Annotated in this window: 51 protein-coding genes and 3 tRNA genes (1 of these 54 only partly in view); 36 read left to right on the plus strand and 18 right to left on the minus strand. The window is 61.8% G+C overall.

Features of this window, described 5'->3' with window-relative positions; all coding sequences use genetic code 11:
• Positions 1-85 precede the first annotated feature (85 nt).
• From OW493_RS14275 to ihfA, 11 genes are all read left to right on the plus strand, one after another.
• Positions 86-1,228, plus strand: coding sequence for a glycosyltransferase family 4 protein (locus OW493_RS14275; RefSeq protein ID WP_077374646.1), 1,143 nt, complete (start codon positions 86-88; stop codon positions 1,226-1,228).
• Between the two features lie 155 nt (positions 1,229-1,383).
• Entirely contained in the window at positions 1,384-1,896 is a 513-nt protein-coding gene (locus OW493_RS14280; protein WP_289864604.1) for a DUF2489 domain-containing protein, read from the plus strand.
• Between the two features lie 111 nt (positions 1,897-2,007).
• The gene (locus OW493_RS14285) at positions 2,008-3,162 is read left to right on the plus strand and encodes an amidohydrolase (protein ID WP_289864605.1); all 1,155 of its coding nucleotides are present in this window, start codon (positions 2,008-2,010) and stop codon (positions 3,160-3,162) included.
• 278 nt (positions 3,163-3,440) lie between these two features.
• Positions 3,441-4,316, plus strand: a complete 876-nt coding sequence (locus tag OW493_RS14290) for an OmpA family protein (RefSeq protein ID WP_065392602.1) — start codon at positions 3,441-3,443, stop codon at positions 4,314-4,316.
• Positions 4,317-4,661: 345 nt separating this feature from the next.
• Entirely contained in the window at positions 4,662-6,560 is a 1,899-nt protein-coding gene (gene thrS / locus OW493_RS14295; RefSeq protein ID WP_084208127.1) for a threonine--tRNA ligase, read from the plus strand.
• Between the two features lie 34 nt (positions 6,561-6,594).
• Positions 6,595-7,134, plus strand: coding sequence for a translation initiation factor IF-3 (gene infC / locus OW493_RS14300; protein WP_077374638.1), 540 nt, complete (start codon positions 6,595-6,597; stop codon positions 7,132-7,134).
• Between the two features lie 100 nt (positions 7,135-7,234).
• Entirely contained in the window at positions 7,235-7,429 is a 195-nt protein-coding gene (gene rpmI / locus OW493_RS14305; RefSeq protein ID WP_043335648.1) for a 50S ribosomal protein L35, read from the plus strand.
• 45 nt (positions 7,430-7,474) lie between these two features.
• On the plus strand, positions 7,475-7,828 hold the full coding sequence (gene rplT / locus OW493_RS14310; protein ID WP_043335644.1) for a 50S ribosomal protein L20: 354 nt from the start codon (positions 7,475-7,477) through the stop codon (positions 7,826-7,828).
• Positions 7,829-8,186: 358 nt separating this feature from the next.
• Positions 8,187-9,206 (plus strand): phenylalanine--tRNA ligase subunit alpha, encoded by a 1,020-nt coding sequence (pheS, locus tag OW493_RS14315; protein ID WP_084208128.1) that lies wholly within the window; start codon positions 8,187-8,189, stop codon positions 9,204-9,206.
• Between the two features lie 56 nt (positions 9,207-9,262).
• Entirely contained in the window at positions 9,263-11,647 is a 2,385-nt protein-coding gene (pheT, locus tag OW493_RS14320) for a phenylalanine--tRNA ligase subunit beta (protein WP_289864612.1), read from the plus strand.
• A gap of 26 nt (positions 11,648-11,673) precedes the next feature.
• Positions 11,674-12,036 (plus strand): integration host factor subunit alpha, encoded by a 363-nt coding sequence (gene ihfA, locus OW493_RS14325; protein ID WP_103751403.1) that lies wholly within the window; start codon positions 11,674-11,676, stop codon positions 12,034-12,036.
• A gap of 138 nt (positions 12,037-12,174) precedes the next feature.
• Here ihfA and OW493_RS14330 read toward each other — a convergent pair whose 3' ends face one another.
• Together OW493_RS14330 and OW493_RS14335 are read right to left on the minus strand one after the other, a co-directional pair.
• Positions 12,175-13,569: a TrkH family potassium uptake protein gene (locus tag OW493_RS14330; RefSeq protein WP_077374631.1), complete on the minus strand. Its 1,395-nt coding sequence runs from the start codon at positions 13,567-13,569 to the stop codon at positions 12,175-12,177.
• Positions 13,566-14,219 carry a TrkA family potassium uptake protein gene (locus tag OW493_RS14335; RefSeq protein ID WP_289864616.1) on the minus strand — a complete coding sequence of 218 codons (654 nt, stop codon included), beginning with the start codon at positions 14,217-14,219 and terminating at the stop codon, positions 13,566-13,568. The genes OW493_RS14330 and OW493_RS14335 overlap by 4 nt, the downstream gene beginning before the upstream one ends.
• A gap of 408 nt (positions 14,220-14,627) precedes the next feature.
• Here OW493_RS14335 and OW493_RS14340 point away from each other — a divergent pair, with 408 nt between their 5' ends.
• Positions 14,628-16,085 carry a sodium-dependent transporter gene (locus OW493_RS14340; RefSeq protein ID WP_289864619.1) on the plus strand — a complete coding sequence of 486 codons (1,458 nt, stop codon included), beginning with the start codon at positions 14,628-14,630 and terminating at the stop codon, positions 16,083-16,085.
• Positions 16,086-16,269: 184 nt separating this feature from the next.
• On the opposite strand, the gene lapB is transcribed toward OW493_RS14340, so the two are convergent.
• From lapB to OW493_RS14355, 3 genes are all read right to left on the minus strand, one after another.
• Complete coding sequence (lapB, locus tag OW493_RS14345; protein ID WP_084208132.1) at positions 16,270-17,448, minus strand: lipopolysaccharide assembly protein LapB; 1,179 nt, start codon at positions 17,446-17,448, stop codon at positions 16,270-16,272.
• Positions 17,449-17,754 (minus strand): LapA family protein, encoded by a 306-nt coding sequence (locus OW493_RS14350; RefSeq protein ID WP_077374623.1) that lies wholly within the window; start codon positions 17,752-17,754, stop codon positions 17,449-17,451.
• A gap of 119 nt (positions 17,755-17,873) precedes the next feature.
• Positions 17,874-18,170: an integration host factor subunit beta gene (locus OW493_RS14355; protein ID WP_077374621.1), complete on the minus strand. Its 297-nt coding sequence runs from the start codon at positions 18,168-18,170 to the stop codon at positions 17,874-17,876.
• A gap of 268 nt (positions 18,171-18,438) precedes the next feature.
• Between OW493_RS14355 and OW493_RS14360 the strand changes: the two genes are divergently transcribed.
• Positions 18,439-18,714, plus strand: a complete 276-nt coding sequence (locus OW493_RS14360) for a succinate dehydrogenase assembly factor 2 (protein ID WP_077374619.1) — start codon at positions 18,439-18,441, stop codon at positions 18,712-18,714.
• Positions 18,674-19,468 (plus strand): hypothetical protein, encoded by a 795-nt coding sequence (locus OW493_RS14365; RefSeq protein WP_289864628.1) that lies wholly within the window; start codon positions 18,674-18,676, stop codon positions 19,466-19,468. The genes OW493_RS14360 and OW493_RS14365 overlap by 41 nt, the downstream gene beginning before the upstream one ends.
• Here OW493_RS14365 and nadB read toward each other — a convergent pair whose 3' ends face one another.
• A complete protein-coding gene (nadB, locus tag OW493_RS14370; RefSeq protein WP_176493403.1) occupies positions 19,469-21,202 on the minus strand; it encodes an L-aspartate oxidase in 1,734 nt (577 codons plus the stop codon). It abuts the gene before it with no gap.
• Positions 21,199-22,467, minus strand: coding sequence for an FUSC family protein (locus OW493_RS14375; protein ID WP_136938683.1), 1,269 nt, complete (start codon positions 22,465-22,467; stop codon positions 21,199-21,201). The genes nadB and OW493_RS14375 overlap by 4 nt, the downstream gene beginning before the upstream one ends.
• A 440-nt stretch (positions 22,468-22,907) precedes the next feature.
• On the opposite strand from OW493_RS14375, the gene OW493_RS14380 reads away from it, so the two are divergent.
• Complete coding sequence (locus tag OW493_RS14380; protein WP_289864635.1) at positions 22,908-24,305, plus strand: class II fumarate hydratase; 1,398 nt, start codon at positions 22,908-22,910, stop codon at positions 24,303-24,305.
• A gap of 168 nt (positions 24,306-24,473) precedes the next feature.
• Here the strand turns inward: OW493_RS14380 and glpD are convergent, their stop codons facing one another.
• Entirely contained in the window at positions 24,474-25,976 is a 1,503-nt protein-coding gene (gene glpD / locus OW493_RS14385; RefSeq protein WP_271302251.1) for a glycerol-3-phosphate dehydrogenase, read from the minus strand.
• A 97-nt stretch (positions 25,977-26,073) separates the two neighbouring features.
• Here glpD and OW493_RS14390 point away from each other — a divergent pair, with 97 nt between their 5' ends.
• Positions 26,074-26,481, plus strand: a complete 408-nt coding sequence (locus tag OW493_RS14390) for a hypothetical protein (RefSeq protein WP_289864638.1) — start codon at positions 26,074-26,076, stop codon at positions 26,479-26,481.
• A gap of 57 nt (positions 26,482-26,538) precedes the next feature.
• Here OW493_RS14390 and OW493_RS14395 read toward each other — a convergent pair whose 3' ends face one another.
• Positions 26,539-27,321: a DeoR/GlpR family transcriptional regulator gene (locus OW493_RS14395; protein WP_084208138.1), complete on the minus strand. Its 783-nt coding sequence runs from the start codon at positions 27,319-27,321 to the stop codon at positions 26,539-26,541.
• Between the two features lie 420 nt (positions 27,322-27,741).
• Here OW493_RS14395 and glpT point away from each other — a divergent pair, with 420 nt between their 5' ends.
• From glpT to OW493_RS14430, 7 genes are all read left to right on the plus strand, one after another.
• Positions 27,742-29,085 carry a glycerol-3-phosphate transporter gene (glpT, locus tag OW493_RS14400; protein WP_077374603.1) on the plus strand — a complete coding sequence of 448 codons (1,344 nt, stop codon included), beginning with the start codon at positions 27,742-27,744 and terminating at the stop codon, positions 29,083-29,085.
• A gap of 88 nt (positions 29,086-29,173) precedes the next feature.
• A complete protein-coding gene (gene glpK, locus OW493_RS14405) occupies positions 29,174-30,667 on the plus strand; it encodes a glycerol kinase GlpK (protein ID WP_077374601.1) in 1,494 nt (497 codons plus the stop codon).
• Position 30,668: 1 nt separating this feature from the next.
• Positions 30,669-31,391 carry an MIP/aquaporin family protein gene (locus OW493_RS14410; protein ID WP_077374599.1) on the plus strand — a complete coding sequence of 241 codons (723 nt, stop codon included), beginning with the start codon at positions 30,669-30,671 and terminating at the stop codon, positions 31,389-31,391.
• 198 nt (positions 31,392-31,589) lie between these two features.
• Positions 31,590-32,312 (plus strand): MIP/aquaporin family protein, encoded by a 723-nt coding sequence (locus tag OW493_RS14415; RefSeq protein ID WP_084208139.1) that lies wholly within the window; start codon positions 31,590-31,592, stop codon positions 32,310-32,312.
• Between the two features lie 287 nt (positions 32,313-32,599).
• Positions 32,600-32,676: transfer RNA gene (locus tag OW493_RS14420), tRNA-Val, on the plus strand.
• A gap of 37 nt (positions 32,677-32,713) precedes the next feature.
• A tRNA-Val gene (locus OW493_RS14425) sits at positions 32,714-32,790 on the plus strand.
• 37 nt (positions 32,791-32,827) lie between these two features.
• Positions 32,828-32,904: transfer RNA gene (locus OW493_RS14430), tRNA-Val, on the plus strand.
• A 90-nt stretch (positions 32,905-32,994) separates the two neighbouring features.
• On the opposite strand, the gene OW493_RS14435 is transcribed toward OW493_RS14430, so the two are convergent.
• The 5 genes from OW493_RS14435 to OW493_RS14455 all read right to left on the minus strand — a co-directional run bounded on the left by OW493_RS14435 (position 32,995) and on the right by OW493_RS14455 (position 37,556).
• Entirely contained in the window at positions 32,995-34,026 is a 1,032-nt protein-coding gene (locus OW493_RS14435) for an alpha/beta hydrolase (RefSeq protein WP_289864643.1), read from the minus strand.
• Positions 34,027-34,209: 183 nt separating this feature from the next.
• The gene (locus tag OW493_RS14440) at positions 34,210-34,698 is read right to left on the minus strand and encodes a GAF domain-containing protein (protein WP_077374593.1); all 489 of its coding nucleotides are present in this window, start codon (positions 34,696-34,698) and stop codon (positions 34,210-34,212) included.
• Between the two features lie 201 nt (positions 34,699-34,899).
• On the minus strand, positions 34,900-35,718 hold the full coding sequence (locus OW493_RS14445; protein ID WP_077375588.1) for a MetQ/NlpA family ABC transporter substrate-binding protein: 819 nt from the start codon (positions 35,716-35,718) through the stop codon (positions 34,900-34,902).
• 160 nt (positions 35,719-35,878) lie between these two features.
• The gene (locus tag OW493_RS14450) at positions 35,879-36,532 is read right to left on the minus strand and encodes a methionine ABC transporter permease (protein ID WP_077374591.1); all 654 of its coding nucleotides are present in this window, start codon (positions 36,530-36,532) and stop codon (positions 35,879-35,881) included.
• Positions 36,513-37,556 (minus strand): methionine ABC transporter ATP-binding protein, encoded by a 1,044-nt coding sequence (locus tag OW493_RS14455; protein WP_077374589.1) that lies wholly within the window; start codon positions 37,554-37,556, stop codon positions 36,513-36,515. The genes OW493_RS14450 and OW493_RS14455 overlap by 20 nt, the downstream gene beginning before the upstream one ends.
• A 633-nt stretch (positions 37,557-38,189) precedes the next feature.
• On the opposite strand from OW493_RS14455, the gene OW493_RS14460 reads away from it, so the two are divergent.
• The 6 genes from OW493_RS14460 (at position 38,190) to OW493_RS14485 (ending at position 43,559) form a co-directional block, all read left to right on the plus strand.
• A complete protein-coding gene (locus OW493_RS14460; protein WP_289864649.1) occupies positions 38,190-38,801 on the plus strand; it encodes a riboflavin synthase subunit alpha in 612 nt (203 codons plus the stop codon).
• A gap of 300 nt (positions 38,802-39,101) precedes the next feature.
• A complete protein-coding gene (locus OW493_RS14465; protein ID WP_289864652.1) occupies positions 39,102-40,403 on the plus strand; it encodes an NCS2 family permease in 1,302 nt (433 codons plus the stop codon).
• Complete coding sequence (locus tag OW493_RS14470; protein WP_077374582.1) at positions 40,403-40,948, plus strand: adenine phosphoribosyltransferase; 546 nt, start codon at positions 40,403-40,405, stop codon at positions 40,946-40,948. Before OW493_RS14465 ends, OW493_RS14470 begins: the two co-directional genes overlap by 1 nt.
• 171 nt (positions 40,949-41,119) lie before the next feature.
• Entirely contained in the window at positions 41,120-41,617 is a 498-nt protein-coding gene (gene gpt / locus OW493_RS14475) for a xanthine phosphoribosyltransferase (RefSeq protein WP_077374580.1), read from the plus strand.
• A 1-nt stretch (position 41,618) separates the two neighbouring features.
• Complete coding sequence (ung, locus tag OW493_RS14480; protein WP_141392391.1) at positions 41,619-42,332, plus strand: uracil-DNA glycosylase; 714 nt, start codon at positions 41,619-41,621, stop codon at positions 42,330-42,332.
• 36 nt (positions 42,333-42,368) lie between these two features.
• Positions 42,369-43,559 carry a glycosyltransferase family 4 protein gene (locus tag OW493_RS14485; RefSeq protein WP_289864657.1) on the plus strand — a complete coding sequence of 397 codons (1,191 nt, stop codon included), beginning with the start codon at positions 42,369-42,371 and terminating at the stop codon, positions 43,557-43,559.
• 63 nt (positions 43,560-43,622) lie between these two features.
• Here OW493_RS14485 and OW493_RS14490 read toward each other — a convergent pair whose 3' ends face one another.
• A complete protein-coding gene (locus OW493_RS14490; RefSeq protein ID WP_136938673.1) occupies positions 43,623-44,558 on the minus strand; it encodes a glycosyltransferase family 8 protein in 936 nt (311 codons plus the stop codon).
• 165 nt (positions 44,559-44,723) lie between these two features.
• Between OW493_RS14490 and OW493_RS14495 the strand changes: the two genes are divergently transcribed.
• The 4 genes from OW493_RS14495 to OW493_RS14510 all read left to right on the plus strand — a co-directional run bounded on the left by OW493_RS14495 (position 44,724) and on the right by OW493_RS14510 (position 48,858).
• Positions 44,724-45,344, plus strand: a complete 621-nt coding sequence (locus tag OW493_RS14495) for a sulfotransferase family 2 domain-containing protein (protein ID WP_167592976.1) — start codon at positions 44,724-44,726, stop codon at positions 45,342-45,344.
• A gap of 148 nt (positions 45,345-45,492) precedes the next feature.
• A complete protein-coding gene (locus OW493_RS14500) occupies positions 45,493-46,701 on the plus strand; it encodes a glycosyltransferase family 4 protein (RefSeq protein ID WP_289864661.1) in 1,209 nt (402 codons plus the stop codon).
• Positions 46,702-46,825: 124 nt separating this feature from the next.
• Positions 46,826-47,455, plus strand: a complete 630-nt coding sequence (gene upp, locus OW493_RS14505; protein WP_077374565.1) for a uracil phosphoribosyltransferase — start codon at positions 46,826-46,828, stop codon at positions 47,453-47,455.
• Between the two features lie 122 nt (positions 47,456-47,577).
• Complete coding sequence (locus OW493_RS14510) at positions 47,578-48,858, plus strand: uracil-xanthine permease family protein (protein ID WP_289864663.1); 1,281 nt, start codon at positions 47,578-47,580, stop codon at positions 48,856-48,858.
• 145 nt (positions 48,859-49,003) lie between these two features.
• Here the strand turns inward: OW493_RS14510 and OW493_RS14515 are convergent, their stop codons facing one another.
• The 3 genes from OW493_RS14515 to OW493_RS14525 are packed head-to-tail and all read right to left on the minus strand — an operon-like array spanning position 49,004 to position 53,521.
• A complete protein-coding gene (locus OW493_RS14515) occupies positions 49,004-49,690 on the minus strand; it encodes a helix-turn-helix domain-containing protein (protein WP_289864666.1) in 687 nt (228 codons plus the stop codon).
• 40 nt (positions 49,691-49,730) lie between these two features.
• Positions 49,731-51,992 (minus strand): cache domain-containing protein, encoded by a 2,262-nt coding sequence (locus tag OW493_RS14520; RefSeq protein WP_289864668.1) that lies wholly within the window; start codon positions 51,990-51,992, stop codon positions 49,731-49,733.
• Complete coding sequence (locus OW493_RS14525) at positions 51,989-53,521, minus strand: sigma-54 dependent transcriptional regulator (protein WP_289864671.1); 1,533 nt, start codon at positions 53,519-53,521, stop codon at positions 51,989-51,991. The genes OW493_RS14520 and OW493_RS14525 overlap by 4 nt, the downstream gene beginning before the upstream one ends.
• 546 nt (positions 53,522-54,067) lie before the next feature.
• Between OW493_RS14525 and OW493_RS14530 the strand changes: the two genes are divergently transcribed.
• The 3 genes from OW493_RS14530 to OW493_RS14540 form a co-directional block, all read left to right on the plus strand.
• Complete coding sequence (locus OW493_RS14530) at positions 54,068-54,997, plus strand: substrate-binding domain-containing protein (RefSeq protein ID WP_289864673.1); 930 nt, start codon at positions 54,068-54,070, stop codon at positions 54,995-54,997.
• 26 nt (positions 54,998-55,023) lie between these two features.
• Entirely contained in the window at positions 55,024-55,698 is a 675-nt protein-coding gene (locus OW493_RS14535; RefSeq protein ID WP_205632739.1) for an ABC transporter permease, read from the plus strand.
• Positions 55,699-55,874: 176 nt separating this feature from the next.
• Positions 55,875-56,301 carry the 5' portion of an ATP-binding cassette domain-containing protein gene (locus OW493_RS14540; protein ID WP_289864677.1) on the plus strand. It continues 266 nt past the right edge of the window, so only the first 427 of its 693 coding nucleotides appear in the window; the start codon lies at positions 55,875-55,877; its stop codon lies off the right edge, out of view.

Here is a 56,301-nt window from a genome sequence, read left to right on the forward strand (position 1 = left end):
TCGAGCCATCCGCCATGAAGTCTGCCGGCCTGATGTATTACGCGGTCGGCCGTGGTGATTCCATGCATCAAGCCCCGGAGGCCTCGTGAGCGCGGGTCTCGCTAGGTCAGAAAAGCTGGCCGCGATTGCCATTCGTCAGGTCGAGAAGAGCACCGGTGCCAGTCGCAACGCCTTCGAGCAGGCGGACGCCCTGACCGCGCTGGGGTATCGCGTGGTGATTCTCGCCGAACGTGGCAAGCCTGAGCTGGCGCGGGAGCATGGCGCGGAGCTGGTGCGTCTGTGGCGCTGGCCGTTCAAGGGGGCCTATCGGCGCTTCTGGTTCAATCGTCGGGTTCAGGCATGGGCCCGTCGCCACACGCCGGACCTGCTGGTCAGCCATGGGGATTGCGAGAGCCCGGATACCGTCTATCTGCACAACTGCGTGCATCTGGCGTCACAGTGCATCCATGGCCGTGATCTGCCTGAGAATCATGAAGTGGCCGCGATCCATGATCACGTGCTCAACGGTGGCAAGTTCCGTCAGGTGGCGGTCAATTCGCGCATGATGGGCGATGATCTCGTCGAGCGCTACGCGATCTCGCCGGACAAGATCGAGATCAGCTACCCGGGCTATGACCCGGTGCAGTTCACGCCCGAGCGTGCACGTGCCGGCCGTGAAGCCCAGCGTGAGGCGCTTGGCGTCAGTGGGGAAGAGCAGTTGATCGGGCTGGTGACCTCAGGGAACTTCACCAAGCGCAATGTGGCCGGATTCGTCGCCATGGCCGCGCTGATGGAGCAGGCCAGCCCCGGACGCTATCGCTTTCTGGTGGTGGGCAAGGATGATGCCGCGCCCTACCAGCAGCAGGCACAGGTGGCCGGTGTGGCTGAGCGCATGATCTGGCGTTCGACCATCGCCGAGGTCGAAACGCTCTATGGCGCGCTGGACCTGTTCGTTCTGCCGGCACATATCGAGGAATTCGGACGTGTCGCGCTGGAAGCCATGGCCTGTGGTACGCCGGTACTGCTCAATGCGCGTGTCGGCTCGGCCGAGTTGCTCGACGATCACCCCTCGCTGGTGATGGCCGCGCAATCTAGCCCGACGCAGTGGGCCGAGCGCTGTACCCATCTGCTGGAAAGCGACTCCGATGCGCTGAGCAGAACCCTGGCCGCACTTGCCACGGGCTACTCCCATCAGGCCCAGAACCTCAAGCTCAAGGCCAGTTTCGAGGCATTGATGGCGGGACGCTGAGCGAATCACCTGCTGATCAGAAAGCCCTGTATCCCGCTGGATACGGGGCTTTTTTTCTGTCAGGCATTGCACGGGGGTCCCTGGGGCATCGCGCCGCCTTGGGTGTCCCGTCCGCAGTCCCTATACTCGTCACTTGATTTCGGCAGGAGAATCGCATGTCCCTGAGTACCAGCATCATTCTGATCGTCATTGCACTCATCATCATCGCCGGTCTGACGGCGTATGCGCTCAAGTTGCGCCGTGAGGTGAGGAAGCGCGAGGCGTTGCGTGCAGAGGAGTTGACGCGTGCACGCGCCAATTGCCTGGAGAGTCTTGAAGCGATTGCCCGTGCCATGCAGGCCGGCCAGGTGGACCTCGTGGAAGGGGGGCTGCGCTGCAAGGTGTTGATCGAGATACTGGATACCTCGCTGGCAGAGGATGACGTCCTAGGGGCCTTTGGCACCCTGCACGGGCGAGTGTCCCACCTGCATACCCACTCGGCACGCAAGGCACTGAGCCCGCGTGAGCGGCTGGCAGAGGACAAGGAGCGCATCGCCGTCGAGGAAGAGATGGCCAAGCCTCTTCAGCAGGCAGCGCAATGCGTGCTGGAAAGCATGCCGGTGTGGTATCGCGAGTACCTGAGACGTGAACGGCCCGTGGCACCGACGGATCTGGGTCAGGCGCTATAGCGGCATCGGGTGCTGCGCACGGGCGGGGAGAGCATTCGCTTCGGACCCGCGGGTCACGAGCCGCAAGGCATCGTGTGAATTCGGGTGGTATCAGGCCATTGAGAGGCTGGCATGAACAATACGCTCCCGCTGCTGGGAACTGAACTGATCGAGCTGCGCCATGCGCTGCATCGGGCACCGGAGCTGTCCGGGCAGGAGGAAGCTACCTCGGCCCTGATCGCCGGCTGGATGGAAGAGGCAGGCGCCGAGGTGGTCACGGGATTGGGAGGGCATGGTCTGGCGGCCATCTTCCGCGGCGCCGCGCCCGGCCCTCGGGTCATGTTGCGCTGTGAGCTCGATGCGTTGCCCATCGATGAGGTGCCACGGGGAGACTGGTCATCCTGTCACCAGCATGTCGGCCATCTCTGTGGTCACGATGGGCACATGGCGTGGCTGCTGGGAGTGGCACAGCGTCTGGCCAGGCGCCCGGTAGCCAGAGGCGAGGTGGTATTGCTGTTCCAGCCCGCCGAGGAGACGGGAGAGGGCGCGCGTGCGGTGGTACGCACCAAGGCCTTCGAGACCATCAAGCCGGATTTCCTCTATGCCTGCCACAATCTGCCGGGGCGGCCGCTGGGAGAGGTCAGCGTCCGTGATGACGCCTTCACCTGTGCCTCGCGGGGCATGATCGTGCGGCTTTCCGGACTGTGCGCCCACGCAGCCCATCCCGAGAATGGGCGCAGTCCCGCCATGGCCATGTGTCGCATCATGCAGGGGCTCTCTCGTCTGCCGCTGCAGTTCGCGGACGAGACGGGGCTTGCCATGGTCACCCTGGTGCACGCGCGGCTGGGGGAGGTCGCCTTCGGCACCGCGCCGGGGGATGCCGAGGTGATGGCGACCCTGCGCACGGAAAGCAACGACATGATGAAGGCCCTCGCCGAGGCGGCGGTCTCATTGGCCCGCAGTGAGGCGGAAGAGGACCATCTCGGCATCGAGGTGGACTGGTGCGATGCCTTTGAGGCGACCTGGAATTCAGCTGAGGCGAACGCGGTGATTCGTCGCGTGGCGGCGCAGGTGGGGCAGCCCTGTCATGAGCTGGATCAGGCACATCGCTGGTCGGAAGATTTCGGAGTGCTGGGGCGAGAATGCCATGCCGCCATGTTCACGCTGGGGGCCGGTGAAGCGCTCCCGGGACTCCATCATCCCCGCTATGATTTCCCGGATGACCTGATCATGCCGGGTGTCGCGCTCTTCGAGGGACTGGTTCGTCACCACCTGAATGGTGCATGAATCGTGACTTTTACAGCGTCTCTTAAATGATACAGGTAGTGTCAAAGTTTTTCGACGTTGCAAAAAACACTGTTTTCCTTCAACGTATGCATGAGGATCGGTACCGTTTTCAAGGGAAACAGACCCGATCAGAGCTGGAAGGACGCACTCAGATGTGCTTTCTTCTAAAGGGATGAGGTATATAAAATTCCTTTCACCGTAACGAGTTCGGCTCTTATACTCGGAGCCGCTGCGTAACACCCCGTTACAAATAGCGCTGTGTAAAGAAGGAGTCTTACATGAAAAGATCTACGACTGGCCTGGTTCTGGGGTCTGCATTGGTTGTTGGCCTGTCTGGCTGTGCAAGCTCTGCTTCCCAGTCCTCATCCGCTGAGAAGCCGTGGTACAGCCAGCCGTTCGTCTGCGGTCTGGCCGGTGGCCTGATCGGTGGGGGGATTGGTTACGGCGTCTCTGGCGACAGCGACGAAGACACTGGCGCTTCTCTGGGTGCCGTGGGCGGCGCGACTGCCGGTGCACTGCTGTGTGCTGACGACGCTCCGAAGTCCATGGACGACGACGGCGATGGCGTGCCGAACGATCGTGACGAATGCCCGGGTACTCCGGCAGGCGTCGCAGTCGATGCGAAAGGCTGCCCGCTGGACACCGACGGTGACGGCGTTGCTGACTACAAGGACCAGTGCCCGGGTACCCCGGCCGGCGTCACTGTTGACGCGAAAGGCTGCCCGCTGGATTCCGATGGTGACGGCGTGCCGGACTACCAGGACCAGTGCCCGAACACTCCGGCAGGTGCCAAGGTCAACGCCCTGGGCTGTGTCGCTGACCTCGTGCTGCGCGACGTGAACTTCGAGTTCGACTCCGCCAAGCTGACCTCCGGCGCTGAGCAAGTGCTGAACGGTGTGGCTGCCAAGCTGGTGTCCAACGAGAACGTTCGTGTCCGTATCGAAGGTCACACTGATTCCGTGGGTTCTGACTCCTACAACAAGCAGCTCTCCCAGAAGCGTGCTGACTCCGTCAAGGCGTACCTGGCCTCTGAAGGTGTCGGTTCCAACCGCATGGAAACCATGGGTTACGGTGAAGAGCAGCCGGTTGCCAGCAACGACACCGCTGCAGGTCGTGCTGAAAACCGTCGCGTCGAGCTTGCTGAAGTCAAGTAAGCCCATCGCGGTAAGCTGAATCAGACGGGGCGCCTTCGGGCGCCCCGTCTGCGTTTCCCCCTTCAGGTTCATGTACCTGCTCATGGGTGTGTCTTTACGCTATTTGAGTGGGCTGCTAAGGTCTTGTCTCGATCATGGGCCATCGGTCCGTGCGTCCGTGATGTGTGGCCGGCGCGTCAGCGCTCTGCGCCATCACGGCAGCTTCCCCTGGCATCGTAGGCCGGGGACGGCAACCGTTCCGTCCATGATCCGTACCACCCCATCGAGCCGACGCCCCAGGCGCTCGGCTAAATTCGCTTCACGTGACCCTTGGTAAGGGCCACCACTGAATGCAAGGATTCCTTCATGCCTATCGTTACCCTGCCTGACGGCAGCCAGCGTACCTTCGATACTCCGATTTCCGTGATGCAGCTGGCCGAATCCATCGGTCCCGGCCTTGCCAAGGCGTGTGTCGCCGGCAAGATCAACGGCGTCGAAGTCGATGCCGCCGACATGATCACCGAAGATGCTGACGTCGCCATTCTCACGGCCCGTGATGCCGAAGGCCTGGACGTGATCCGTCACTCCTGCGCCCACTTGATCGGTCATGCCGTCAAGCAGCTCTATCCGGATGCCAAGATGGCCATCGGTCCGGTCATCGATGACGGTTTCTATTACGACATCGATTTCGGTCGCTCCGTGACGCCGGAAGACCTCGAGTCCATCGAGAAGCGCATGAAGCAGCTGATCGACAGCGAGTACGACGTGGTCCGCGAGTACGTCTCGCGTGACGAGGCCATGGCCGCTTTCGAGAAGCGTGAAGAGCCGTACAAGCAGGAAATCATCGAAGGCATCGGTGAGGGCGATACCATCCGCCTGTATCACCATGAAGAATACACCGACATGTGCCGTGGCCCGCACGTGCCGAACACGCGTCACCTGAAGCACTTCCAGCTGCTCAAGCTGGCAGGTGCCTACTGGCGTGGTGATTCCACCAAGCCGATGCTGACGCGTATCTATGGCACCGCCTGGCCGGACAAGAAGCAGCTCAAGGCCTACCTCAAGCGTCTCGAGGAAGCCGAGAAGCGCGACCACCGCAAGCTGGCCAAGAAGCTGGATCTCTTCCACATGCAGGAAGAGGCACCGGGCATGGTGTTCTGGCACCCGAATGGCTGGACCATGTATCAGGTGCTCGAGCAGTACATGCGCCGGATCCAGCGAGCCAACGGCTACCAGGAGATCAAGACCCCTCAGGTCGTCGATCTTTCGCTCTGGAAGAAGTCCGGGCACTGGGGGCATTACAACGAGCTGATGTTCACCACCGAGTCCGAGAAGCGCGAGTACGCCGTCAAGCCGATGAACTGCCCGTGCCACGTCCAGGTCTTCAATCAGGGGCTCAAGAGCTACCGCGACCTGCCGCTGCGTCTGGCCGAGTTCGGCTCCTGTCATCGCAACGAGCCTTCAGGCTCTCTGCACGGCCTGATGCGTGTGCGTGGTTTCACTCAGGACGATGCTCACATCTTCTGTACCGATGATCAGGTGCAGTCCGAGGCGGAAGACTTCATCCGACTGACGCTGGAAGTCTATCGTCAGTTCGGCTTCGAGGATGTCGAGCTCAAGCTCTCGACACGCCCCGAGTCGTTCATCGGTGAGCCGGAAGCCTGGGACAAGGCCGAGGCTGGCCTGCAGGCGGCACTGGATGCGACGGGCCTGCCGTGGGAGCTTCAGCCGGGCGAAGGCGCCTTCTATGGACCAAAGATTGAATTCTCCCTGCGAGATTGCCTGAATCGTGTCTGGCAATGTGGTACGCTACAGCTCGACTTCAATCTGCCTGAGCGTCTCAGTGCCCAGTTCGTCGATGAAAGCGGTGAGCGTCGCACTCCGGTCATGTTGCACCGTGCGATTCTCGGCTCCTTCGAGCGCTTCCTCGGCATACTGATCGAGCACCACGCTGGCGCGATGCCTTTCTGGCTCGCCCCGGAGCAGATTGTCGTGATGAACATCACGGATTCCCAGGCAGAATATGCCAAGGATCTGGTCTCTCGCCTCGAGAAACATGACATCCGTGTCAAAGCAGACTTGAGGAACGAGAAGATCGGCTTTAAAATCCGTGAGCATACTCTGCAGAAGGTTCCTTACCTCATCGTCGTCGGCGACAAGGAAGTGGAAGCTGATGCAGTAGCTGTCAGAACCCGTTCCGGTGAAGACCTCGGCACCATGAAAGTTTCAGAATTCATGGAACGCCTGAAGGAAGAACAGGTCTGACAGTAACGAATTTCAGCCAAACGGAGACGCAACGATCAAGCGGAATAATCAGCGCGGACGCCCCCAGGAAAAGCGGGCTCCCATCAATGACCGTATTCGTGCGGACGAAGTCCGCCTCATCGACGCAGATGGAGAGCAGGTCGGCGTAGTGCCGACGAAAGAAGCGCTCACCAAGGCCGAAGAGGCAGGGCTCGACCTCGTCCAGATTTCCAATGCCGATCCCATCGTCTGCAAGATCATGGATTACGGCAAGTTTCTTTTCGATGAGAAGAAACAGAAGAATCTTCAGAAGAAGAAGCAGAAGCAAATCCAGGTCAAGGAAGTCAAATTCCGTCCTGGTACCGATGAAGGCGATTATCAGGTCAAGCTGCGTAACCTGACTCGCTTCATCGAAGGCGGAGACAAGGGCAAGGTTACCTTGCGCTTCCGTGGTCGTGAAATGGCGCATCAGGACATCGGCCGCAAGCTGATGGAACGTATCGCCGGCGACCTCGGTGAACTCGTGACCGTCGAGTCCTTCCCGAAGATGGAAGGCCGTCAGATGATCATGATTCTCGCGCCGAAAAAGAAGTGATCCACAGGCAGTAGAACGGACACATCAGGGTCACGCTTGCGGGCGTGGCTCTTTTTGTCGGCCTTGGATTTTCTCAAGAAACCGAGCGGAGTTAATACTCATGCCGAAGATCAAGACTAACCGCGGCGCTGCCAAGCGCTTCAAGAAGACTGCCAACGGCTTCAAGCACAAGCAGTCCTTCCGTAGCCACATCCTGACCAAGAAGTCGACCAAGCGTAAGCGTCAGCTGCGTGGCATGAAGCAGGTTCACGCTGCAGACAAGGCGCTGATCCAGCGCATGCTGCCGAACCTGTAAGCCGTCCTTACCTCGGTCCAACTTTCTTAATATCAGGAGTACGCTATGTCCCGCGTCAAGCGTGGCGTCGTCGCACGTCGCCGTCACAAGAAGATCATGAAGCAGGCCAAGGGTTACTACGGAGCGCGTTCACGCGTCTTCCGCGTAGCCAAGCAGGCTGTCATCAAGGCCGGCCAGTACGCTTACCGTGACCGTCGTGTCCGCAAGCGTCAGTTCCGTGCCCTGTGGATCGCGCGTATCAACGCTGCGGCCCGCATCAATGGCATGTCTTACAGCCGCTTCATCGCTGGCCTGAAGAAGGCCAATATCGAGATCGACCGCAAGGTCCTCGCCGATATCGCGGTTCACGAAAAAGCTGCCTTTGCTGCCATCGTCGAGAAGGCCAAGGCTGCTCAGTAAGTGACCGGATCAGATGTCGCCCGGCACCGGCCAGCCACGCGAGTGGTGAGTCGAGGCGCGACTGTCGAATGCTTGCATTGGACAGCTCAGGTGGCATCGAGATGACGTGTTACGTCACAGGGGAAGAGCAGCCGCTCTTCCCCTGTTTTTGTTTGGTGTCTCCCTCGGATTTCGGGAGAGGTGCCAGCGCGAACATGAATGAGGCTGGCCGCGGATCGGGCCGGACTCTGGCAAGGGCGCGACCGTCTGTGTGACTCACCGCAGGCGGAGCGTTCTCCCTGCCGATCTTCGGGTCGGCGCGACTTCCATTGACGTGGGCTCTACCACGTCGATGACTCAAGCGATCGGAGCTGAACGGATGGAACATCTTTCCACCCTGGTGGACGAAGCACGCACCGCGATCCAGGCGGCCGGAGACGTCCAGACCCTCGATGAGGTGCGGGTACGCTTTCTGGGCAAGAAGGGCGAGATCACCGCGCTGCTCAAGGGGTTGGGCAAACTGTCCCCCGAAGAGCGTCCCAAGGCCGGTGAGACCATCAACGAAGCCAAGCAGCTGCTGAACGGCGAGCTGGAAGCGCGTCGTACCGCGCTGGAAACGGCAGCGCTCAATGCACGACTGGCTGCTGAACGCGTCGACGTCACCTTGCCGGGACGCGGCGAACCAGTGGGTGGCCTGCACCCGGTGACGCGCACGCTTGAGCGCATCGAGAGCTTCTTCGCGCACATCGGCTACGGGGTTGCCGAAGGCCCGGAGATCGAAGATGACCACCACAACTTCGAAGCGCTGAACATCCCGTCGCATCACCCGGCACGTGCGATGCACGATACGTTCTACTTCGACGCCACGCGTCTGCTGCGTACGCATACCTCGCCGGTGCAGGTGCGCAGCATGAAGGCCAGTGAACCGCCGCTGCGCATCGTCTGCCCGGGTCGTGTCTATCGCTGCGACTCTGACCTGACCCATACCCCGATGTTCCATCAGGTCGAGGGTCTGCTGGTAGATGAGAACGTCAGCTTCGCTGACCTCAAGGGCACCGTCGAAGAGTTCCTGCATGCCTTCTTCGAGCGCGATGATCTGGAAGTCCGTTTCCGTCCGTCCTACTTCCCGTTCACCGAGCCGTCTGCCGAAGTCGACATCCAGTGCGTGATGTGTGCCGGTGACGGCTGTCGTGTCTGCTCCCACACCGGCTGGCTCGAGGTGATGGGCTGCGGCATGGTGCATCCGGAAGTCTTCCGTCACTCCGGTATCGATAGCGAACGCTTCCGCGGCTTCGCCTTCGGCATGGGCGTGGAGCGTCTGGCGATGCTGCGTTATGGCGTCAATGACCTGCGGTTGTTCTTCGAGAATGACCTGCGTTTCCTTCGCCAGTTCAGCTAGGCACTCATTCACGTATCGCGCCGTGAGGGCGTGAACTTACGGAACAGGACAGCAAGATGAAATTTTCCGAACAGTGGCTGCGTGAGTGGGTGTCGCCGAAACTGAACACCCAGCAGCTGGCCGATCAGGTCACCATGGCCGGCCTGGAAGTCGATGGTATCGAGCCCGTCGCCGGTGAGTTCACCGGTGTTGTCGTGGCCGAGGTCAAGGACAAGCAACCGCATCCTGAGGCTGATCGCCTCAACGTCTGTCAGGTGGATGATGGCAGTGGTGAGCTGGTGCAGGTCGTGTGCGGCGCGCCGAACGTTGCCGCCGGTCAGAAGGTGCTCTTCGCCCAGGTCGGCGCGAAGCTTCCGGGTGACTTCAAGATTCGCAAGGCCAAGCTGCGCGGTGTCGAATCCCGCGGCATGATCTGCGGTGCCTCCGAGCTGGGTCTGGAGGCGGAAGCCTCCGACGGCATCATGGTGCTGGCCGCGGATGCGCCGGTGGGCCGTGATGCCCGTGACTTCCTGAACCTCGACGACAGCGCCATCGAGGTCGATCTGACTCCGAACCGCGGTGACTGCCTGAGCGTCAAGGGCCTGGCACGCGAAGTCGGTGTGCTCAATCGTCTTGCCGTCACGGCACCGAGCATCGAGCCGGTCGCGGCCCAGATCGACGACACCTTCCCGGTCACCGTCAGTGCGCCGCAGGCCTGCCCGCGCTATCTGGGGCGTGTGGTGCGCGACGTCAATGTCGCCGCGACCACCCCGCTATGGCTCGAGGAGCGTCTGCGCCGCAGTGGTATCCGCAGCATCGACCCCGTCGTCGACGTCACCAACTACGTGCTGCTGGAGCTCGGTCAGCCGATGCACGCCTTCGATCTGGCGCGCCTGAACGGTGGCATCGAGGTGCGCATGGCGGCCGCTGAAGAGCCGCTGACGCTGCTCGACGGTCAGGAAGTCGCGCTACGTGACGACACCCTGGTCATCGCCGACGAGAAGGGCCCGCTGGCCATCGCTGGCGTGATGGGCGGCGAAGGCAGTGGCGTGAACGGCGAGACGCACGACATCTTCTTCGAGTCGGCCTTCTTCGCGCCGTTGAGCGTGGCTGGCAAGGCGCGCAGCTATGGCCTGCACACCGACAGCTCGCATCGTTTCGAGCGGGGTGTGGACGCGCAGCTGCAGCGTGATGCCATCGAGCGGGCGACGGCTCTGCTGCTCGAGATCACCGGCGGCAAGCCGGGCCCGATCATCGAGGTCGCAAGCGACGCAGCGCTGCCCAAGGCCGCCGTCGTCAGCCTGAGCGGCGCCAGTGTCGAGCGCACGCTGGGCATGGCATTGCCGGATGCCGAGATCGTCGAGATACTCGAGCGTCTGGGCATGCAGGTCGTGGCCGATGGCGAGAGCCAGTGGCAGGTGACGGTGCCGAGCTGGCGTTTCGATGTCAGTATCGAGGCTGACCTGATCGAGGAGCTGGCGCGCATCCATGGCTACAACAATCTGCCGGTCAGCCGCCCGAACGCGCGCCTGGCACCGGCCGTGGCCAATGAGACCACCCAGCCGCTGACCAGCCTGCGTCGTCAGCTGGTGGCGCGGGGCTATCAGGAAGCGATCAGCTACAGCTTCGTGGCGCCTGAGCTGCAGAAGACGCTGGACCCGCACGGAGTCGCGCCGGCACTGGCCAACCCGATTTCCAGCGACATGGCCGTGATGCGCAGCTCGCTGCTGCCGGGGCTGGTCAAGGCACTGAGTCACAACCTCAATCGTCAGCAGTCGCGCGTGCGCCTGTTCGAGACCGGGCTTGTGTTCCGTGGTGAGCTGGACTCCCTCGAGCAGACACCGATGATCGGTGGCCTGATCACAGGCGCACGTCTGCCGGAAGGCTGGAATGGCGGTCGTGACAAGGTCGACTTCTTCGATCTCAAGGGCGATGTCGAGGCACTGCTGGCACTGGGCGGCAACCTGGATGCCTGGCGTTTCGAGGCTGCCGAGCATCCGGCGCTTCATCCGGGTCAGTCCGCTCAGCTGTTCTACAACGGCGAGCCGGCAGGCTGGATGGGGGCTTTGCACCCGGCGGCGCGTGCCGAACTCGGCCTGAAGGTCGAGGTGTTCGTGTTCGAGATCACGCTGGCCGCTGCCTGTGCGGGCCGTCTGCCGCGCTTCGCACCGCTCTCCAGGTATCCGGAAGTGCGTCGTGACCTGGCCTTCGTGGTCGAAGAGGGCGTGCACGTGCAGTCGCTGCTCGACGCCATCCGCTCGCAAGCCGGGGAATGGCTGACGGATCTGCGCCTGTTTGACGTCTATCAGGGCCAGGGGGTAGCCGATGGTCACAAGTCGCTCGCTCTGGGCTTGACCTGGCAGCATCCTTCGCGCACGCTGAATGATGAGGAAATCAATCAGTTAGTCGATGCGATCGTCGCCGATGGCCACACACGTTTCGGGGCGGCGCTGAGAGCATGAGTCGCCACTTGAACGAGGGAGCGGACATGGGAGCGTTGACCAAGGCGGAACTCGCCGAGCATCTCCATGCAGAGCTTGGCATGTCCAAGCGCGAAGCCAAGTCGATGGTCGAAGTCTTCTTCGATGAGATTCGTGGCTGCCTGCGTGAGAACGAACAGGTGAAGCTGTCCGGTTTCGGCAACTTCGATCTGCGTGACAAACGCGAGCGTCCGGGGCGCAATCCCAAGACAGGCGAGGAGATTCCGATCTCCGCGCGTCGCGTGGTGACCTTCCGTCCTGGCCAGAAACTCAAGGCTCGGGTGGATGAGTACGATGGCGAAGGCCATACCCATCAGCGCCTTGAGGAGCATGACGACCACGATGATCATCATGATGACGATGATCACTGAGGTCGCTGGTCGAAGCCGTTGCCGTTGAGCCATTGACAGCTTCGCCGCTCCTGTCGTTCGAGTGAAAAGCCCCGATGCCCTGCATCGGGGCTTTCGTCGTTCAGGGGGAGTGAAAGTGCGTCAGGCAAGTCGTGCTGCCTAGCCGATGGAGAGTTCGGTGCGTGCATAGCTGACGCCGGGACGGCTGCGGGTCGCCAGCAGGTAACCCAGTGCCAGTGGGCCGGTGCGCCCCAGCAACATGGTGATGATGATCAACCACTGTCCGGGAGCGGAAAGCTCCGGCGTCACCCCCAGGCTCAGTCCCACGGTGCCGAACGCCGAGACCGTCTCGAAGGCCAACGACCGGAAGTCGTGGTCGGGGTCGGTGATGGTCAGCCCGAACAGCATGCTGAAGATCAACAGCATGCCGGCCAAGGCCACGGCGATGGCCTTGAAGACAGTCTCGTCTCCGATACGGCGGCCATGCAGGGTCGGTGAGTGTCTCTGGCGCAGGAAGGCGCGAGTGGTCAGCAGCAGCACCACGAAGGTGGTGATCTTGATGCCACTGGCCGTCGAGCCACTCCCGCCACCGATGAACATCATCGCCATGGTCCAGAGGGTCGAGGCCTGTGTCATCGCGGAGGTATCGAACATGCTGAAGCCGGCGGTACGGGGCGTCACTGCCATGAAGGCTGCCGAGATGAAGCGTTCGCCATGTTCACGCATGCCTGCCAGGGTATCGGGGTTGCCCCATTCAAGCGCCAGTATCACCACCAGGCTCAACAGGTTGAGTGCGATGGTGGCTTCCAGCACCAGGCGTGTCTGTACGGAGAAGCGTGAGGGGTGCAGCAGCACGCGCCACCCATGCTCACGCCTGCGCTCGCGCAGTTCGCCGATCACGGCAAAGCCGATGCCACCCGTCATGAAGAGCAGGCTGATGACGCTTGCGACCAGCGGGTTGCGGGATTCGCGCAACAGGCTGTCCGGCCACAGGGTGAAGCCGGCATTGTTGAAGGCCGAGACCGAGTGGAAGAGGCTCAGCCACATGCCGCGTCCCCAGCCATGGCGTGGCACCCATTCGAGCGCCAGCAGCAGAGCGCCGCCCAGTTCAAGTGTCACCGCAAAGGCGGTGATGACCCTGAGCAGTCGGCCGATCTCGCGTGAGCTGCTGCGGTTGAGCGCTTCACGCAGCAGGCTGGTCTGATGCATCGGCAGTCGTTGCCCCAGCATCACCAGTGACAGGGCGGCGATGGTCATGAAACCGAGGCCGCCCAGCTGGATCAATACCAGCACGACGGCCTGCCCGGCGAAGGTGAACTCGCTGAGCGGGGTGACGGAAAGCCCGGTGACGGTCACCGCCGAGGTGGCGGTAAACAGTGCCGACAGCCAGCTGAGGCCCTCCTGATGCATGCCTGGCAGTTTCAGCAGGCAGGCCCCCAGCATGCTGAGTCCCAGAAAGCCGCCCAGCAGGATCTCCGGAGGCGAGAGGTGGATGATGGGTCCGCGTGGGCCACGGGTCAGGGGGCGAAGATAGCGTCGGTAGCGCTGCCTCACAGATGCGCCCCCAGCTTGCGCAGCGCGCTCAGTTCGCCGATCAGTACCAGATGATCGCCAGCGGACAGCTGCGTACTGCCGGAAGGCTTGCGATCGAGTGTCGCGCCCTTGCGCAAGGCGATCACGCTGATGTCCTCATCGATGGGGAGCTGATCGAGCTGTTGGCAGTCATTGCACAGACGCTCGCTGACCTCCAGCTCGACCACGAACTGGTGATCGCCCAGGTGGATGAAGTCGACCATGGCGTGATAGGCGAGGCTTTCCGCCACCCGCACGCCCAGGTCGTACTCCGGGTGCACGATGTGATCCACGCCCAGACGGCTGAGCAGCTTGTGATGCGCATCCGAGGTCGCCTTGACCCACAGTTCCCTGGCACCGAGTTCCTTGGCCAGCAGCGCGCAGATCAGGCTCTGCTCCATCGAGTCGGCCAGATCGATCAACACGGCGTCGAACTGTTCGAGGCCAAGCTCACGCAGGGCATGCTCATCGGTCGGGTCGGCAATGACGGCCTGATTGAGCAGGTCCGCCATGGCATTGAGACGTTTCTCATCGAGATCCACGCCGAGCACTTCATGGTCGTGGCGCCTGAGCTCCCGCGCGACGGTACTGCCGAAATACCCCAGTCCGATCACCGCGAATTGACGATGCATGACGACTCCTTGTCTGCGCTGCTTGAGAGGGCGAGAGACCTGTCAGCTCAGCGAATTCCGAGGCTCTGCCGCTAGCGCTTTCAGGTGCGCTCATGGATGAGCTTACTCCAGTGACTCGTCGATGTCGGCTTCCGCACCGATCCTCGCCCGACAGGGATTTCCCTTGCCAAGCGCCTGCTCTGATGGTTGTTTCAAATGTTACCAATTAGCAGTGGCTGATGTAGAGTGAATGGCGTCGCTTGGTAATGGCGCTATCGCAGACGTTTTGCGAGGTGCGTGTGGGGATTTTCCACAGGAATCGCGGACGAACATCCTTCTTATCAGTAAAATGGTCTGCGTGAGCACCCGAGACGGCAAGGCGTTGCGTCGATCACCACTGGCTCACAACAATAACTCGTAAGGTATTCCATGACGGCAAGACAGCAACCCAAGAATCTCTGGATCAGTCGCTGGGGTTTCATCCTTGCAGCTACCGGTTCCGCGGTAGGGCTGGGCAATATCTGGAAGTTTCCCTATATCACCGGTGAATATGGCGGAGGCGCCTTCGTGCTGGTGTATCTGGCCTGCATTCTCGCCGTTGGCGTGCCCGTGATGATGGCGGAGATCGCCTTCGGGCGCCGTGGTCGCGGCAGCCCCATCGAGGCGATCGCCAGCCTGGCCCGGGAAGCGGGGGCCAGCCCGTTGTGGAAGGTCTTCGGTTGGATGGCGATGCTGGCCGGCTTCATGATCCTGTCGTTCTATGTCGTGGTCGCGGGGTGGTCCTTCAGCTACCTGTGGAAGATGGCCAGCGGGTCGCTGTCCGGACATGGCGTCGCTGAGCTGGGCGGTATCTTCGAGGCTGGCAACGCCAATCCCTGGGCACTGGGTGGCTGGGCGACGCTGGTGACGGTAGTGACGATGCTGATCGTCGGGCGTGGCGTGCAGGAGGGGGTCGAGAAGAGCGTGCGCTGGATGATGCCGGGCATGGTGATCATGCTGTTGATCATGATCGGCTACGCCCTGACCTCCGGCAACTTCTCGGCAGGCTTCCACTTCCTGTTCGACTTCGATGTCTCCCGATTGAGCAGTGAGGGCGTGCTGGCCGCGCTGGGGCATGCCTTCTTCACCCTGTCGCTGGCCTCCGGCGCCATCCTGACCTACGGCTCCTATCTGCCGTCAGGCACCTCCATCGCTCGCACCACCTTCACGGTCGCGATCGCCGATACGCTGGTGGCGCTGATGGCGGGACTCGCGATCTTCCCGATCATCTTCGCCAATGGCATGGACCCGTCCTCCGGTCCGGGGCTGATCTTCATGAGCCTGCCGGTGGCCTTCAACCAGATGCCCTTCGGTCAGCTGTTCGGGGTACTGTTCTTCGCCATGCTCTCCATTGCCGCCTTGACGTCCGCGATCTCGATGATCGAGGCCACCGTCGCCTGGCTGTGCGAGAACCGCAACATGAGTCGCACCAAGGCATCGTGGCTAGCCGGAAGCGTGTTGTGGCTGGTCGCGATGTTCGCGATGCTGTCCTTCAATCTGGGCGCGGACTGGACCCTGGCCGGCAAGCACTCCTTCGACTGGCTGGATTACCTGACCTCGCGCTGGATGATGCCGGTCGGTGGCATTGCCATGGCGCTGCTGGCCGGCTTCGTCTTCAAGAGCAGCATGTTGCGCGATGAGCTGGATCTGAGTGAGGGAGGCTACCGTATCTGGCTGTTCATGATTCGCTATGTCAGCCCGATCTGCATCGTGGCGATCTTCATTGATGCGCTTGGCGTGGCGGCCCTGAGTCTAGAGGACTGGCCGTATTTCCTGGGGGCCATCGTGCTGGCCTGCGGGGCAGGAGAGACGCTGTCACCGCGTCTGCGTGGGCCTCGCGTCGCCTGACGAGCCAGAGAGTCGAGGGCTTTCAGGCCCTGGAATGACGAGACGCCCCCGTCGCGAAAGCGGCGGGGGCGTCTTGCATCCTGCTCGGGCGCACTTGGTCTGACGTGCTTGGTCTGACGTGCTTGGTCTGACGGGCTTGAACTGACGGGCTGGTCCAGATGAGCGAGTCACGGAATGCGGGGGCTCATTCGCCTTCCAGTCCGGTGATCGGCTTGACGGTACCCCAGTGGCGACATTTCGGGCATTGCCACAGCAGCATCGAGGCCTCGAATCCGCAGCGGTGGCAGCGATGGCGAGGGCGTGCCTCGATCAGCTGCTGGGTATGGCGCTTGAGCAGGCTGAAGCGCTGGGTCTCGCGCTCATCGGCATCCAGCAGGTACAGGTCGAGCAGATAGTCGACGCCCCGCAGGCTGGGGTGACGATGCAATTGCTCGCTGGCGAAGCTGACGGCGGCCTCGACTCCTTCCCGGCGCTCGATCAACTGGGCGAGACTGACCACCGTGGTGGTATAGGGGCCGCGCTCGACTTCCTGCTGCAGATAGCGCACCAGTCCGCTTTCGTCGTCCAGCATGTGGAATGCCTTGCCGAGCGGTTCGAGAATGATGGGAGTGAAACCGGTGTCCTGACGCGGAATGCGCTGCAGCAGGCGAATGCTCTGCTTGTAGTTGGCATGCTCGTATTCGATCTCGGCCAGCATCCAGTTGGCGCGCACACACTTCTCATCCGTGGAGAGTGCCTGCTTGAGGCGCTTGCGAGCCACCGCCTGACTGCCTTCCAGGATATCGAGGGCCGCCAGTTCGCAGTGCCAGTGGGCGGCGGCGCGTCGGATGCCACCTTCCTGACGCAGGATGGGGTGTGCGACCTCGAGGGCAGCCTCCCATTCTCGCTCACGCTCGAGCAGGTCGATCAGGAGGCGTCGGCCAGCGCGACGATGGTCATCGTGCTGGGCCTGCTTGAGGAGGGTTTCCAGCAGCTTCTCGGCGCGGTCGTAGACACCGCTGCGCATGAAGTCGCGGGCCAGTTCCAGCTGTACGCGTTCGCCCTGCTCGCTGTCGAGGGCCGGGCGTGCCAGCAGATTCTGGTGGATCTTGACGGCGCGGTCGACCTCCCCGCGACTGCGGTACAGGTTACCCAGCGCGATGTGGGTATCGACCGTGTCGCTGTTGACTTCCAAGGCCTGTACGAAGGTTTCGATGGCGCGATCAGGCTGCTCGTTGAGCAGATGATTGAGGCCAACGAAATAGTCGCGGGACAAGGTGGCAGGGGCGGGAGTTTGCGTAGTGGGGCGACGATCACGTCGCCCCAGCCAGAACCCGATGGCAATGGCGGCCATCAGCAGTCCCAGCAGTATCAGGTCAGGCATTTATGCCACTTCCTTGATCTCCTGGATGCGCAGCTGGTCCAGTTCCTTGCGTTGCTGCTGGTTGCGACGCTGCGCGCGGGTCAACAGCGTGCGCAGGCGCAGATACATGCCGGTCATGGCGATCATGCCGAGCACGACGCCGATGGCCAGTGAAAACAGCAGCCACATGGAAAGTGAGGCAGCCGGCAGCTCGAGCCAGATGAGGTCGAGAGGCACGGTTTGCTGGTTGTGAACGGCAAACAGGATGCCGACCAGCAGAACGATCAGCAGGATCACGGCCAGAACGAGACCTTTTAGCCAGCGCATAACGGTTTCCTTGTCATGAAATGCAGTCGTGAATCATCGCCTGGCGAGTGTATCACCGGGCAAGCCGTGAGTCTCGACGTCAGCCGTGCGGCCTGAGGCCAGGCCGATGCCTTGTGGGCTCAGTAGCCGAGCGCGCGGCTGGCATCGACCTGTTCGCGCAGTTCCTTGCCCGGTTTGAAGTGCGGGACGAACTTGCCGTCCAGCTGGACGGGCTCTCCGGTCTTCGGGTTGCGTCCCAGACGCGGCTCACGGTAGTGCAGCGAGAAGCTACCGAACCCGCGAATCTCCACGCGTCCCCCGTGGGCCAGCGCATCAGTGACATCATCGAGGATGATGCGAACGGCGGCTTCTACATCCTTGAGCGACAACTCAGGCTGTCGCATGGCTATCTGTTCGATCAGCTCGGACTTGGTCATCGGATCTCTCCATGCCTGCACCCTTGCGGGAAGGGTGATCGTGATGCGGCTGTCAGATGACCTCTTGTCGTCTGACGGACCCCCGCATCCTTGTGATTGTTATCTCCTCAGCATAATGGGCAAATCCTGAGAAAACAACGCACTACGAACATCATTGCCCATCACGACATGGATTGCCAATTCCTGTCGTGGCAAAGGGTCAACGGATGCTGCCAGACTCCCCCTCGGGTATACTGCCGGCATTGATGTGACGACTGAGGTTCGGGCAATGGATGAGATGATTCGCAAGCGCCTTCACTGGCACTCCCGCCGCGGCATGTGGGAACTCGATCTGCTGCTGTTGCCTTTTCTCGAGCAGCGCTTCGATGCGTTGAGTGAGCAGGACAAGGCCCTCTACGTGGAACTGCTCGCGGAAGAGGATCAGGATCTCTTCGTGTGGCTGATGAAGCGGGATCCGTGTGGCAATGAGGACTATCAGCGCCTGATCGACATGGTGATCGCCAATGCAGAACATGGCGAACGCGATCAGTTCAAGGGCCTCTGAACAGGCCCTGCATGCTCAGGCGATTCTGCGCCTGATACTGCTGGCGTGCAGCCTCGTGCTGATGACGTGGCTGTTCGCTCGCCTGGCAGGACCTTCCGGCCTGGATGCCTGGTGGGCCTGCCGCACCCATGATGCTCTGCCTTTCGAGGCGGAGCATTGTGCTTTCTGGGGCATGATGCCGCCTTTGAACATCCATTCGGCCGTCATGGCCATGCTGACCACAGGCGGGGTCTTGCAGGGGGTGGAAGCCTGGTGGTGGTGGCATCGCCGTGACCGGCATCGGGAGGTATGGTGGCTGGCGCTCGGGGCGGAGCCCGTGGGGGAAGGGGCGGAGCGCTCGGGGCTGGCCGCCATGCCAGAGGCAGAGACGGAGACGGAGACAGGTGAGGAGGGCGAACTGGCGCACGACGAAGCCGAAGAGGAAAGTCCTCGCTCACCGGCATCACTCGACGAGACGCGCAGGCGGCACCCCGAGATGCGCCTTTGCTGGTGGTGGGCGGACGCGAACTCCGGTGGCTGGCAGCGAGTCGGCGTCACGCGCCTGTGGTGTTCGCCGCGACTGGTGGGTCTGCGCCTCACGTGCCCCGGTGAGCGCTCACGTACTCTGTGGCTATGGCCAGACAGCGCACCTCCAGCCCAGCTGCATCGGCTGCGACTGTGGCTGCTGTGGCCACCTCTCGCCCACGACATGCCACGACAGCCGCCTGCCATCGAGCCGCTGATGGCCCGTATCGCGACTGATCGCCGCCAATGATCATCTGAGGTGAATCACGCTGTCACGCGCGCGCGGTGCCGGCATGGGGTAATCGCGCACGAAGTGGAGCCCGCGTGATTCATGACGTTGGTGAGCGCTGATCAACAACAGCGGCGCCAGAGTCAGCGCCTGATACAGGGCCAGGTGAGTGACACCTGCGCTGGCCCCTGAGTGCCTGCCTTGCCGGGAGAGTTCAGAGGAATGAGCGCGCTCTGACGAATGAGGGGGCTCACAGGCCAGCCAGGCCGCCATCTGATCCAGTGCCGCTTCCAGTCCCTGCTGGCTACGCTCGATGCCCGCCTGCAGGCTCATCAGGCGCCGCAACGCCGTGAGCCGCTCATCCGCTTCGCGATTCTCCAGGCACATCACGTGCTGCCAGAGTGCATGCCTGTCTTTCAGCCGGGTCAATAGTGCCTGCTGGCGGGGAGGCAGCTGTCCTCGTTCAGGCAGCATGCTCGTTGTGAGCGCCTGCGCCACTGGCCAGGTGTCGGGCGCCGATTCGCGCTCGGTGAGCGCCTCGCCGCAGGCGCGCGCCTGCACCAGGCATTCCAGCAATGAGTTGCTGGCCATGCGATTGGCCCCGTGAAGCCCTGTACAGGCCACTTCGCCGATGGCCCACAGTCCTGCCAGATCACTCGCGCCATTCAATTCGGTGGCGATTCCGCCGCAGCTGTAATGTGCTGCCGGTACCACGGGAATCGGGGCTCGGGTGATGTCGATGCCACGCTCCCGGCAATGCGCCAGGATGGTCGGGAAGTGATGATGGATGGCCGCGGATCCCAGCGCACTGATATCGAGATGGACGTGATCCAGCCCGTGAGCGCGCATCTCGGCGAGGATGGCGCGCGCCACCACGTCGCGTGGTGCCAGCTCCAGGCGAGGGTCGTGATCCAGCATGAAGCGATGGCCATCGGGGCGCTTCAACAGGCCACCTTCGCCGCGCACGGCTTCCGAGATCAGGAACGGCGTTCCGGCCGGGTCGTACAGACAGGTGGGGTGAAACTGCTGGAACTCCAGATTCATCAGGCTGGCACCGGCACGCACGGCCATCGCCATGCCATCCCCGACGCTGGCGCTGGGGCTGGTGGCATGCGCAAACAGGCCGCTGGCACCGCCCGTGGCCAATACCAGGTCGCGTACCGTCAGCAAGCGTTGCTGGCCGGTGCCATCGATGACCCGCAGTCCCGCGACCTGGGCCCCCTTCACCTCGATGTCCACGGCGAGCAGGTCATCGAGCACCTCGATGGCAGGATGTGACTCGACATGCTGACTGAGCGTATCCAGCAGCGCCCGCCCCGTGGCGTCGGCCGCATGGATGATGCGTCGCCGGCCGTGGCCGCCTTCCCGGGTGAGGTGATAGGGATAGCTGGCATCGGCTTCGGCTGGCGTGAAGGGGACGCCAAGCCCGATCAACCACTCGATGGCCTCGCGGGAATGTCCGACGGTAAAGCGCACCGCTCGCTCGTTGCACAGGCCGTCCCCCGCGATCAGCGTATCGGCGACATGCGATTCCACGTCATCTTCCGGGGCCAGTACCGCCGCGATGCCGCCCTGAGCCCAGCGGCTGGCGCCCTGGGCCTCCCGCGCCGGACGCAGCAGCGTCACGCGGCGCGAGCGCGACGCGGATGAGGGCTGATTGGCCAGGCTGAGCGCAAGGGTCAGGCCGGCCGCACCGCCGCCCACGATCAGGACATCGTGGTCACTGGTGGCAGTGATGTCATGCGCTGTGCTCATGCGTCTTTCCTTGGCGTGTCACCGGGTGCGGCGGCGGGCGAGCGGGAATGAGCGTCATCCCGGGTGTCAGGTGACTTCGCCTCGGGTGTCGGGGGCGTGCCGTCGCTGTCAGAGTCCTTGGGGACGGCTGTCTCGCCCGGGGTCGGGTCCTCCGGCAGGAAGATCCGGCGGGCATCACTGATCAGGCCATGGCCCGGCAGGCGCCGTTGCAGGCGCTCGCTGGGCAGACGTTCCAGCAGGGACAGCCGCTCCCCCAGGGCTTCCGTCAGGCGCGCGAGTTCACGATTCAGCCACAGATAGCCTGCCGGGCTGAACAGTGCACGTCCTTTGCGGCTCTCGACATTGCGTACCTCGGCGTAGCGCTGCAGGTCGAACGGGGTCACCGTCAGCTCGATGTGCTGGCCGGTACGCACCTGGAAGGCCAGCGTGCCGAGGGCGCGAGCCAGTCGGTGCTGGGCATCGCGCAGGCCCTCGAGTCCTTCGATGAACTCATGACCTTCTCGCGTGTTCCAGTGGGTTTCCTGCAGCAGCTCGATGGTCGAGATCATGCGCCGCTCGAACGATAGGATCTCCTCGATATCACCGCGCTGGATCCGGCCTTCACGCACCACGGCATCCACCAGTCCACGCTGCTTGACCAGCTGGGCGGAGGTGGCGCGCACCAGATTGAGCGTTTCCTCGATGCTGGAACGCTCTGCATTGGTGTGGTTGTGATAGAGCCGCGCCAGCTTGTCGAGGTTGTCGGCCAGCAGGAAGCGGAAGACATCCGTCGCCTTCTGGGGCAGCAGGACCAGGCTGACCACGATACTGATCAAGGTGCCCAGTACCACGTTGAAGACGCGCCACAGGGCGATCCCGAGATCATGATTGCCATCGCCCACCACCATCAGCAGGGTGACGCAGAACAGCAGCGAGCTGTAGCCATAGCGATTGCTGAAGGTGGCATTGAGCGCCAGCGCGATGCCGACCATGCTCCAGATGGGCACCACGCCGGGCAGCGGGTCCGCGACCAGTATCAGGATCAGCCCCCAGAGTCCCCCCAGCAGCGTGCCGAGCAGGCGCTGCGAGCCCTTGTCGAGCACGCCGCCGACGTGGGGCAGATTGCCCATCACCATCACGGTGCTGACCAGTGCCCAGGAGCTGTGCGGCAGATCGAACAGCTCGATGATGCTGAAACAGAGCGTCAGGGCGACGGTGACCCGCAGGATATGCAGGCGCTGGCGGTGCAGATAGGTGAAGTAGGGATTGTGCGATAGCCAGTTCATGCCGATTCCCCCTCGCGAATGACAAGACCGGGAGTGAGCAGGCGGGTCGCAGACATGGCGGGCATCAGCAGCAGAGAAGTGGACATCGGGTGCCAGGAGATTCCGTCGACAGAGAATGGAAGAGGATGTCGTGAGCGATGCCGCCGCGCACCGGCGCAGGCAGGACGCGGCGGACCACCGAATCGCCGCACAGTGTAACCGACCCCCACGAGCTCGTCACAGCGCTTGGCATGCCAGAATCACGTTGTCATCAGCAGGTTAGTGGCGGGTCGTGAAGGGCAACGCGGAAATCTGATGATTGTTATTGATAATCACTACCATCAAGTGGCTTGATTGGATTCCCCCAAGGCCCCACGTGATCATGGGGGCAATCCATTCACGCCTACCGGCAGCGCCAGTCACACGAGCCGCTGCCTGGTGTCATCACAGGGAGTCATTGCATGAGCAGCCAGACCCGTCGCGAACAGGACAGCATGGGCGAACTCGAGGTGCCGGTCAGTGCACTCTACGGGGCGCAGACCCAGCGTGCGGTGGACAACTTCCCGGTCAGCGGCCAGCCTTTGCCGGCACCGTTCATCCAGGCGGTGGCGCGCATCAAGCTTGCCGCGGCAGAGGTCAATCTCGACCTCGAGTTGCTGGATGAGGCGCGTGCCGGTGCCATCGTCAAGGCGGCGCGCCAGATCATCGATGGCGAGCATGCGGATCAGTTCCCGGTCGATGTCTTCCAGACCGGTTCCGGCACCTCGACCAACATGAACGTCAATGAAGTGCTGACGCATCTGGCCAATGCCCAGCTGGAAAGCGAGAACAGCGACCTCAAGGTCGGCGCCAATGACCACGTCAACATGGGGCAGTCCAGCAACGATGTCATCCCGACGGCGATTCACCTGTCGGCGGTCATTGCCGTCACCGATACCTTGCTGCCTGCACTGCGTCATCTGCACGACGTGATCGCGAGCAAGGCGGCGGAGGTCGATGATGTCGTCAAGACCGGCCGCACCCACCTGATGGACGCGATGCCGATTCGTCTGAGTCAGGAGCTGGGGGCATGGCAATCCCAGGTGGCACAGGCCATCGAGCGCATCGAGGAGTCGCTGCCGCGTCTCGAGCGTCTCGCCCAGGGCGGCACGGCCGTCGGCAGTGGCATCAACGCGCATCCCGAGTTTGCCGAACGCATGGCCAAGCGCCTTTCGCTTCAGACCGGGCACGCCTTCCGTCCGGCCGACAGCTTCTTCGCGGCGCTGTCTTGTCAGGATTCCGCGGTCGAGCTTTCCGGTCACCTGCGGACCTACGCCGTGGCGATGATGAAGATCAGCAATGACCTGCGCTGGATGAACTCCGGGCCGCTGGCCGGGCTGGGCGAGATCGAGCTTGAGGCCTTGCAGCCGGGCAGCTCCATCATGCCGGGCAAGGTCAATCCGGTGATTCCGGAAGCCGCCGCCCAGGTGGCTGCCCAGGTGATGGGCAATGATGCCACCATCGGCATCGCCGGTCAGAGCGGCAACTTCCAGCTCAATGTCATGCTGCCGTTGATCGCCAACAATCTGCTGTTCTCGATCACGCTGAGCGCCAATGTCAGCCGCCTGCTGGCGGACAAGGCCATTGCCACCTTCACGGTGCGGCAGGACAACATCGAAGCGCCGCTGGCCAGGAACCCGATTCTGGTCACGGCACTCAATCCGGTGATCGGTTACAACGAGGCCGCACGTATCGCCAAGGTGGCCTATCAGGCCGGCCGGCCGATCCTCGAGGTGGCCGAGGAGGAGACGGATCTCGACCGTGAGACGCTGGAGCGCCTGCTGGACCCGGCCAAGCTGACCGAGGGCGGCATCCAGTAAGCGTGCCCCCGCAAGGCTGACAGCAAGCGTCAGCAGGCAAGAGACAGCAGGCAAGAGTCTGCAAGCAAGAGACAGCAGGCAAGAGTCTGCAAGCAAGAAACAGAAAGCCCGCCCTCCAGTCAGGAGGGCGGGCTTTCTGATGTCGCATGCAGGTGAATCAGCGATGCGTCAGGCGGCGTGCGCCATCAGGCGTTCCTTGAGGTACTCGCCGATACGGGCCTTCTGCTCATCGCTCAGGCGCAGGGTCAGCTTGGTACGCCGCCACACCACATCCTGTACCTCATGTGCCCACTCACGCTCGACCAGGTAATCGATCTCGGCGGCGCTCAGGCCGGCACCGAAGTCTTCGCCAAGCTCGGCTTCGCTCTTCTTGCCCTCGAGGAAGTGCAGGCACAGGCTGCCATAGCTGGAAGCCAGGCGTCTGGCGCGAGCCTCTCCCAGGAACGGGAAGTCGCGGACCAGCTGGCGAGTGAAGGCCGCGCGGCTCTCGATGTCTCCCCCCGGCAAGGCCTTCTCGTGGGTCCACGGTTCACCCATGTTGGGCAGCAGCGGCTTCAGATCTTCCAGCGCGGATTCGGCCAGCTTGCGATAGGTGGTGATCTTGCCACCGAAGATGGACAGCATCGGCGCGCCGCTGTCATCCAGGTGCAAGGTGTAGTCGCGGGTCATCGCTGACGGGTCGGCTGACTCGTCATCACACAGCGGGCGTACGCCGGAGAAGGAGGAGATGACGTCATCGCGGCTCAGCTTGCGCTTGAAGTGATGGTTGACCACCTCGAGCATGTAGTCGGTTTCATCGCTGGAGCAGGCCACCTCGGAGGGGTCGCCCTTGTAGCGCACGTCCGTGGTGCCGACCAGGCTGAAGTCTTCCTGATAGGGCAGCACGAAGACGATGCGCTTGTCCTTGTTCTGCAGGATGAAGGCGCGATCATCGGTATTGAGGCGCGGCACGATCAGGTGGCTGCCCTGGATCATGCGGATGCCGTAGCGCGGCGTGCGCTCGGTGGCACCCTTGATGAAGGACTCCACCCACGGCCCGGCGGCATTCACCAATGTGCGGGCGTGACGGGTGAAGGTCTCACCGCTGTCGATGTTCTCCAGCGTCAGCTCCCAATGCCCGTTCACGTCGCGTGCCCCGACGCAGCGAGTGCGCGTCATGATCTCCGCGCCTTGCTCCTGAGCCTGAAGCGCGTTGGTGATGACCAGACGCGCATCATCCACCCAGCAGTCGGAATACTCGAAGCCCTGGGTGATCTCGCTGACCAGGGGGCTCTGCTCACCGAACTTGAGCCCCTTGGAGGCTGGCAGGGTCTCGCGCTTGCCGATGTGGTCATACAGGAACAGGCCGGCACGGATCATCCAGGCCGGACGCAGATGTGGCTGGTGCGGCAGGATGAAGCGCAGGGGCCAGATGATGTGCGGTGCCTTCTTGAGCAGCACTTCACGCTCCTGCAGGGCTTCACGTACCAGCCGGAACTCGTAGTGTTCCAGGTAGCGCAGGCCGCCATGGATCAGCTTGCTGCTGGCGGAAGAGGTGGCGCTGGCCAGATCATTCTGCTCGCACAGTGCCACGCTCAGGCCGCGCCCGCTGGCGTCATTGGCGATACCGGCACCATTGATGCCACCGCCGATGATGAAGAGGTCGATAAGTGCGTCGTTGTCGCGGGACATGGGCTGCTCCTGCACGTGCCCGGCGCTACCGGGGAGATCGAGATGGGGCGGCACCGGTTCGGTGCGCGTGATAAGTTTCGAAAGTGAACATAGCTTAGTGAAAGTCGAACATCAAGGTGATTCTTGTGGCATCTCGATTTTCGAAAGTGCGCATAATGGGCTCGAACAAGCGACCCGGCATTGCACCATGTTCAACCTGTTGTCCTGCCTGAACATTTTTCACAGTGTCGATGCGGGATATGACAGTCGGATGAAGATCTGCCTCTTCGCCCATGCGCTCGAGGCACTGGCCGACGGGCTTTTCTGCAGCCTGCCGGCGCACCGCAAGGCGAGATGCCCGATGCAAGGGGAGCTTGCTGAGCAGGAGGATGAGAAGAGAGCCGAGGAGGAGCAGGCTAGAAGAAGAGAAAAAGAGAAGAAGAGAAGAAGAGAAGAAGAGAAGAAGAGCGGCGACCCACGCCACGGCATGACGCACGGCTTGACGTGGGAAATGACTCAACGATGAGGAAGGAGGTGGCGAGACGGCAGGCGTTCCGCGTGGCTGGGCGCTCTGCGCCGTGGATCAGGCGTTCCCGGCCTCATCGGATACCGCAACATGCAAGGCCACTTCATGCTGGTGCATCAGTCTCAGAATGTTTTCCGGAGGCTGGATATCCGTGAACAGCGCATCCAGCTGGCTCAGGTTGCCCTGACGCACCACGGCATTGCGCTGGAACTTGGAGTGATCCGCGATCAGGAATACCTGGCGCGAGTTGTGGATGATCGCCTGGGCGACACGCACTTCCTGATAGTCGAACTCCAGCAGCGAGCCATCTTCATCGATGCCGCTGATGCCGATGATGCCGTAATCCACCTTGAACTGATTGATGAAGTCGATGGTCGCCTCGCCGATGATGCCGCCATCGCGAGAGCGCACCATGCCACCGGCGACGATGACATTGAAATCCTCCTTGTGCTGGAGAATGGCTGCCACGTTGAGGTTGTTGGTGATGACTTCCAGTCCGTGATGATCACACAGCGCCTCAGCGACCATCTCATTGCTGGTGCCGATGTTGATGAACAGCGAGGCGTGATCCGGTATCTCGTTGGCGAGGGTGCGAGCGATGCGCCGCTTGGCTTCCAGGTTCAGGGTCTTGCGCGTGCTGTAGGCCGTATTCACCGTGCTGGATTCAAGTCCCGCCCCCCCATGGACACGCTTTAGGGCACCGGCTTCCGAGAGCTGGTTGAGATCACGGCGAATGGTCTGCGGCGTGACCTTGAAGTGACTCGCCAGCTGCTCGATGGAGGCATAGCCCTGACGCGTGATCAGTTCGACGATGGCGCGGTGGCGCTTGGACTGCATCATCCTGTCCTCTTGCTCATGTCCGGTGAAAAGACGTCTGCTCTGAACCGTCGCGCAGGCAACGTGATCCTGCGTGCGGTTGCTGCTCGACCAGGTGCCCCGTAGATGGTGAGGCGGGGCGGTGTGCCATCCAGAATGTTCGTTTGATGTTCTTTTTGATACATGCTCGCGGTGACGCCAGTGGTAGCACTGATTGACCTGGTGGGTGCAAGCCGTTGAAGTTATACGAAATCATGCATAACTTACTGAATAGCAAGGATTGTCATGCTCGTGTAGACAAAGGTCTAGCGAATATCGGTGCTTTTCGCATTGTGACACCGATGTGAAGCCTGTACTTTCGCATTCGAACACCAAGCGCGTCTGTCAAGGCGTCGCTATGCCCGTGTAGAGGTCGGTGTCGTAAAATCAGGAGCGAGCAGCAGAATGTACGGTTTATTCAAATCCGCGGTGCACGCCACACCGCTTCACGACGCCAAGGTAGACGACACCTATAAGCGACTGAGATGGCAGATCTTTCTCGGTATCTTTCTAGGCTATGCCGGCTACTATCTGGTACGCAAGAACTTCTCCCTGGCCATGCCTTCCCTGGTGGAGCAGGGCTATTCCCGTGGTGATCTTGGTCTGGCCTTTGCCGGCGTGTCGATCGCCTATGGTATCTCCAAGTTCGTGATGGGGGCTGTCTCTGACCGCTCCAACCCGCGTTACTTCCTTCCTGCCGGTCTTCTGATGTCTGCCGGCATCATGTTCCTTTTCGGTTTCACTGACTGGGCAACCTCCAGCATCGGCATCATGTTCGTGCTGCTGTTCCTCAATGGGTGGGTGCAGGGCATGGGATGGCCGCCCTGCGGTCGCACCATGGTGCACTGGTGGTCACAGAGTGAGCGTGGCCAGATCGTCTCGGTGTGGAACGTGGCCCATAACGTCGGCGGCGGTCTTGTCGGTCCGCTGTTCATTCTTGGCATGGCCTGGTTCAACGACTGGCAGTCCGCGTTCTATGTGCCCGCCGCGCTGGCCGTCTTCGTGGCGATCTTCGCCCTGCTGACCATGCGAGACACGCCGCAGAGCTGTGGCTTGCCTCCCATCGAGAAGCACAAGAATGACTACCCGCCGGGATACGATGAAAGCCACGAACAGGAATTCTCCACGCGGGAGATCCTGGTCAAGTACGTATTCAAGAATCGCATGCTCTGGTACATCGCGCTGGCGAATGTCTTCGTGTATCTGCTGCGTTACGGGGTCCTCGACTGGGCGCCGACCTACCTGCAGGAAGCCAAGAGCTTCAGCGTCGACAAGTCCTCCTGGGCGTATTTCCTGTATGAGTGGGCCGGTATCCCCGGCACGCTGCTGTGTGGTTGGTTGTCCGACAAGCTGTTCCGGGGCAACCGCGGTGCGACAGGGGTGTGTTTCATGGCGCTGGTCGCCGTCTTCACGACTGTCTATTGGTTGAATCCTGCCGGTAATCCGGGAATCGACATGCTGTGTCTGGTCGCCATCGGCTTCCTGATCTATGGCCCGGTCATGCTGATCGGTCTGCAGGCGCTTGAGCTGGTACCCAAGAAGGCGGCAGGGACCGCGGCTGGCTTCACCGGCCTGTTCGGTTACCTGGGCGGCTCTGTCGCTGCCAGTGCCTTGGTAGGCTATACGGTAGATGCCTATGGATGGGATGGTGGTTTCATGTTGTTGATTGGCTCGTGCGTGATGGCGGTCGTCCTGTTGTCATTGACGATCTTCGAGAGCGCTCGCATGTCGGCACGCACCGCCAGCTGATTCCCAGCGGAAACATGATCATTCAAATGGCCCGCTGAACGTTGCATGGGCGGGCCATCTTGTAACGGACTACCGGGAGATATTGACGATGACCAACCACATTCTGTCCATTGACCAGGGAACCACCAGCTCGCGCGCCATCCTCTTCGATCGTGAAGGCGCGGTGACCGGACTGGCACAAGAAGAATTTGCGCAACACTTTCCGAACAGCGGCTGGGTCGAGCATCACGTCGATGATATCTGGGGATCGGTGAAGCGCACCGTGCATCAGGCGCTGATCAATACCAATATCGGCGCTGAGCAGGTCGCGGCCATCGGGATCACCAACCAGCGTGAGACCACGATCGTCTGGGATCGCAAGACCGGCGTACCGGTCTACAACGCCATCGTCTGGCAGGACCGCCGGACCCACGAGTACTGCCGTGAGCTTTCCGATGCCGGCCATGGCGAGATGATTCAGCGCAAGACCGGCCTGCTGATTGACCCGTACTTCTCCGCGACCAAGCTGCGCTGGATTCTCGAGAACGTCGAAGGCGTGCGTGCGCGCGCCGAGAAGGGCGAACTGGCCTTCGGAACCGTCGACAGCTATCTGATCTGGAAGCTGACCGGTGGGGCCCGTCACGTGACCGATGCCACCAACGCCTCGCGCACCTGCCTGTTCAACATCGTTGATCAGTGCTGGGACAGCGAGCTTCTGGCGCTGTTCGGCATCCCGGAATGCCTGCTGCCGGAAGTGCTGGATTCCAGTGATGATTTCGGCACCACCGATCCGCAGCTGTTCGGGGCGGCAATGCCGATCCGTGGCGTGGCGGGCGATCAGCAGGCGGCGCTGGTCGGGCAGGCCTGTTTCACGCCGGGCATGAGCAAGAGCACCTATGGCACGGGCTGCTTCATGATCATGAACACCGGCGAGAAGATGGAGCTGTCCAGGAACCGTCTGCTCACCACCGTCGGTTATCGCCTCAACGGCAAGCCGACCTTCGCCATGGAAGGCAGCATCTTCGTGGCCGGCGCCACCGTGCAGTGGCTGCGTGATGGCCTGAAGCTGTTCTCCGACGCCTCCGAGACCGAGCCGCTGGCACGTGCGGCCAGCGCAGATCACGGCGTCTACATGGTGCCGGCCTTCACCGGCCTGGGAGCGCCACACTGGGACCCGCAGGCTCGCGGCGCGATCCTGGGGCTGACCCGAGGTACCGGCATCACCGACATCGTCGCGGCCGGCCTGCAATCGGTGTGCTATCAGACCCGAGATCTGCAGGAGTGCATGCTGGATGACGTCACCATCAATTGCGCGAATCTGCGCGTGGATGGCGGCATGGTCAGCAACAACTGGGTAATGCAGTTCCTCTCCGACATGCTGGGCGTGAAGGTGGATCGCCCGCGCGTGCTGGAAACCACCGCGCTGGGTGTGGCGTATCTGGCCGGCCTGCATATCGGTTGGTATGAAAGTCTGGAAGAGATCAGCGAGCTGTGGCACTGCGAGCGCACCTTCGCGCCGGAGATGGCGGAAGAGCAGCGTGAGCGCCTCTATGCCGGTTGGCTGGAAGCCGTCGAACGGGTGAAGAGCGACGGAGGTCACTGACATGTGGACTGACGTCATGACGGGCGAGTTTCTCGGTTGCCTGTTCCTGATCCTCTTCGGCGGCGGTGTGGTCGCCAACGTGGTACTCGCGGATACCAAGGGCAACGGCTCCGGGTGGATCGTGATCACCACCGGCTGGGGATTTGCGGTGATGATCGGGGTGTTCGTGGCCGTTTCCACCGGCTCGCCCCAGGCGGACCTCAATCCGGCGGTGACCCTCGCCAAGTACCTGCTCGGGGTGCATGCCACCCTCATTGATGTGGCGCGTCATGTCATCGCCCAGATGCTGGGCTGCTTCGCCGGTGCGGTGATGGTGTGGCTTGCCTATCTGCCGCATTGGAAGCGTACCGGCGACGCTGGCCTCAAGCGTGCGGTGTTCTGTACTGACCCCGCGGTCGAATGCCGGTTGGGCAACATGCTCAGTGAGGTGATCGGCACCGTGGTGCTGATCTTCGGCATCGGCGCCATCGTCGGTTCCGGCAAGATCAGTGCCGGCCTGCTGCCGTATCTGGTCGGCATGCTGGTGTGGGCCATCGGGCTGTCGCTGGGTGGCGCCACGGGCTATGCCATCAATCCGGCGCGTGATCTTGGTCCTCGCATCGCGCACTCGCTGCTGCCGATCCATGGCAAGGGTGCCTCCGGGTGGGGATATGCCTGGGTGCCCATCGCCGGGCCGCTGGCGGGGGCATTGATCGCGGCCAGCATGTGGAATCTGCTGCTGTAAGCCCTTCTGTCGCAAGTGGCTGGAGCCACCTCGTCAGCTGTGGCAATGTAACGCCTCCTTCGCCCCGTCACTCGACGGGGCGAAGTCTTTGTGCCCGTGTGCCGACATTCCTGTCTGGGGGAGCGATGCCGCGACCTCTCTCGGGGCTGGAAGACACAGTGGGTGGTGGATGGGGACAAGTGACGGAGGTCATCTGGCATGTGGACTGACGTCATGACGGGCGAATTTCTGGGTACCACGCTCATGATCCTGCTGGGCGGCGGAGTCGTCGCCAATGCGATGCTGCGCAAGACCAAGGGAGCCGGTTCCAGCTGGTTGATGATCAATGCCGGCTGGGGCTTTGCGGTGATGGTCGGGGTGCTGGTGTCGACCTCGACAGGCTCTCCCTACGGAGACCTCAATCCAGCGGTCACCCTCGCCAAGTATCTGCTGGGCGTGCATGCAAGCGTGCTCGAGGTGGCCAGGATGATGCTGGCGGAGATGCTGGGATGCTTCACCGGGGCCGTGCTGGTGTGGGCGGCGTATTATCCCCACTGGAAGGTGACCCGTGACCCGCTGCGCAAGCGTGCGGTCTTCTGTACCGATCCGGCAGTCGATTCCCGATTGGCAAATGTCGTCAGTGAGGCGATCGCGACGGTGGTACTCGTCTTCGCGATCGGCAGCATGGTCAACAGCGAGCTGATCACTGACCGGGTATTGCCGTATCTCATCGGGGCGCTGGTATGGGCCATCGGTCTGTCACTGGGTGGCCCGACCGGCAATGCGATGAACCCGGCGCGCGATCTTGCGCCACGTGTCGCGCATTGGCTTCTGCCGATTCCGGGCAAGGGCAGTTCTGACTGGGGGTATGCCTGGGTGCCGATCGCCGGCCCCTTGCTGGGGGCGGCTGTGGCCGCGGGACTGCGATGGGTATTGTTTTGACGCCCCGTTGCCCTTGTGATGTCGCTTGCGCGGCGCTGAGGGCGTAAAGAAGTGAGGCGGTGCCGGCATGGGCTGGCACCGCCTCGCGCGTTCTCGGGGGAGGATCGGTGACCCCGGTGAGACGCCTGAAAGAAGGCGCATACGGCGAGTATCGCGATGCTACTCAGGCGAGAAATTTTTTTATCATCAGGGGGTTGCATCAAAACGGAAGATAAGTAGAATACGTCCTCGCTGACAGGGCAAAGCGCTTCGCACCACAAACGCTTCCCTCATTCAGCTGCTGACACAGGACCATAGCTCAGTTGGTTAGAGCGCCACGTTGACATCGTGGAGGTCGGCGGTTCAAATCCGCCTGGTCCTACCAGCATCGGCATCGATGGCAACATCGCGCCACTTGATACAGGACCATAGCTCAGTTGGTTAGAGCGCCACGTTGACATCGTGGAGGTCGGCGGTTCAAATCCGCCTGGTCCTACCAGCATCGGCATCGATGGCAACATCGCGCCACTTGATACAGGACCATAGCTCAGTTGGTTAGAGCGCCACGTTGACATCGTGGAGGTCGGCGGTTCAAATCCGCCTGGTCCTACCAGATTCCAGAAAACGCCCGACTCATCGAGTCGGGCGTTTTCGTGTGCGCGTCAGACACGCCTGTCGAGAAGCGCTGGCGCTGGCCGTGCTGTCAGGCAAGCGTGGTGTCGAGGAAGTCACCGGCTTCCTTGAGGGCGGCGTTGGCAGCGCTGAGCAGCGGTGCGAAGCCGACGAACACATGCGGCATGTCCGGCCACAGGCTGAGCGTGACAGGCGAGCCGCAATCCTGTGCCTGCGCGGCGTAGCGACGACTGTCATCGAGCAGGATTTCCGCCTCGCCGCATTGGATCAGCGTCGGTGGCAGGTCAAACAGATTCCCCTCCAGCGGCGAGATGCGTGGATCGCTCATGTCGGTACCGTCCTGCACATAGGCCATGCTCACGAAGGGCAGCAGATTGGGGTCGAGGATCGGGTCTACCTCGGCCTTGCGCGACAGCGAGGCGCTGCCCCAGCTGAGGTCGGTGGCGGGCGAGAAGGCGATCACCGCGTCCGGCAGTCGCTCGCCTGCGCTCTTGAGCGCGTTGAGGGTCGAGAGCGTGAGGTTGCCGCCCGCGCTGTCTCCGGCCAGCAGCAGGTGGTCATCCGGAAACTCGCGGCACAGCCAGTGCCATGCGGCCAGTACGTCTTCCAGGCCTGCCGGGAAGGGCGCCTCAGGGGCGAGGCGATAATCCAGCGTGTAGGTCTCGGCGCGCGCCGCGCGGCCCAGACGGCTGGCCAGCGGGCGATGACCGGCGGGGGAGCCGGCGATCCAGCTGCCCCCATGCACGTACAGCAGGCGACGCGCAGGTGTCGGTGCGCCGTCTGGTGCGGGCAATATCTCACAGAGGCGCTCGCCGTTTCCTCCCGGCAGCATCTCGAGGCGTGGCGTCACGCCGGTGTCGAGAATGCTGGCATCGGCGGCGAAGTAGCCTTCCAGCAGGGTGCGCTTGGCGCCCAGGTCATTGCCGGTACGTGCCGTGAAGGCCTTGAGGCGCTCGAGATGCGCGATGACCTGCTCGAGCCCGGCATGGGCGTCATCGTGATTCTGGAGGGAGCCTTGCGTATGCGGGGCAGGATGAGCGGTCGATGAAGATGAGGTAGGCGCTGAGGAAGACGCGTCATGTGATGGCGACTGGGATGACATGTTCTGCTCCTGTCGGGTCAGAGAGCTCTTAACGTGTCATCTCGCCAGGGGCTGTGCAAGGGGCTTTGCAAGGGGCTGTGCGAGGGCTATGCAAGAAAGGCCTGACCCGCCGCAACGCAGACCGCCCGCCATGCAGGAGGCATGGCGGGCGGCAGGACATGATGTCAGCACCTGATGGGCGTATCAGGCGGGCACGCTGTCGAAATCGCTGGAGGCGATGAAGATCTCGACCAGGCGTTCGATGCCGGCTTGATCCTCTTCATCGAAGCGCTCGGGGCTGGGGCTATCCAGGTCCAGCACGCCCCACAGCACTTGCTGGCCGTTCTGCTCGATGAGAACGGGGATGACCAGCTCGCTGCGCGACGCGGCGTCACAGGCGATATGGCCCGGGAAGGCATGCACATCCGCGATGCGCTGAGTGGTGCGCTGGGTCGCGGCGGCGCCACACACGCCCTTGGTGAAGGGGATCGGGTGGCAGGCCGGCTGACCCTGGAACGGCCCCAGGTGCAGGATCTGCGGCTGACGTTGCACATAGAAGCCAGCCCAGTTGAGGTCCGCCACCGTCATGTTGATGAAGGCAGCCGTCTGGGAGGCGTTGGTCAGCCAGTCGCGAGTGTCGAGCGTGGCGTCCAGCTGGCGGGCCAGCAGTGAGTAGTCGGGACGAGTGGCCATATTGGCTCCTGAGTGGATGGCGGGTTGATGCCGGTGACGCAGGGATGCGGTCGCGGGTCGCCTGTTTCAAGCACGCCCTGCGCGCGCTCTTGCGCCGCGTCGGCATCTGGACGTGATGAGAGATTCATCAAGCAGATGCAAAAGCGCCGACCTCAGGGTCGGCGCTTTGCGTCATGCAGCTGTCAGCTTGCGCTCGAAGGCTTATTTCCAGCCCGGTACCGCAGCGCCCTTGAACAGCTCTTCGGCCTTGGCTTCGACTTCCGGTGTCTGGTAGGCCTTGACCAGCTTCTGCACCTTCTCGCTGTCTTCATCGCCCTGGCGCACGACGATCAGGTTGACGTACGGGGACTCGGCGCCTTCACGGATCAGCGCGTCTTCCGGTTTCAGGCCAGCCGGCTGAGCGAAGGTGTTGTTGATGAAGGCCAGGTCGACGTCCGGCAGGATGCGCGGCAGCTGGGCAGCCTCGATTTCCTTGAACTGGTAGTCATGCGGGTTCTTGGCGACGTCGATCGGGGTCGCTTCGAGGTTGTCCTTGTCGGTCAGCTCGATCATGCCCAGGTCGTGCATCAGGATCAGGGAGCGGCCTTCGTTGGACGGGTCGTTCGGCAGTGCGATGGTCGCGCCGTCCGGCAGTTCGCTGATGTCTTCGTACTTCTCGGAATAGGCACCGATCGGGTACACGAAGGTCTTGCCGGCGCTGGCGAACTTGTAGCCGCGCTCACGCACCATGGATTCCATGTACGGCTGGTGCTGGTAGGCGTTGGCATCCAGCGAGCCATCGGCCAGAGCGGCGTTGGGAGACACGTAGTCGGTGAACTCGGTGATCTCGACGTTCAGGTCGTACTTTTCCTTGGCGATCTCGGCTGCGACCTTCATCACCTCGGTTTCCGGACCTGCGACGGTACCCATCTTGAGGGTGTTCTCGTCGGACGCGTCGTTGCCGCAGCCTGCCAGCAGGGTGGCGCCGAGCAGGGTGGCAGCACCGGCAAGGCGCAGCGGGGAAGAAAGCGTGGTCAGCATGTTGCGCATCGATGTTCTCCTTGTGATCCGACGTGACCGGCGGGGTCCGCGGGATGTTATGAGTGACGGCTCATTGTGATGAGCCGTCACGATACCGAAAGCCGTGTGATTTGTAGATCGAACGCCACTGGTGGATCAGTCGCCGCTCATGGAGCGAGGCTTACTTGTGGTTCGACTTGCGCACCAGATGGTCGCCCAGGCTCTGGAAGCCCTGCACCATGACGACGAGGATGACCACGGTCACCAGCATCACCATCGGGTCGAAGCGGTTGTAGCCGTAGCGGATGCCGAGATCCCCCAGGCCGCCGCCACCGACGGTACCGGCCATGGCGGAATAGCTGATCAAGGTGACCACGGTGATGGTCAGACCATTGATGATGCCGCCGCGTGCTTCCGGCAGCAGGACCTTGGTGATGATCTGCATCGGCGTGGCACCCATGGCCTGAGCGGCTTCGACCAGCCCCGGGCCGACTTCATTCAAGGCGCCTTCGATCAGACGGGCGACGAAGGGAATCGAGGCGATGGTCAGCGGCACGATGGCGGCATTGGTGCCGATCGAGCTGCCGGCGATCAGGCGCGTCAGCGGGATGATCGCCACCATCAAAATGATGAAGGGCACCGAGCGGCCGATGTTGGTGATGATGCTCAGCACGCTGTTGAGCACCGGGCGCGCGAGAATCTGGCCCGGGCGCGAGGTGTAGAGTGCCACGCCCAGCGGAATGCCGAGTGCCGCGGAGATCAGGCCTGCCACCGCGACCATGTAGAGGGTCTCGAGGGTGGAGGACAGGACGAGTTCAAGCAGTGCGGGTGACATGGCCGAGCACCTCCACTTTCAGGTCGTGGGATTCGAGATAGTCCAGCGCCTGCTGGGTCTGGGCGCTGTCGCCCATCAGTTCGGCGATCATCAGGCCCAGGGTGCGGTCCTGAATGGATTCCACCTTGGCCTGCAGGATGCTGACGTCCACCTGACACTCACGCGCAAGGCGCGAGATCAGCGGCGTGGAGACGGCGTCGCCACTGAAGGCCAGACGGACCACCGGATGGGTGTGCGGGCCGGGAGTCGCCTCCAGGCGCTCGACCAGTGCGCGCGGTGGTTCGAGTTCCAGGAATTCATTGAGGAATTCGCGGCCCAGGCGGGTCTGCGGGGCGGTGAAGAAGTCGCCGACCGCCGCCACTTCCACCAGCTCGCCGCCGCTGATCAATGCGACCTGATCACAGATGCTCTTGACCACTTCCATTTCATGGGTGATCAGTAGGATGGTCAGGCCCAGCTTGGCATTGATGTCCTTGAGCAGCTCGAGAATGGAGGCAGTGGTCTGGGGATCGAGCGCCGAGGTGGCTTCATCGCACAGCAGCACCTTGGGGCGGCTGGCGAGTGCGCGAGCGATGGCGACGCGCTGCTTCTGTCCGCCGGACAGCTGGGCAGGATACTGGCTTGCCTTGTCGCTCAGGCCGGTCAGTTCCAGCAGTGGCTCGACGCGCTGGCTGATCTCGGCCTTGGAGATTCCGGCCAGTTCCAGCGGCAAGGCCACGTTGGCGAAGACGGTGCGCGAGGATAGCAGGTTGAAGTGCTGGAAGATCATGCCGATCTGGTGGCGAGCACGACGCAGGGCGCTGTCGTCGAGTGCGGTCAGCTCCTGACCATCGACCACGACACTGCCCTCGGTGGGGCGTTCGAGCAGATTGACGCAGCGAATCAGGGTCGATTTTCCGGCACCGGACAGGCCGATGACACCGGTAATGGCGCCCTGGGGAACCGTGAGACTGGCATCCTTGAGCGCGACCACGGCCTTGTCACCACTGCCGTAAGTCTTGGAGACGTTCTTGAGTGTGATCATGGGGGTCCGAATGGTTAAGGCACCAACCGGAATGCGGGCGAAGGTCTGCGGCAAGCCGCCTGTTCTGCGTGTGTCGTGCACTGCGCCGAGAAGGGCAAGGCACGCCTGGCAAGAGGAGAGTGATCCAGAGAGGAAAAAAAGACCACCCAAGATGGGTGGCCATCAACGCTGGACACACCCTTTTAGCAGAACTTGCACCCCGGGAGACAGACTCTCGAAGTGGGCGCCCGCAATCCGGGTACAAATCGGCGCCAAACAGATTTGAGGCGCATTCTATCAGCCACCCTCGGGGTGTCAACGACTTTGGTCTGGCGTTGACGCTTTATTCGAACTGGCGTTCGATATGGCAATTTGCCGATACTCGCTGTCAGAGATGTCTTACATGCAGGACGCCTTGCCAGCCCCGTGGCGCAAGGCCAACCCTTGACAGCAGGCCTGCTCATCTTCTCTTCGCTCGATGGCGTGAAGGAGGCGTGAAGGAGGCGTGATGGCTGCCGGCATCGAGTCCGACATGCTAGGATTTCCCATCGGCATGTCGGATCTCGTGGTGTCATCAGTGCCCGGGTGTCATGGCCTGTCATCATATTCATGGGTTCCCGCTCCGCGGGAAGCAGTGCAAGGATAAGGAAGCGCATGTTCACCGGTATCGTGCAAGGCATGGCGGAAGTGGTCGCCATTGAAGAGCGTCCGGAGTTTCGTACCCATCAGGTCCGGTTGCCGCTGGGGTTGGAGCAGGGGCTGGAAACCGGGGCGTCAGTGGCGCACAACGGTTGCTGCCTGACCGTGACGGCACTCGAGGGTCAGCTGGCCAGTTTCGATCTGATGCGTGAGACACTGCGACTGACCAACCTCGGCGAGCTCAAGGTGGGCAGTCGGGTCAACATCGAGCGGGCAGCGCGCTTCGGGGATGAAATCGGTGGCCACTCCATGTCCGGTCACGTCATGGCGATGGTCACCCTCGATGCCATTGAAGCCACGGCTGACAATCGCCGGATCTGGTTCCAGGCTCCCGCTGAGCTGATGCGTTTCCTGTTCGACAAGGGCTATGTGGGACTTGACGGTGTCAGTCTGACCATCGGGGAGGTCCAGGGCACGCGTTTCTGCGTCAATCTGATACCGGAAACCCTTGAGCGCACCCTGATGGGTGAGCGCGCGGTGGGGGATCGGGTCAATCTCGAGGTGGACCCCCAGACCCAGGCCATCGTCGAGACGGTGGAGCGAGTCATGGCCTCACGGCTGGCATGAGGCTTGCAGGCTTGCTGCGGGGTCAATTCGCTGGCAGGACGCCAGAACCCGTCTGACCGGTCAGGAAATATGCCTGCAATGCTCGATTCGCTGCAGACCTTTGGGTACCATGTTGCGCCTTTCGATGCCCTGCCACCGGCAGGGCATCGTGGTTCAGGCAGGCTGAACGAGGGGGAAGCCATGGTTGCCCCCTGTGCAGCATACCTGTCCGAGTGAGTTCGTGTTGATCCGCTGTTCCCGAACGTCATCGACCACTGCGGCTTGCCGGACAGGCACTGCTCAAGGATAAGGGTTTCCCTCATGCTGGAACGTCTCTTCAAGCTCTCGGAGCACGGTACCAATGTGCGTACCGAAGTCATCGCCGGATTCACTTCCTTCCTGGCGATGGCCTATATCATCTTCGTTGCCCCCTCGATGCTGGCCTCCACCGGCATGGATCACGGCGCCGTCTTCGTGGCGACCTGTCTGGCAGCTGCCCTTGGCTGCCTGATCATGGGGCTCTACGCCAACTACCCGATCGCGCTGGCACCCGGCATGGGCCTGACGGCCTTCTTCACCTATACGGTGGCGGGGCAGATGGGCGTTCCCTGGCAGATCGCGCTGGGCGCGGTCTTCCTGTCCGGGGTGAGTTTCTTCCTGCTCTCCGCCTTCAAGATCCGGGAGTGGATCATCAACGCCATTCCGGCCTCACTGAAGACGGGCATCGCCGCGGGCATCGGCCTGTTCATGGCGATCATCGCGCTGCAGGGCAGCGGCATCGTCGTTGATGCACCGGGCACCCTGGTCACGTTGGGTGATCTGTCCTCGCCGGCAGCCCTGTATGCGCTGCTGTCATTCTTCCTGATCGTCGCGCTGTCCTACCGCAAGGTGATCGGCGCCGTGATGATCGGCATCCTGGTGGTGACGCTGCTGGCGACCCTGACCGGCAACAATGACTTCCATGGTCTTGCCTCGATGCCGCCGAGCATGCTGCCGACATTCGCACAGCTCGACATCGCCGGCGCCTTCAACCTGGGCATGGTGTCGATCATCTTCGCGTTCCTGTTCGTCGATCTGTTCGATACCTCGGGCACGTTGATCGCCGTATCCCAGCAGGCGGGACTCACCAACGAGCGTGGCCACCTGCCGCGTCTCGGTCGTGCCCTGATGGCAGACTCCAGCGCGACCATGGCCGGTTCGGTGATGGGGACCTCGAATGTCACCAGCTATATCGAATCTGCCACCGGGGTGGCGGCAGGCGGACGCACAGGACTGACCGCGGTGGTCGTGGCGGGGCTGTTTCTCGTCAGCCTGTTCCTGTCACCGCTGGCCACCTCCATCCCCGCCTTTGCCACCGCGGGTGCGCTGCTCTATGTCGCCTGCCTGATGACAGGTGGCCTGGCACGCATCGACTGGAATGACATTACCGAAGCCGCGCCAGTGGTGATCGCCACTCTGGTGATGCCACTGACCTACTCGATTGCCAACGGGATCGCACTGGGCTTCATCAGCTACGCCGTGATCAAGCTGTTCTCTGGCCGCTATCGTGATCTGAGCCCGGGGCTGGTGATTCTCGCCATCCTGTTTGCCTGCAAATACCTGTTCCTCGACGGAGCCCTTTAATGAGCATCTACAGCGACTACATCAAGTCTGTCATCCGCACCGTGCCGGATTGGCCCCAGCCGGGTGTCAATTTCCGTGACATCACGCCGGTACTGCAGAATTCCGCCGCGTTCCGCAAGCTGATCGACTCCTTCGTGCACCGCTATCAGGAGATGGAGATCGACGCCATCGCCGCCATCGATGCACGCGGCTTCATCATCGGTGCACCGCTGGCCTATGAGCTGGGCTGCAGCTTCGTGCCGGTGCGCAAGAAGGGCAAGCTGCCGTTCAAGACCATCAGCGAGACCTACACGCTGGAATACGGTGAGTCCACCGTCGAACTGCATTCCGATGCCTTCCGTGAAGGCGATCGCATCCTGGTGATGGATGACCTGATCGCCACCGGTGGCACCATGCTGGCGGCCTGCAAGCTGATCGAGCGCACCGGCGGTATCGTGGTGGAGACCGCCGCGATCATCGACCTGCCGGAGCTGGGCGGTTCCGCCAAGATCCGCGAGGAAGGCCACAGCGTCTTCGCCGCCTGCAGCTTTACCGAAGCCGAGTAAGCCTGCGCAACGACGATGGCCCTGTCTTCTGGCAGGGCCATCGTCGTTGCAGACAACGTCCGATATCGTCGTCGCCGGCAGTGTCGTTTCACACCGGCGCGATCTGTCCCTTGTAGGGTGGCACGCCAGCCACCATGCTTTGTTCCTGTTCCGTCATTGCGAGTGACCCACATGTCTTCCGAACGCTATCACGACCATTTCATCGTCTCCTGGGACCAGCTGCACCGCGACGTGCGCGCGCTCTGTCATGACCTGATCGGTCGTGACTACAAGGGCATCATCGCCATCACCCGTGGTGGGTTGATCCCGGCTGGCCTGATCGCCCGTGAGCTGGGCATCCGCCATATCGACACCGTGTGCATCAAGAGCTACCACGATCACATGGAGCAGGGGGGGCTGGAAGTGGTCAAGGGCGTCGATCATGACGGTGACGGCTGGCTGCTGGTCGATGACCTCGTCGACACCGGCAACACCGCACGTGCCGTGCGCGACATGTTGCCCAAGGCCCATTTCGTGACCGTCTACGCCAAGCCGGAAGGCCGTCCGCTGGTCGATGATTTCATCACCGAAGTGCCGCAGAACTGCTGGATCCAGTTCCCGTGGGACATGGGTATCGCCTACGTCGAACCGATCTCCGAGCAGCTCAAGAAGCAAGAGAGCGACAGCTGACATGCCGTTGGAGACTGCCACCTCCGGTAGCTCCCAGGTGCTGCCTGCCGACTGGCAGGCGCATCTCGGGCAGGAATTCCATGCCGAGTACATGCAGCGGCTCAAGGCCTTCCTGCGCGCCGAGAAAGATGCCGGCAAGGTGATCTACCCGCACTCGCAGGACTGGTTTCGCGCCTTCTGGCTGACCCCGCTGAGCAACGTCAAGGTCGTGATCCTGGGGCAGGACCCCTATCACGGGCCGGACCAGGCACATGGTCTGTGCTTCTCGGTACGCCCCGGCGTGCGCCCGCCGCCCTCACTGAAGAACATCTACAAGGAACTGGCTGCCGATGTCGGGGTCGAACCCGTGGATCACGGCTTCCTCGAAAGCTGGGCGGAGCAAGGTGTGTTGCTGCTCAATAGCGTGCTGACGGTCGAGCAGGGCAAGGCCGCCTCGCATCAGAAGCAAGGTTGGGAGCAGTTCACCGACCGCGCCATCGACGTGATCAACCAGCACTGCGAGGGTGTCGTCTTCCTGCTCTGGGGCAGTCATGCCCAGAAGAAGGCGGGGGCCGTGGATCGCCAGAAGCATCTGGTACTCCACGCTCCGCATCCGTCGCCTCTCGCAGCGCACCGCGGATTCTTCGGTTCTCGTCACTTCTCACAGGCCAATGCCTGGCTGGAGGCACGTGGCGATGTGCCGATAGATTGGCAGTTGCCACTGCTTGATACCTGAGAGTGAAGACGAGAAACCACATTGACGCATCCGACATTGCAAGGACCTCGCGCGGGTCATCTGATCAGTCTCAAGAATCTGGGAGGGGCCGAGCGCACCTTCACCAATTTCTATCGCATGGCCGCCAATGAGCGTGATCATCATGTGCTGTTGCAGACCCCCGAGATTCATCCGATGCTGCAGTCCGTCTATGCGGACTTTCCAGGTCGCGTGCACGATATAAAGCGCTATCTCGGTATCAAGATCCCGCGTCAGCTCCCCTGGCTGCGGGATAACTGCCAGGTGCGATTGCTCGATGATGAAGAGATGCAGGCAATCGTGGTGTGGAACAAGCTGCGTCACCATCCTCTGCATTTTCCTGAGCACATCAGCCTCATCCATTACGAGCATGGCGCTGCCTGGTTCGTGGAGCCTACCCCCGAGGTCGAGGATTACCTCTCGAGGCTCGATGGCATCATCTGCAACTCCCATGCCGCCAGTCGCATGTTGCAATTGTCGCTCGGCATCCGTGACACCTTGCCCTGCAAGGTGGTGCGCAATTCCATCGTGCTGCCCGAGAAGGCATCCACGCATCCGGCTTCGCGATTCAGAATCGGTTTTGCAGGACGCCTGACCGGCCTCAAGGCGCCAGTGATTGCCATCGAGGCGCTGCGAGATCTCAAGGTCAGTGTGCCCCATGCTGAGCTTTGGATCGCTGGTACGGGGACGCTGGAGGCGGCTCTCAAGTCATTGGTCATCGAGTGGGGGCTTGAAGATAGTGTCCGCTTCTGTGGCCTGCTCAGTGACATGAGTGAATTCTATTCTTCCCTCGATGCCTTCATCTGTCCTTCCTGGCGCGAGCCGTTCGGCAATGTGGTGCAGGAAGCCCTGGCGCATGGAGTGCCTGCGATCGTCGGCAATGTCGATGGATTGCCGGAGCAGATCACCTCCGGCCTCAATGGTGAGGTGCTGACACCCGGACGCCCGAAGGGTGAGCTCGCCCGTTATGGAGAAGACTTCGTCCAGGGGCCGGACAGAGTCTATTCACCCGAGCGCGATGCCATCGTGCAGGCGCATGTCCTGGACTCGGCCGCCATTGCCGATGTCCTGCAGCGTTGGGCGGAAAGCCCGGAGCAGCGGAGAGAGATGGGGACGGTCGCCCGCGAGATCATCGCACGAGATTTCTGTCAGCAACGGTACTGCCAGGGGATTGGTGACTTCATTGCCGAGGTAGTGGACAAGCGGTAATCAAGAGGCGGCCATGATGATGAATTGAATGGCATCTCCGAGAGATGCCATTCAAGGAAATCGTTATCGATGAGCGTCAAGCAACTCCTGGCTCATGGATCTTCTTTTGTGGTACTTGTATAACTTCTGCAATTCAATATAAGACAGAATGGATTTCTTGAGTGTCTTGTTGTTGACGATATTGCCAGAGGCCCATGGCGTCTTGGCTCTATAATAAAAGTAAACATCCTTCAATGGATGCAGTGAGCCATATTCCCAAGGCTTGCTGCCTTTTCCCATGTAGTGAATCATCTTGGGTTTCTCGATGGACTCCAGGAATTCATGTTCCGCTCTATGCTGTTCATCCATTCTTTTCTCAAGAATCTTGTAAGCAGGACGTTGAGCATTCCAGACCAACGGTAATTGTGTCCATTGGCCGTCGAGAATTTTATTCAGTGCGGATTGTTCAGGATATAGACAGAGTTCGGGGTGTTTTCTCAAGAAATATAATGCCCTCTCGCCAATATTATATTCCTTCCAGCGAGGCATGTTGATCAACATCAAGCCGCAGTTGAAGTATTTGCCTTTCTCCAGGCCCAATGATTTATAAGGAGATCGGCCAATATTCTCCACAGCGGCCAGCGTGAAGTCCTGGGTCGGCAGGTCATCCATGATCGTCGTGATATCGTCCACGACGATAGTATCGCAATCAATGCATACGATATGTTGAATGGAAGGGTCGATGACCTCACTCAGATATAATCTGAAATAGATGGAAAGCCCGTAACGTTTGACCTCCAGTCCTTCAAACTTGCTCTCGTGCAGGTAAGTAAAGGTGATCTGTGACTGGTAGGGCGCGATCATTGCGTGCAATCTGGAAATGGTGTCGGACGACAGTCCTCCATCACCAATGATGAAGCTCAGCGCTTCTGGCTTTTGACAGTTATCAAGTATGGACATGATAGTCGTGGCTAGATGAGGCGCATAGTTTTCATCGCACGATATAAAAATATGGAGCATGGCTGATGGTCACACCGTAAGTCTATTTCCATGTACTGTAACATTGCGCTGGCGCATGATCTACTTCTTCCTTTTTTTGACGGTATGTACACGAAAAATGCGTATTGTTTGCCTACTCTTGCGGCAAGGTGATGGATCATTCGCAATCTATGTATGAGGCTTGTCATGTGGTTGAAGCACGAATTCCCTTATCGTAAACACTTTGATCGCAACAAATGTATTTTCATACATATTCCCAAGGCCGCCGGGACCTCGGTTCTAGCCGCATTGGGAAAGAAGAGTGAAAAAGGCAGAGATCATGTTTCCTGGCAAACTTATAAAAAAGCAGATAGCAAGAAATTCAATAATTACTTCAAGTTCTCCTTTGTGCGAAATCCCTATGATCGCGCTTTTTCCGCATACCATTATATATTGAAGGGTGGGAATCAGGGGCCTGAGGACAGTCGCGTGGCAGCCTCACTCGCAAAGTATCGTGGCTTTGATGACTTTGTGGAAAACGGGCTCTGGCAAGGTGCTTTTCGCAGTCATCTGTTATTCCACTCTCAATCTTCTTTCATCATGTCGGCAGATGACAGGTTGATGGTGGATTTCCTGGGACATTTCGAGACGCTGGATCAGGACTTCAAGATTGTCGCTGAGAAGCTGGGTATCGATTCCTCCATTGCTCATCGCAACAAGGGGGATGTCCGCTGTCGTGTGGCTCAGGAAAGTATGGCGTCTGCCACGCGAGAGAAGTTGGCCATCCTCTATGCACAGGACTTTGCCAATTTTGGGTATCCTTCTTGAGCAATGATTGTCGGAGGTTGGATGTGGACTCATCCTCTCATGAGAGGGCAGGTGAGTCATCGGGGATGTCAGGCATGGCGCGGTGCTGATGTTTCCGTTGTGATAATGTTGGCTTCCGATAGGGACGCATTCACATAGAAGGGGCGCCATGGGAAGTCAGCCGAAGATAGGTCATCTCGTCAGCCTGAGAAATCTGGGCGGAGTGGAACGTCACTTTTCACGCTTCTTCACTACCATGCTGGAAGCCGGAAATGATTATCATGTCCTTCCGATGACCGATCGAATCCACCCTATCGTACAAGAAGAATTGAGTGATCATTTCTGGCGAATTCATTCCGTCAAGGGACCTCGTGGCATCAATCTTCCCAGGCAGATTCCATGGTTGCGTTCTACGTATCAGCGGAAATTGCTGAAATCATTGACGCTTGAGCAGTTGGTCATCTGGAATAAATATCGCAACTTCCCCATTGCTCTCCCAAATGACGTACCCATCGTGCATTTCGAGAGAGGCAGCGCCTGGTTCATCGAGCCGGCTCCCGATATCCAGCGCTACGTGGAACGCTGGTCCGGCGTCATCTGCAATTCCCATGCATCACTGCGCATGCTCCAGCTGAAGCTAGGTCTATCAGAGGAGTGCCCGGCGCTTGTGGCACGCAATGCCATGTCGCTACCGCAGGTGACGGCAACCCATGACGGCGACGTCTTCCGGTTGGGGTTTGCCGGTCGACTGACGGCACTCAAGGCGCCTGTCGTGGCGCTCGAGACCATCAGATTGCTGCGGGACATCCATGCGAATGTGGAGCTGCATATCGCGGGAGACGGGCCTTTGCGACACCCCTTGCAAGCACTGGTGACAAGGTGGGGGCTGGCCGATGTCGTGACGTTTCATGGCGCGGTCAAGGAGATGTCGGAATTCTATTGCACGCTGGATGCTTTCATCTGCCCTTCCTGGCGTGAGCCATTCGGTAACGTGGTGCAGGAAGCCTTGGCGCATGGCGTGCCGACCATCGTCGGCAATGTCGATGGGCTGCCGGAGCAGGTCATCGCGGGAGAGAATGGCGCCGTGCTTCCCACCATCAGATCCATAGGTGAACTTGCAGAGCATGATCTCGCTTTCGTCGGGCCAGAGGTCAGGGTCTATTCGCCTGACGAGGATGCCATCGTTGCGGCCAGGGTGATATCGCCAGTGGCAGCAGCAGAAGTGCTTGATAAATGGATCGCCAGTCCTGAGCTTCGGTGTGAAATGGGCCGACGTGCGCGTCAGATTCTGGCTGAGCGCTTCGATTACCCTGATTACTGTTCAGCCGTCGGCGATTTTCTTGACCGCCTCGCCCGTGACGATGTCGGGTGCGCTTAACATCAAAGTCCTGCTCGGCTAGAATACGCCCAATTTGCCAGCCTCTCTGCCTGCCATCGTCCCTCGCTGGCGGGGTAGTGCTGCGCAATCATGAGCACCATCTTCTGTCCCAAGAGGTATTTCCATGAGCGTCCATGCCATCAATCATCCACTGGTCCAGCACAAGCTCGGCCTGATGCGTGCAGCAGGCATCAGCACCAAGAGCTTCCGTGAGCTGGCCAGTGAGGTCGCCAAGCTGTTGACCTATGAGGCAACCCAGGACCTTGAGCTGGAAACTACCACCATTGACGCCTGGAGCGGCAACGAGCTGGACGTCCAGAGCATCAAGGGCAAGAAAGTGACCATCGTGCCGATCCTGCGTGCCGGTCTCGGCATGCTGGAAGGGGTGACGGACCTGATTCCCAGCGCGCGCATCAGCGTGGTGGGACTGTACCGTGATGAGGAAACCCTCGAGCCGGTACCGTACTTCGAGAAGTTCGTCTCGGATCTCGATGAGCGTCTGGCGATCGTCATCGACCCGATGCTGGCGACAGGCGGTTCCATGATCGCCACGCTGGACATGCTGAAGGCCAAGGGCTGCCAGCAGATCAAGGTGATCGTGCTGGTCGCGGCACCGGAAGGCATCGCCAAGGTGCAGGAGTCCTATCCTGACATCGAGATCTTCACGGCTTCCGTCGATGATCGTCTTGATGAGAATGGCTACATCGTCCCGGGTCTTGGTGACGCCGGTGACAAGATCTTCGGCACGCGCTAAGCGCCTCGCCTGAGCTCTCGACGCCCTACGCCTTGCGTGGGGCGTTTTTGTATCTGCCTTACCTGTCTGAGCAGTCAGGTTGAGGCCTTCCTTCGTCAGTTCATTGAATAGAATCTTCCGCCATGTCGTCTTCTCAAGCCCCGGACTCCGCTTCCTCTGCCTCTCATGATGCTCTCCAGACTCCTGAGAAGGAGCCTTTCACGCTGGCGACGCTGATCACGGGAGCACAGATGCTCTTCGTGGCCTTCGGTGCGCTGGTGCTGGTGCCGTTGCTGACTGGCCTTGATCCCAACGTCGCGCTGTTCACGGCAGGGGTCGGGACGCTGGTCTTCCAGAGCGTCACCAAGGCGAGCGTGCCGGTCTTTCTCGCCTCGTCATTCGCCTTCATCGCTCCCATCCAGAGTTCGGTCGCCAACTTCGGCATTCCCGCCACCATGGGGGGATTGTTCGTTGCCGGACTGGTCTATGTGCTGCTGGCGCAGTGCATTCGTCTCAAGGGCGTCGGCATCGTGCATCGCCTGTTGCCTGCCGTGGTGGTGGGGCCTGTCATCATGGTGATCGGACTGGCGCTGGCACCGACCGCCGTCCAGATGGCCACGGGGGAATTCAGTGACACCATTTCTCATGGACAGGCACTGACCCTCTCGCTGGTGAGTCTTGCCGTCACCCTGATACTGTCGATCTTCGGTCACGGACTGTGGCGCCTCATCCCGATTCTCGGCGGGATCATCACCGGCTATCTGCTGGGACTGGCCATGGGGGTGATCGACCTGTCGCCTGTGGCGGAGGCGGCGTGGCTGGCCTTGCCAAGCTTCACCGCTCCTACCTTCGAGTTCTCCGCCATCCTGTTCATGATTCCGGTCGCCATCGCGCCGGCCGTGGAGCATATCGGTGACATGGTGGCCATCGGCTCCGTGACGCGTCAGAACTATCTGAAGAAGCCGGGGCTGCATCGGACACTGCTGGGAGATGGCCTGGCCACCAGCGCGGCCTCATTGTTCGGTGGACCGCCCAACACGACATACTCGGAAGTGACGGGCGCCGTCATGCTGACGCGCAATTTCAATCCGCGTGTCATGACCGTCGCGGCCTGCGTGGCCATCTCGCTTGCCTTCATCGGCAAGGTGGGGGCGGTACTGCAGACGATTCCCACCCCTGTCATGGGTGGCATCATGTGCCTGCTGTTCGGGTCGATCGCCGTGGTGGGGATGAACACCCTGGTGCGTGCCGGTGATTCGCTTACCGCGCCGCGCAATCTGGTGATCGCGTCCTTGATTCTGGTCTTCGGGATTGGCGGCATGCAGGTTGGTGGTGGCCAGTTCACGCTGCAGGGCGTCAGCCTGGCGGCCATTCTGGGGATCGTGCTCAATCTGGTGCTGCCCCCGGCGAAAGAGGGGGAGTGAACCCTCACGGCCTGTCGAGTGAGCGGATGCCCAGGTGAATCGCGGTTCTGATGAATGCCCCTCTTTCGTGTCGCGGTACTGGCAGGAAAGAGGGGCATTCTTGATTGATGCGTGGCTCGCTGGGAAGAAAGGGGGCTCCTTCGGTTTATCCCGCGCTGGCGATGCATGACCAGTGACAGGCTGTCAGGCTTTCCTCGTCCAGTGGTTCAGACCCATCAGCATCTTGCGCCTGGGCATGGTGGAGTCGGTAGCGCTCTCCGGCCTGCAGCCGCACGGCATCTCCGGATCTGAGGTGGATATCGAGCGCTTCTGCCGGCAGCTCGATGCGCAGTCGCCCGCGGGTGACGAGCAAGAGGCTGTCATGGCTTGCCTGCAGGCTGACGCTGTCCTGGTCTTCAAGCCTCCCCAGCGTGACCTGCGGTTTCTGACGACGCTGCCCTGAGGCATCAGGCCAGTCGGGAATCTTGCGCAGTCGCGTGTCAGCGGGGCTTTCCTCGCATGGTGCATGCTCCTCACGGCGCAGCACTCGCGCAGGCGCCTCGGGGATCTCGTCGCTGAAGAAGTGACTGAGCGAGACGGGGAAGACATCGAGTATCTTGTTGAGCGAGCTGACAGAGGGGCTGACGGCATCCTGCTCGACCTGGGAAATGGTCGAGTTGGTCACGTTGGCGCGCTTGGCGAGTTCGCGTTGAGACAGGCCGTGGCGGGTGCGCAGGATGCGCAGGCGCTGGCCAAGCGTCGGCGACGTGTTCGCGTGACGGGCTTGTGGCTCATCGGTGGATGCCGTCGAGGTCTGGCGGGCTGGAGAGGGAGTCGAATTGGCCGATGGCATATGGCAAAGGCTCCGGTCGGTGGATGGCAGGGCAGGGGGATCAACTGGCACGGCTGCTGCCACCGGCGCTCAGGGTCTCGAGCAGGTGTCGGCCCTGGTTGTCTTCGTGGTGACGCCGCGCGATACAAGGCAGCCACAGGCAGAAGGTCGCGCCGCCCCCGGGCGTCTCTTCCAGCCACAGTCGTCCGCCCAGTTGCGTGATCAACCCGGACGAGACCGACAGACCGATGCCGGAGCCGTTGGCGCGCGTGGTGAAGAAAGGGATGAAGATGCGCTCCCTGAGGTGTTCCGGGACGCCATTGCCGTGATCGGTGATCCGGATCTCGATGCCGGCCACGACCTCACCGCCGGGGTCTCCTGTCATCACCGGCGAGTGATCCTCCTCCACACAGGCGAGCGTCGCGTCGCGATCGGCGCTGGTGATGCATAGCGTGTCCGGTCCGGGTGCCATCTCGATGGCATTGATGAGCAGGTTGACCAGCACCTGTGTCAGCTGGGCGCGGTCGGCCTCGATCTGACGTGTCGCCGAGAGCTCATGCGTCAATCTGTGTCCGTGATGATCCAGGGCATGGCGTACCAGTACTTCGACGCTATGGATGGCCTCATCTGGATGAATCTGGCTGAGGTTCGGGGGGCTCAGCGTGGTGGGGAGCGTCTCGCCCGGCAGGTCAGGCAGCTCTGCCTGTGCGCCGTGGTGGCTCGCCTGATGTGGGTCACGTGCATACTGGCGCAGGTTGTCGACCAGCGCGCGAATCCGTTCCACCTGATGGATGATGGTCGCGATTTCCTCGCGTACGGGGTCTGCCTGGTCGCCGAGAATGACCTCGATCAACTCGACATGCCCGAGGATGACGGCGGCGGGATTGTTGATCTCATGCCCGATGCCTGCCGTAAGTTCCCCGAGTGCTGCCAGCTTCTCGCGGGTCAACAGCTTCGCGCGTGCTTCGCGCAACAGGCGGACATGCTCCTCCAGTGCCTGGCTGCGCTCGCGCAGCGTGTTCGTCTGTGCGCTCAAGTCACGCGTGCGGTCCTCGACCTGGGCTTCCAGGGTATTGGCGGCCGCCTGAATCTCGCTGCGGTGCGCCTCCAGCCGCGCCAGCATGGTATCGAATTCCTGCGCCAGCTCATCCAGCTCATCACCGCGACGCTGTTCGGGGCCAAGCGAGGCAAGCGGCCCGATGCGCAGCCCATCACTGGAGGGTGCATCGCGAACGGCATGCACCACATGGCGTATCTGGCGAATGGGGCGCATCAGGCGCTCGACCCCGCCCCAGACCAGTACAACTCCCAACAGGCTGACCGCCAGCAGTACCAGGCTGATGTGGACCAATGTCTCCCGGTAGAGTCGCACGTAGGGTGCCTGGGGGTAGCCCGCGTAGATCATGCCGATCCGCTGGCCGTCCAGAGAATCCAGAGGCGCATAGGCGGCAACGAACCAGTCGCGTACCACGAAGGCGCGATTGACGTAGCGCTGCCCCTCACCGATGACCTGACGGGTCACTTCGAGCGAGGCCTGCGTGCCGAGTGCGCGTTCACCGGTGCTGTCAGTCACGTTGGTGGCAATTCGGACATCGTCCAGAAACAGGGTGATGGTGCCTGTGCCATCCAGCGGCAGCGTCCCCGGGCCGTAGAGGAGATCGCGGATCTCATCCACCAGGTTCGGGTCACGATTGAGCAGCCGCCCGGCATCAAGCACGCCCACGAGCGTCCCGCGTGAATCCATGATCGGCACCAGCGCACGCAACAGCATGCCGCGCGTTTCCTCACGCCGCGCGCTGGGTTGTGCATGAGGTGTCCGGCGCAGGGCCAGGCGGGCCCGCTCTGCCAGCAAGGGGTCGAGGGATGCCAGCGAATCGGCGCTGAGCATGTCGAGGCCATCCAGGCTCTCGCCCTGGCGAAGGCGCGGAACCAGGGCGGCGACGCCGGGCGTCTGTCCGAGCTGCTCCGCTGGCAGCCAGCGGAGCCAATCGGCGTTGAGGGTCTCACGCAACGCCTTCAGACGAGGCGCCAGTGTCTCGGTCGATGGTGAGGTCGAGCCTGGCAGCGTGGTGGACTGGCGCAGGTTGCGGCGCAGGGTTTCCAGGCCGTCACGAAGTCGCTGGTGCTGACGTTGCAGCGTGCGGCTTGCCACATCGAGGTCGCTGCGCACGTTCATGTACAGCTGGCGGTCGGTGTAGGCGGTGGTCCAATAGGCGGTCAGGCCGACCAGCGCCAGCAGCAACAGCAGCAGCGGGGCCAGCGTCAGCACCAGCAAGCGGCGGCGCAGCGAGCCGGCAAGGTAATGGCGCAGGCGCTGGATCATGCAGGGTCATCAGCCGAGCGGTGAGACGAGTCGCGGTCAGGCATGGCGCTCTCGGCCTCGGCGCGCCAGTGGGTCAGCTTGCGATCCAGCGTCTTGCGCGAGATGCCCAGCTGACGTGCGGCAGCGGACTTGTTGTTGGCGTGATGCTCCAGTACTGCACGCAGATGCGCTTGCTCCACACGATCCAGCGACCACACCAGCGGATAGCCGTGTGAAGCCTCGCTGTCGGCCTCCCCCCCCGCATGGGGGGCGGCAGCGTTACCTGGTGCATCCGAGGCGCCGGGCATCGCGGCATGGCCAGACGTGAGAGAGGTGCCGGAGGCCGGGAGGGCATCGCCGGGCAGGCGTCCCAGCAGCAGCGCGCGCTCGATGACATTCTTCAATTCACGCACGTTGCCGGGCCAGGCATAGCGACACAGGCGCGCAAGGTCGGTGTGATCCCAGGGGACCTCGGGCAGTCCCAGTTCGCGCGACAGCTGTCGAGAGAAATGCAGAGCCAGGGCAGGAATGTCCGCGGGGCGATCCCGCAGTGCCGGCAGCCGCAAGCTGAGCACGTTCAAGCGGTAGTAGAGGTCTTCCCGGAAGCGACCCGCCGCGACCTCCGTCTCGAGCGTGCGATGGGTGGCGGCCACGATGCGCACATCGACGGCCTGCTCCTGCTCACCGCCCACTGGGCGCACGCGTCGGGTTTCCAGTACCCGCAACAGCCTGGACTGCATGGTCAGCGGCATCTCGCCGATTTCATCCAGGAACAGGGTGCCGCCATCGGCGAAGCTGAACAGCCCATCACGTCCGCGGTGGGCGCCGGTGAAGGCCCCCTTGAGGTGACCGAAAAGCTCGCTCTCCAGAAGTTCCGGACTGATGGCGCCACAGTTGACCGGTACGAAGGCACCGCGCCGTCCGGAGAGGCGGTGCAGGTCGCGTGCCGCCAGCTCCTTGCCGGTGCCGGATTCCCCGAGTATCAGCACGGGAGAGGGGGCCGGCGCGACGCGCGCGATGATCTGCGCGAGTTCCTGCATGCCGGGGGTCTCGCCCTGCAGGCTGGCCTCCTCACCCTGGTGGCGTGCATTGTCACGACGCAGCAGGAAGTTCTCACGTGCCAGCTGGCGGCGTTCGAGGCAGCGGTCTATCGCGGCGTGCAGCTGTTCGAGGCGGAACGGCTTGATGATGAAATCACTGGCACCTGCGCGCAGGGCACGTACGGCGGTATCGAGATCGGCATAGGCCGTCATGAAGATGACGTCGCTGACCGATGACGGTGACAGGGCTTCCTCCCACTCAAGGCCATCACGTCCCGGCAGGCGGATGTCGAGCAGGATGAGGTCAAAATGCAGGCGCGAGCGCAGCGATTCGGCCTGCTCGACGCTTTCGACGGCTTCGATCATCGCGAAGCGGGATGCCAGCGCCTTTTCCAGGTAACGCCGCATGCCCGGCTCGTCATCGACGATCAGGACCGATGCGGTCGGCAAAGCCTGGTCGTGCGTGGCGCGACGCGCCTCCCGTGCGGGAGAGGTGGCGTGGACGGTCATGGCGTTCCTCTATCATGCGTGGCGTGCATCGGGGCGATGGTCATACGGGTATGGCGTGTCAGGGTGGCGTTCGTTCGCTCATTGTCGCGCGGCGCACGGTACTTTATCTAGCCATTCTCTCGATCTTGCCATTCTCTCGGCATTCGCTTTCGCCCGGCGCGGCCACAGTCACCACGGTGTCGGGTGAAGCGAGGTCCAGAGGCCCGCGCATGAGGCCATCGCAGCAGCGAGAGTCAGGGCCGCGAGCGGGTGGCCAGCGCGAAGGAACAGTGTATCGTGTCGTCCCGCGCAGGCTCACGGGTGGGTCAAGATGACCCGCCTGTGGCAGGGCGGCGATATCCTGTCAGTATTCTCGCCGGCGCTCACCCGGGCATCCAGGCATTGCCAGCGGGCCATGTGCAGGACAAGCCTGCAGATGAATGGCGAGAGCGTGGCCTTGCGGGCACGCTGCTTGCAATGTCTTGCCGCGGGGAGATGGCCAGCCACCGCTGGAGGATCATCTCCCTCGTGAATCACCCCGATAATGACACGCCAGGGAGCTACCTCATGCCGCATCGCCACATCCTCTCCGCCCGCCATCTGCTGGGTGCCATCGCCGGTCTGTCTCTCGGCGCGCTGAGCCTGCAGCCCGCTCAGGCCGCGGGTGACATCATCCGCCTCGCGACCACCACCAGTACCTACAATTCCGGCCTGCTGGACAATCTGTTGCCGGCATACGAACAGGCCAACGATGTCACTATCCAGGTGATCGCCGTAGGGACCGGCAAGGCATTGCGCATGGGGCAGGATGGCGATGTGGATCTGGTGATGACGCATGCGCCGGGCGCGGAGCGCAAGTTCGTCGATGCCGGGTATGGCATCGAGCCACATGGCGTGATGTACAACGACTTCGTGCTGCTGGGGCCCAAGGCGGATCCGGCCAATGTCGAGGGCATGTCCGACGTGGACGCGGCCCTGGCCAGAATTGCCGAGAGCAATGCCGGCTTCGTGTCACGCGGTGATGACTCCGGGACTCACAAGAAGGAGTTGTCGCTGTGGGCGAGCGCCGATGTCGTCCCCGACTTCTCGGCATACAAGGCCGTGGGGCAGGGGATGGGCAAGGTGCTGAGCATGGCCAGCGAGCTGCAGGATTACACCCTGAGTGACCGCGGCACCTGGCTTGCCATGCAGGACAAGCTCGACCTTTCCGTGCTGGTGGAGGGAGATGCGCGCCTGTTCAATCCCTACCAGGTGATTCTGGTCAACCCGGCCAATCATGAAGGTCTGAACACCGAAGGCGCCCGTGCGCTGGCTCAGTGGCTGATTTCCCGTGAGGGTCAGCAGGCGATCGATGACTTCCGTCTCAAGGGGCAGGCGCTGTTCCATGCCAGCCACGGTGAAACCGGTTTCGATGCCCAGAAGACAGCGGATGGCAGTGGTGCAGGTCAGGCAGCCGGCGGTGAGACTGCCACCCAGCAGGCGGCGCCGCGTTCGTGACGCTCTGGCATACCACGCAGGAGGCCATGGGCCTCCTGCTGAGCATGGACGCCGCACTCTGGGAAATCATCGGCGTCTCTTTCCGGGTCTCGCTGATGGCCATGCTGGTGGCTGTACCGCCGGCTCTGCTGATCGCCTTCGTGCTGGTGCGTTGCGCCTTCCCGGGGCGCTGGCTGTTGATCTCGCTGGTGAATACCCTGATGGCCGTGCCCACCGTGGTGGTGGGGCTGCTGCTGTTCATTCTGCTGTCACGGGCAGGCCCTCTGGGGGATTGGCATCTGCTGTTCACCCAGCCAGCGATGATTCTGGGCCAGATTCTGCTGGCGCTGCCGATATTGGTGGTGATGCTGCATGCAGCACTGGCTGGCGTGGACAGGCGTGCCTGGGAAACCGCATTGCAATTGGGGGCATCCCGGCCTGCGGCGTTGTGGCGGCTGGTGATGGAGGCACGCTTCGGGGTGATGGCCGCGTTGGTGGCGGCGTTTGGTAGAATCATCGCGGAAGTGGGTTGCGCCATGATGGTGGGTGGTAACATTGCCGGCTTTACCCGCAACATCACGACCGCGATCGCCCTGGAGACCCTCAAGGGAGAATACGCTCAGGGGGTCGCCCTGGGCATGGTGCTGCTGGTATTGGCCCTGGTGCTCAATCTGCTGCTGGGGCTGCTGCGTGGCCGTGGTCAGCTGGCCGTACAGGTCTGAGTGGCGTGCCGTGGATCACCGCATCGCGCAAGTCTGAATTGTCGTCTGGAGTTTCGATGTCCCCCCTCAACTCTTCGCCCTCATCCTCCTCGCCGGGCGAATCTCCCCATGAGGCCATGCTGACCTCGTCGTCAGAACCCGTGCCAGACGCTATGCCAGAACCCGTGGCAGAGTCTGTGCCAGAGCCCCGAACCCTCGCCGAGGAAAGTCTGCTGTGGGTGCGTGACCTGCAGTATCGTCTGCCTGACGCTCCCACGAGCCCTGGCCGCTTGCTGTGGCAGATACCCTCTCTGGAGTGGACGCCAGACCCGGGGCGCGGCTGGGTGCATCTGAGCGGAGACAATGGCAGTGGCAAGACCACCTTGCTCAGGGTGCTGGCCGGCATGCAGCCTGCCAGTGGTGGAGAGCTTCGCTGGCAGAAGGGGGCCGCCGGCCAGATACGCTATCTGCACCAGCAACCCTATCTCTTTGATACCAGCGTGGCCGGCAACCTGGTGCTGGCGGCGCGCTGGCAGCCGCAACGGCGCTCTGCCGGCGAGCAGCGCGATCAGGTCGAGGCCATGCTGGAGTGGAGCGGTCTGAGCGAGCATGCCCGTCAGCCGG

The organism is Cobetia sp. 14N.309.X.WAT.E.A4, from assembly GCF_030397495.1.
GTDB classification, from domain to species: Bacteria; Pseudomonadota; Gammaproteobacteria; order Pseudomonadales; family Halomonadaceae; genus Cobetia; species Cobetia marina.

What these genes read in the sequence shown, in the direction of transcription:
- OW493_RS14520 (WP_289864668.1), bottom strand. Translation starts at nt 51,992, where the DNA reads ATGATCCAGCGCCTGCGCCATTACCTTGCCGGCTCGCTGCGCCGCCGC.
- OW493_RS14395 (WP_084208138.1), bottom strand. Translation starts at nt 27,321, where the DNA reads ATGATGCAGTCCAAGCGCCACCGCGCCATCGTCGAACTGATCACGCGT.
- OW493_RS14365 (WP_289864628.1), top strand. Translation starts at nt 18,674, where the DNA reads ATGCAGAACATGGCGAACGCGATCAGTTCAAGGGCCTCTGAACAGGCC.
- OW493_RS14470 (WP_077374582.1), top strand. Translation starts at nt 40,403, where the DNA reads ATGAGCATCTACAGCGACTACATCAAGTCTGTCATCCGCACCGTGCCG.
- OW493_RS14440 (WP_077374593.1), bottom strand. Translation starts at nt 34,698, where the DNA reads ATGGCCACTCGTCCCGACTACTCACTGCTGGCCCGCCAGCTGGACGCC.
- OW493_RS14535 (WP_205632739.1), top strand. Translation starts at nt 55,024, where the DNA reads ATGGGCCTCCTGCTGAGCATGGACGCCGCACTCTGGGAAATCATCGGC.
- thrS (WP_084208127.1), top strand. Translation starts at nt 4,662, where the DNA reads ATGCCTATCGTTACCCTGCCTGACGGCAGCCAGCGTACCTTCGATACT.
- glpD (WP_271302251.1), bottom strand. Translation starts at nt 25,976, where the DNA reads ATGTCCCGCGACAACGACGCACTTATCGACCTCTTCATCATCGGCGGT.
- OW493_RS14290 (WP_065392602.1), top strand. Translation starts at nt 3,441, where the DNA reads ATGAAAAGATCTACGACTGGCCTGGTTCTGGGGTCTGCATTGGTTGTT.
- OW493_RS14465 (WP_289864652.1), top strand. Translation starts at nt 39,102, where the DNA reads ATGCTGGAACGTCTCTTCAAGCTCTCGGAGCACGGTACCAATGTGCGT.
- OW493_RS14500 (WP_289864661.1), top strand. Translation starts at nt 45,493, where the DNA reads ATGGGAAGTCAGCCGAAGATAGGTCATCTCGTCAGCCTGAGAAATCTG.
- OW493_RS14495 (WP_167592976.1), top strand. Translation starts at nt 44,724, where the DNA reads ATGTGGTTGAAGCACGAATTCCCTTATCGTAAACACTTTGATCGCAAC.
- OW493_RS14490 (WP_136938673.1), bottom strand. Translation starts at nt 44,558, where the DNA reads ATGCTCCATATTTTTATATCGTGCGATGAAAACTATGCGCCTCATCTA.
- OW493_RS14525 (WP_289864671.1), bottom strand. Translation starts at nt 53,521, where the DNA reads ATGACCGTCCACGCCACCTCTCCCGCACGGGAGGCGCGTCGCGCCACG.
- rplT (WP_043335644.1), top strand. Translation starts at nt 7,475, where the DNA reads ATGTCCCGCGTCAAGCGTGGCGTCGTCGCACGTCGCCGTCACAAGAAG.
- OW493_RS14410 (WP_077374599.1), top strand. Translation starts at nt 30,669, where the DNA reads ATGTGGACTGACGTCATGACGGGCGAGTTTCTCGGTTGCCTGTTCCTG.
- glpK (WP_077374601.1), top strand. Translation starts at nt 29,174, where the DNA reads ATGACCAACCACATTCTGTCCATTGACCAGGGAACCACCAGCTCGCGC.
- OW493_RS14340 (WP_289864619.1), top strand. Translation starts at nt 14,628, where the DNA reads ATGACGGCAAGACAGCAACCCAAGAATCTCTGGATCAGTCGCTGGGGT.
- OW493_RS14435 (WP_289864643.1), bottom strand. Translation starts at nt 34,026, where the DNA reads ATGTCATCCCAGTCGCCATCACATGACGCGTCTTCCTCAGCGCCTACC.
- OW493_RS14335 (WP_289864616.1), bottom strand. Translation starts at nt 14,219, where the DNA reads ATGCATCGTCAATTCGCGGTGATCGGACTGGGGTATTTCGGCAGTACC.
- OW493_RS14375 (WP_136938683.1), bottom strand. Translation starts at nt 22,467, where the DNA reads ATGAACTGGCTATCGCACAATCCCTACTTCACCTATCTGCACCGCCAG.
- glpT (WP_077374603.1), top strand. Translation starts at nt 27,742, where the DNA reads ATGTACGGTTTATTCAAATCCGCGGTGCACGCCACACCGCTTCACGAC.
- OW493_RS14415 (WP_084208139.1), top strand. Translation starts at nt 31,590, where the DNA reads ATGTGGACTGACGTCATGACGGGCGAATTTCTGGGTACCACGCTCATG.
- rpmI (WP_043335648.1), top strand. Translation starts at nt 7,235, where the DNA reads ATGCCGAAGATCAAGACTAACCGCGGCGCTGCCAAGCGCTTCAAGAAG.
- OW493_RS14455 (WP_077374589.1), bottom strand. Translation starts at nt 37,556, where the DNA reads ATGATCACACTCAAGAACGTCTCCAAGACTTACGGCAGTGGTGACAAG.
- ung (WP_141392391.1), top strand. Translation starts at nt 41,619, where the DNA reads ATGCCGTTGGAGACTGCCACCTCCGGTAGCTCCCAGGTGCTGCCTGCC.
- OW493_RS14450 (WP_077374591.1), bottom strand. Translation starts at nt 36,532, where the DNA reads ATGTCACCCGCACTGCTTGAACTCGTCCTGTCCTCCACCCTCGAGACC.
- upp (WP_077374565.1), top strand. Translation starts at nt 46,826, where the DNA reads ATGAGCGTCCATGCCATCAATCATCCACTGGTCCAGCACAAGCTCGGC.
- OW493_RS14515 (WP_289864666.1), bottom strand. Translation starts at nt 49,690, where the DNA reads ATGCCATCGGCCAATTCGACTCCCTCTCCAGCCCGCCAGACCTCGACG.
- OW493_RS14350 (WP_077374623.1), bottom strand. Translation starts at nt 17,754, where the DNA reads ATGCGCTGGCTAAAAGGTCTCGTTCTGGCCGTGATCCTGCTGATCGTT.
- OW493_RS14360 (WP_077374619.1), top strand. Translation starts at nt 18,439, where the DNA reads ATGGATGAGATGATTCGCAAGCGCCTTCACTGGCACTCCCGCCGCGGC.
- lapB (WP_084208132.1), bottom strand. Translation starts at nt 17,448, where the DNA reads ATGCCTGACCTGATACTGCTGGGACTGCTGATGGCCGCCATTGCCATC.
- OW493_RS14355 (WP_077374621.1), bottom strand. Translation starts at nt 18,170, where the DNA reads ATGACCAAGTCCGAGCTGATCGAACAGATAGCCATGCGACAGCCTGAG.
- OW493_RS14285 (WP_289864605.1), top strand. Translation starts at nt 2,008, where the DNA reads ATGAACAATACGCTCCCGCTGCTGGGAACTGAACTGATCGAGCTGCGC.
- OW493_RS14530 (WP_289864673.1), top strand. Translation starts at nt 54,068, where the DNA reads ATGCCGCATCGCCACATCCTCTCCGCCCGCCATCTGCTGGGTGCCATC.
- OW493_RS14460 (WP_289864649.1), top strand. Translation starts at nt 38,190, where the DNA reads ATGTTCACCGGTATCGTGCAAGGCATGGCGGAAGTGGTCGCCATTGAA.
- pheT (WP_289864612.1), top strand. Translation starts at nt 9,263, where the DNA reads ATGAAATTTTCCGAACAGTGGCTGCGTGAGTGGGTGTCGCCGAAACTG.
- ihfA (WP_103751403.1), top strand. Translation starts at nt 11,674, where the DNA reads ATGGGAGCGTTGACCAAGGCGGAACTCGCCGAGCATCTCCATGCAGAG.
- OW493_RS14380 (WP_289864635.1), top strand. Translation starts at nt 22,908, where the DNA reads ATGAGCAGCCAGACCCGTCGCGAACAGGACAGCATGGGCGAACTCGAG.
- OW493_RS14510 (WP_289864663.1), top strand. Translation starts at nt 47,578, where the DNA reads ATGTCGTCTTCTCAAGCCCCGGACTCCGCTTCCTCTGCCTCTCATGAT.
- pheS (WP_084208128.1), top strand. Translation starts at nt 8,187, where the DNA reads ATGGAACATCTTTCCACCCTGGTGGACGAAGCACGCACCGCGATCCAG.
- nadB (WP_176493403.1), bottom strand. Translation starts at nt 21,202, where the DNA reads ATGAGCACAGCGCATGACATCACTGCCACCAGTGACCACGATGTCCTG.
- gpt (WP_077374580.1), top strand. Translation starts at nt 41,120, where the DNA reads ATGTCTTCCGAACGCTATCACGACCATTTCATCGTCTCCTGGGACCAG.
- OW493_RS14445 (WP_077375588.1), bottom strand. Translation starts at nt 35,718, where the DNA reads ATGCTGACCACGCTTTCTTCCCCGCTGCGCCTTGCCGGTGCTGCCACC.
- OW493_RS14280 (WP_289864604.1), top strand. Translation starts at nt 1,384, where the DNA reads ATGTCCCTGAGTACCAGCATCATTCTGATCGTCATTGCACTCATCATC.